This is a genomic window from Holtiella tumoricola, assembly GCF_027857615.1.
GTDB lineage: Bacteria > Bacillota > Clostridia > Lachnospirales > Cellulosilyticaceae > Holtiella > Holtiella tumoricola.
This window is the reverse complement of record NZ_JAQIFT010000003.1, coordinates 1-40645: the sequence shown is the minus strand read 5'-3', so window position 1 is coordinate 40645 and position 40645 is coordinate 1. Positions and strand designations below refer to the sequence as shown.

Here is a 40645-nt window from a genome sequence, read left to right as displayed (position 1 = left end):
ACTCTAATTAATGAATGGATTACTTCGGCTAAAACAGCTATTTTAAATGCAATAAGCACTTTGACAACACATGTAACAAACCAACATACAGCAACTAAGAATCATGTAACCTCTAAAGTAGATGGATTGCCTCAAAAGAGTGTATGGACAGATGCTAGAGGTGCTAAATTAGATAATCTTAATCAAAGTATGAGTACAACTCAGGCAAATATCACTACTGCAGTAAATTCTGCTAGAGATATTATTAAAAATCATATTACAGCAGAGACAAGTGGACTGAAAGTGTATCAACCACATGCAAGCAATGTGTTAGCTACCTTATGTACAGCTTATGCTTTTAGCAATGGTGCTCAGAGCTACATGGGAAGATTTATTGCTAAAAGGTCAGGTGTAATTAGAGTTTGTTTCCTAACTACAAATGGTACAGATAACTCAAGAATTACTGTTTACACCAATCCAGATGTACAGGCTACATTATCATCTAGTCATGGAATGAATAGCTCTTATACAAGTTGGGAAGGACTTCCCTTAAATACTAATATACATAATGTAGGCTCACCAACGTACATGACTATGAAAACAGTTATGGAGATTGGTCACAAAGCAGTGAATAATAATAAAAACTGTATATTTGATATGTATGTACATGAGGGACAATGTTTATATTTCTCAGGCTGGTATGTGGGAACAGCTACACTTAAAATTTTGGGAACGGAGGTTGTATTATGATTATTTATGTAAGTGATGAGAACACAGTATTATGGTCACACAGTGATAATTCGGTAAAAAGTCTTGAGGAGTATATGGATGATCCAAGATGTATTAGAGTTCCTGACGATATAGTTATTCCTATAGTGCCACAAGATGACTATATGTATAAGTTGGTATATCACCAAGAACTGCAGAGCGTGAATTTAGAAAGACTTGGTAAGAAACCATTAACAGAGAGAGCACTCATTGAAAGAACTCATGGATTATGCCTACAAAGTGGAGAAGATAGTCTAATGAGCATGGAATTGAGTTTAGATACAAATGGGAAGATAACAACTGCAGGTGATGATTCATTACTACTCATGGAGTTACTAACATCTATAGATGAAAAACTTAATCAGTTATTAAGCCAAAGGGCTTAAAATAATTCAAAGGAGGTATCACAATGATTGATACAGCACAATATCCAGTACAAGTAAGAGCAAATGCAAGATTAGTAGATGCAGGAAGAAAGAAAGTAGAAAAGTGTCCAGCTGCACAACAAACAGAGATTTGTGTAGTACTAGTTGCTGATTATGAATGGCAGTTAGAAGGAATAGGGGAAAAGGTTATTCCAGAAAAGTATCAAGAAGAAGTCAAAAAGGAACTTGGGTTAATAGAATAAAAGAATGATTTGAGAGCACCTGAGAAGGTGTATTTTTTATATTCAAAATTAAAGATGTGTGCTATAATAAGCAAGTAAAATAAAACCGTGCAGAGGGTGGCACGGGGGTTGTATGTTACCCTCCGGAGGGCTATGAAGTAGAGTTATTTACGACGTAGCAGGAAGGGGGTGCTATGATGGATGTACTAAAGATGATAAGTGTGATAGCATTGGTTATCTATCTTATGAGAAAAGACATTTTTGTTGCTAAAGTCAAGTTTAAAGCTGGACTTAAAGGCATAGAATTTGAAATGAGTGCAAAAGAAAAGAACTGTCCACCCGGAAAAGATGACAGTTCTAATCAATAATACAAATTAAGTAAGTTATTGATTTCATAGCCCCAAATATAAAACATTCAGGGAAGCATCAGTGTTGGTAGCACTGGTGCTTTTTTTATACCCATATTATAGCACAAACTTTATAAAAATAAACATTCAATTTAAAGCATCTCTTCAAGAAATGCTATTTTTGTGCCCATGACAGGCTTTGCCGATGAGCGAAAGGAGAATAGAAGGTGGAAAAATTTTTAGAATGGTTGTATGTATCTCTAAGCATAGGTGCTACATTTTTATTTGGAGCACTTGACAAACTTATAATTTTTTTGATTATATTATCAATTGTTGATTTTGGGTTGGGATTGAGAAAAGCCTATAGAGGGAAAAGTGATAAAACCCCAAATGGTGGATTGAGTTCTAAAGCTGCAGCTGAAGGATTAGAGAAAAAAGGAAATATGTTTATGGTCTTAATTGTAGCTAATGTATGTGACCAGATGTTTAATACAGCTGGAATGATTCGAACAGCAACACTTTGGTTTTATATTACAACAGAGGGTATTTCTATTATTGAAAATGCAGCTTTATTAGGAGTGAAAGTTCCTAAAGTTTTAGTGGATATTCTCGAAGTTAAAAATAGATTAGCAGATGAAGGGAAGGCAAATGAAAATGAGTAATTTAATAAAACAATGTAGAGATATAAAACAACTATCAGCACAGGCTCAAAAAGCTTGTGCTCTTTTTATGGAAGAATGCGAGAGGCAAAAGTTAAATGTGCTCATAGTAGAGACATTAAGAACTAGAGAAAGACAATATTATTTAGCATGCCAAGGTAGAACAGTAGCACAGGCAAAAGCTATGGGGGTACCTGCAACGTTTGCTGACAAATATGCTAATCCATCACAGAAGCAAGTTACTTGGACTTTAGATAGTAATCACTTAGATGGTATGGCTTTTGACTTCTGTAAGAATGTAAAAGGCCAAGAGTATAGTGATAAAACTTTCTTTAATAAGTGTGGAAAGATTGTATCTGACTTAGGATTAGAATGGGGAGGAGCTTTTGGAGACTCACCACATGTTCAAGTGCCTAAAGGTTGGAAAGAGCCGGTTATGAAAGAAGATGGAGAACTCAAAAAGGCAGTGACTAAAATCATTGATAGTGGGATACAGATAAATGATGCAAGCTGGAATAGGTTAGATAGAATTAATTTAAAGAATGTACCAGCACTTATTAGTAAGATAGGAATTAGACTGTTTGATGTAGGTGGATATGATCTTGCAGTAACTAAGATGGTAGAAGCTAAGATTATTAGTTCACCAGCTATCTGGAAAGATAAGAAGTATACAGAGAAGAATGTGAGAGATTTAATTGTTAAGGTAAGTAATTATTTAGGGTAGTCATTTTGGACTAACTTATTTTTATTGTCATAAAACGCTAAATAATATAAAATAATGTTATAAACATTTTAATTAGGGGGAAAATAGATGACAGCTCAAATAGGAGTAATAAACAAGAAATGTGTAGCATTAGCTACAGACAGCGCTGTAACAGTAGGATATGGTAAAAACATCAAAGCTTTCAATACAGCAGAAAAGCTTTTTACACTATCAAATAATGCACCTGTTGGAATTATGATTTACAATAATGCTGAATTTTTAGGTATACCTTGGGAAATCTTAATTAAAGAGTATAGAAAGAAGTGTTGTTCAAATAAGTACTCTAACTTGGTAGATTATGCTAATGATTTTTTTAAATTTGTTAATGAATACAATCAGTTTAATGTACTTGAAATAAGGCACTCTATTTTAAGAGTGGCACTGACACATTTAGAAATTATTTTAGATAGTACAAGCCGAATATTGAAAGAAATTACAGATGTTAATCCTAGCATTTTAAAAGAAATTATTTTAGATAATACAAATAAATATTCAAGTTTTATAGATAACCATTTAGGGGAATTTTATACTAATAATTCAAATGATATAATGGATTATTATATTGATTTTAAAAGTATTGTAACCAATAATATTAATATGGAGAAAATCCCGTTAGATGAAAAGGAATTGGATAGCATTATAAAATATATGATGAAAGCGACATTGAGTGATATATATTCTTCAAACAAAACAGGTATTGTAATAGCAGGATATGGTGAAGAAGAAATTTTTCCTAGTATCTATGAATATGAGATAGAACTTAAATTAGGAGATTATTTAAAGTATAAATTAATTGATTCAACAGAAATAGGATGCCAACTTGAACAAGATAAAAATGATGCAGCTATAATGACATTTGCACAAAGTGAAATGGCACATACTTTTCTAACAGGAATAAATCCAGAGTTACGTGGAAAACTTATAGAAAGTCTAAATGATATAATAGAACCATTAAGTATACGCTATAAAGAAGTATGTCAGCATATGAAGTTACAAAATGCAGAACTTAATGAAGAACAAGAACAGGCTATTGATACACTTGGGCAAAGTATATTACAGTCTGTCATTGAAGATTTTCAAGAAACTCAACAAGATAGACATATTGAACCTTTCATACAGATGGTAAAAACATTGGATAAGCAACAAATGGCTGAACTGGCAGAAACGTTGGTTAGTCTAACTTCTTTTAAACGAAAAATGAGTATGGACACTGAAACTGTAGGTGGTCCGATAGATGTTGCTATAATATCAAAAGGTGAAGGATTTATTTGGATTAAAAGAAAGGAATATTTTGAGTCTAAACTGAATAATCATTATTTTACAAAGGATTGTCAATATGTAAGGAGGGATTTTAATGATTAGATTTTCAGGTAATAAAGAAGAAAGTAAAGAATGTATAGGAATTATAGGTGAGATATATTATAGAAAGAATGAAGATTCAAAGAAGGAGAAGTTTAAAATTGTTAATATAGATGATAGTATCACTACCCAAAGTAAATGTCAAAATAATAAAGCTAAATATATGAATTAGTTATTTCAATAAAAATAAAGGCTAAGTCTTAAGACTTAGCCTTTATTTTTATTGAAATACTGATTTTATATAATATATATGATAAACTTTATGAAAATGCTCTCTATAAAAAATAGTGAGTATGGTGTAGTAATATATATTTATCGGTTTAATGCACTCAGCTTAAATTAAGTATTGTTGTTGCTAATGAATATTTTATAGATGCTAATTAGGAGAATGGTTATATGAAAAATTTTTATAAGGTAATATTTTTTGTTATTTTACTAATGTGTTTAGGATATCTTTATATTGTTTTTAGTCTGATGATCCCATATTTTGAGGAGTTTATAAATGGAAGCTATTTAATAGAAACTATAGATTTACCTACATATTCGAATGTTTTTGATTCGATATTTGATATACTAGGGATTTTAGTAACTGCATACTTTAGTTATTCTGTTTATAAATTATCATCTAATCAAGAGAAAGATAGTTATAATAGGGAAATAGCTTCAAGTGCTAATATTGCATATTATCAATTAAAGTTTGGAATTCTTTATTGCTTAAATCAAGTCCTAGAAGATAACAAATCAATTCTTAAAGATGGAGAATATGATTCTATTAATGGTAAGGTAAAGGCTAAAGAATATATATTAAATGCATTTAAAGGAACCTATCGGTTCACTAAATTAGAAGATACAAGGATGATATTACTAAATCTATCAGGGTATTATAGGTTTAAAACTAGAAGAATTAAAATAGCAAAATTAAAAGAGTATGGTAGGAATATATATTTAAATAAAGATACGCTTGTGATAAAAATACATAAACTTATACATATTTACAAACAAAGTACTTGTAATAAAAGGATTAGTAAAGGATTAGTAACACGTTTGCATGCATTAGGCAATGATATACTTACATTAAGTGAAGAAAATAAATTAAAAAAATTAAGCTATGTATTTAATGAACAGTTAATAGATATAAACTATGATGAAATTAAATTAATAGAAAAAAGAAGTGAAAAATGGGCATATATAATTCATGACATATATAATGATGAATGGAAACATCTAGATCCGTATTATCAAGAAATTATGAAAGAATTATTTAGACTAAGTAGTCCTAAATAATAAAAATATCATTTGAGAGTAGGTACTGTACCTACTCTTTTAGTTTATTTTATGTCTGATAAGTGGGATAATGAATAAAAAGGGTACAAAGAAGTACCAACAGATTATAAAGGGTAGGGCTTAGACTATAAATAATTTATTTGTATAAATAAATTTATGTGTGGCAATAATAGGTGTATCTTCTTTTATGAAGGGAGGCATAGCCTTGAATAACGGTAACAATGATTTGTTATTGCTATGTATCATGATGTTTATTGTGCTAGGTATTGTAGCGATGGCAAAAATGTAGAAAGACGAGATTGTAGAAAGATAACAGTGTTTCATATAGTACATAATACAGTACTATATGGAACCGGGAGGTTAGCACCCTCTCGGTTCCATATAGATATTATTAAATTAAATCATCATATCATTTGCATTAGGAATTAAAAAATAGGCCATACTCAAATAAAAAGGAGTGTGGCCTATTTTATGGATAAATTTAATTTGAGAAGAGTTTTAGTAATGAGTTACTTTGGAACGATACTTGTAATAACTGTTGCATTAGCTATAGCTCTAAATCTATAGTTGTATGACAAATGAAATTACTATATTATAATAGCTAGGAAGGGGAGATAATATGAAAAATAATAACAGATTTTTAGTATTTATCATGACATTATTACTAGCTACTACTACTTTATTTGGGGCAAATGTGCAACCGGCTAATATTATTAAATCAGTCGAAGTACATTTCATTGACACTGGTAATAGCGATGCTATTCTTATCAAAGATAATGGTAAAAATATGCTTATTGATGGTGCCGAGAACGATGATGAGAAGTCTTTGGTTGACTACTTAAAAGCTCAAGAAATTAAAAAACTTGACTACATAGTACTTACACATCCAGATGCAGATCACTGTGGTGCATTAGATGCCGTAATTAAAAACTTTGATATTGGTACAGTATTAATTGGAAATGGTAGTGCAGATACTAAGACTTATAAAGACTTTGTTCAGGCAGCTATAGATAAAAAACTACAGCCAAGTGTACCATTAGAGGATAAAGTATTTACATTAGGAAACGGTACATTCCAATTTTATAATACAAAAAGCCAAGCAAAAGATGTAAATGATAGAAGCCTAGTGATGTTTTATAAAAATGGTGAACATGAGTTTTTATTTACAGGTGATGCAGGTAAAGATGTGGAGAAATCTATCTTAGAAAAAATGGTAGATATTGATGTGTTGAAAGTAGGTCATCATGGTAGTAATACTTCTACTAGCCAAGAATTTTTAGATAAGATTAAGCCAGAGGTTGCTATAATTACTTGTGGAAAAGATAATAAATACGGTCATCCACATAAAGATGTATCAGAAAGGCTTAAATCTATTAAAACATATAGAACAGATTTGAATGGAAATATAGTTATCACTACAGATGGTAAAACACTTACGACATCAACACAAAAAGTAGACGGGAAAGCTACACAAGTATCTACAGTAACTAAAATAGATACTATTACCAATACTACAATAAGTAATACACCAGTGGTAACAAAGCCAATAACATCTGCTGATAGTACAGTAGTGTATATTACAAAAACAGGTAAAAAGTATCATAAAGGCACATGTAAAACATTAAAAAGTAAGATTGAAAGTACTGTAAAAGAGGCCAAAGCAAAAGGCTTAACAGCCTGCCAAGTATGCCTGCCTTAAATAAAAAAGACCTTAAAAAATTTTTAGGGTCTTTTTTTTTGTTTTGTTTCTACGATATCTGATAGCTAGTAATCAAGGTACTAATAGATTCAATAGAGTGAATCAACGCTTATGTTCAGTGATTGTAGAAATTATGTACCTTTATAATTCCAGGTAAGCTTGGAGCAGGTACGTAGTGTACGCCAGTTTGTTCACAATATGGGATATCAATACCACCAGGAGTAGAAGCAAGTTCAATGTAAACAGCTTCTTTTTTAAATAGATCAATATAAGAAGGATCTAAGAAAGGTACTGGAATGGTATTAAAGATGAAATCAAATTTCCATAAATGTTTTTTTAGTTCATCAAGTGGAACAGGAACGTAGTCATAAGAAGCAATAAAAGCTAGGTCAAGGGTCTTGCGGGCTTCAACATAAACACGTGCACCAATACCATGTAGTTTTTGTGCAAGAATCTTACCGCATCTTCCAAATCCTAAAACTAGGCATTTGCTATCATTTAAAGTGATTTCACTATTTTCCATAGCGTATTGTATAGCTCCTTCAGCTGTTGGAATGGCATTAAGAACAGCCACTTCATCCATTGAAAGAAGGTCTTTATATCTAAGGTTGCGCTCTTCTAAAAGCTTAATCATATCTTTTTTCAAAACGGATAAACATAAAAAGCTATCTTTTACGTTTTCCATAAACATTTCAACAGAAATACTTGTGTTACTTAGTGGTGTAAAAAGATTTTTCCCATCCCTTGTAAAAGGAATTGGACCAACAATATACTGACACTTGCTGATGTCTTCGAGAGAAGTTGCAAGATGTACATTCTTTGGCAAATCTGGATGTGTGATACCATAAACCCAAGTATCAAATCCTTTATCACAGAGTATTTTAGCAAGTCTAACGAAACGTAAATCTCCACCAACGATGGCTATAGAAATTATGCTCAAAGTATCTCCTCCTGCCTATTTATTAATGTCAGTAATATAACCTATGAATCTAAGCTTGGCATTGTGCCTGTATAGAAATAAAAAATGATTTCTTGTAATTGTGAAACAAATCTTTTAGAGTAATGAATAATACGCTTAATATTTTAGGCGTTAGAGTATCAATACCAATAAGAAAAGCAAGTTCTATAGTTATCAATAGAACTTGCTTTTTATTGTTTTAATTTTATTTACACTAGAGATATATTTAGACGTAATTTTATCTTCTTGAATATAACTTTTAATAATAAGGCATACATTACACAATTTATTAGGGCGTAATATAAGAAGAAATTTGACGTACTAAAGAATTAGCAATAGAGATAGCATCTAGCGTTTCATATTGGTCAGATGGATCTGCAGTTGATAAGTAGTCATTTGTTTTTTCAACTATATATGAAAGATATGAAGAGATAGTTAGTAAAGATTGTAATTTTGCTTTATTCGCTTCTGGATTGGTTGTCGTAGAAATAGTAAATAAATCAGATTTAATTTTAGTAAGTTGAGAGGAGTATATATCAAGTTGCTTTTTGTTATTTGAATGAGATACATCAATTAATATAACTATAAGTATTATGAGTTGAAGTTAGAGGATCTATACTTTAAAAAGAAAAAAGAACCTATAACATGATAGGTTCTTAGGAAGTAGAGGATAATGACTCATTAACTGTGTTAATAAGTTGTTCAGATAAATCTACAAATTTAAAGTAGTTTTTTAAAATTAATAACGTATCAAGAGAAGAGGAATTACAGCTAATGTCATCTAATTCTAATAAGGCACATTTAAGGAAATTGGTTGCATTAATTAGTAGCAATATTTCTTTTTGGTCAGGTGAATTGCTAGCTAATGAATCTGAGTAAGTGTTCATAGACTGAAGTAGATCATCTAGCTGCTTATTTATAAAATTAAATCCGATATTACACTTAGCTTTAGAATTTTTAGCGTTAAGGGCGTCAGATAATGAAGAAAGTTCTTTTTGTATTTGAGTTAATTTGCTAATATAGGTTTCTAGTACTTGTTTATGTGCATCATTAGATGTGGTTGAGGCATGGATAGATACAGAGAAGATAATCAAGCATAGAAATAAAGATAAGAATAGATGTTTAAATTTCATTTTAACAGAACTCCTTTTAATTTATATGTGTATTCTTGCGTCTTATTAAGCTGGTTAAATAGGAAAAGAAGAAAGACCTTGAGTTAAAAGAGAATTAGCGGAAAAGAAGGCTTTAAGCAACTTATATTCTATTTCATAATCTTCGGTTATCAAAAGTTCACTTAGAATAAGGTATAAGTCATTAAGTAGTCTAGTAGCTACAATAAGAGCTTCTGTACGAATTTTATCAATAGAGGAAAGGTTGCTATTTGTTGCATAATCAAATAACCTTGTGCTAAGATTTTTTATTTTTGAATTATAAATGGACAAACTATTTTGTAATGACGTTAATGATTCTCCTTTTTGATTAGAAATGTATAAAGATTGAGAGATGCCATTGAGTTGATTTTGGAGACTAGTAATTTCTTCATAGAAATTATTAAAATCATTAGTGGTATCTAGTGTAGAAGCCATTAAAAATAAGGGAATTAAAAGAATAGTTATGATTACTATAAACTTAGCTAAAGAATTTTTTTTCATAATACACCCCATATAAAAAAATCTTTTAATATAAGGATTAGCAATAACTAAAAAAATATGTAAGAACTAAATTGATTTAAGTTTTACTCAAATAGATAAGGGTTTAATTTTAAAGATGCTCATGATCATCTTCATAAATTTTAAGAGCTTTAGAATAAGAAAGGTATTCAAGCTTTTTCTCAATAAGATCATCTAGAGTAATGAGTGCATTTTTACCTTGATTAGGATAAAGAATATCTTTTTTTAGAGTCCAATCCTTAAATTTTCTATCTAATTGTTCTTGGTTGCGTTCTAAACACTCCTGGACAGTATTTAAAAGAACTTGAGTATTGGATTTTGAGTCCTCTTTATGGGAATCCTTTGGGATAATGCTAAACTCATATAATAAATCATCAATAATGACCCAATATTTATCCCCGTCAGTTTGAATATTTAAAGTATCATTGGCTAGAAGCTGTTCTAAATAATCAGCAGTAATGGCTAATACTTTTTTGTTTGTAGTTGTCTCAACCAATCCTTGCTTTGTATAGGTGGTATGGTGAGCATAAACCTTATTAATAGAGTGCTGAAAAGATTTTTGTTCATGGATCACAGATTTTTTGTTAGATGATGAAGTAGATAGGGTACGGTCATTTGTAATAGGCATATATTTGTCAATTTTCATTGTTCACCTCTGAATAAATAGGATTACTATTAATATCGGCTTATTGATGACCAAAGTAAATGTAAAATATACAAATAATAATAAGTGTACTATAATAAATGTAGAAGTTTTATTTGCTCATAGAATTTAAAGTTAAAGACATATAATACAGAGGATACAGATATGAAAGAATTATATACATTAAAAAAGAAAAAAAGTTTTGCATATGAAGGAACACTTGAAAGTGGTATGACCATTTTTTATGGAGAAAATCGTGAAGATTCTCTCTACATATCAGGCACTCAGTACGCTGACCTTATAGCTTATTTTAAGGGAAGAACCGTTCGAATTGGTGCAGGGCATGGTAAAGTAGAAACGGATAGTATGAGAGAATGGATTGTATCTCATATAGGAAAAGCGGGTATCGTAAGTTATATTGCAGCTATTTTAGTAGAAGAAGGCGTTGCAGAAAAAGTAGATATGACAAGTATTTATTTTAAATAGTAGAATCTAGTGCCCATAAGTCCCCTTACATGAAGTTGATAGGTACAACTTTATGTAAGGGGGCTTATTTTTATTGAGCAATAAAAAATAAAAGTAAATGACAAAATTTACCTTAAGAATATACACCTATATTAAGAATTTAGAATTTAAGTCCCTATATCTCCATTGATATAATTTTATTACAGATCAATGACTTATAAAAAGATAGACACTATAAGGAACGGTTTAAATTTTTAAGAATAGGGGGACGTTATGAAAAAATTTAAAGGCGTTGTAAAAAGATTAGCCATACTAATGGTGGGCGTAATGACAGTAACAAGCACACAGACTACTGTATTTGCCAGTGAAATGAATGCAGGAAGTTTTAATGATTTAGTAGGAACAAATGTAACTACACCCGCCAGTCTTACAATTAATGAGTTTGGTACCCAGTATACTACATCGGGCAGTTATATGATAAAAAAACCTGTCTTTACTGGTTCTGGCTTAGTAGAGGAACCTGTATCTTATGATGCAAGCCGAAGTATGATGGAGAGGATGTATGAGAAAGACTTAGCAGATGGTGGTACATCTTATTGGATGGACCGTGTACTTGAAAGGAAAGGCCAAGATCCAGAGGGAAATGATATCATGACTCGTGGACGTTCACTGTATATGTATGGACATAACCCAGGCGTATTAGGTTTTTCAGGTGGAACAGCCTATTGGCATGAGTTAGAAGGTGGCCAAGATGCTTATACCATTAGCTTATCAACAGGAGCAGTAAAAGAGCAGGTCTCCAAACGTTATCAATGCCCAAGTTATTGGTCAGGTGTTTTCACATCAGGTTCAATAGGTGTTGAGGAAACAAAGTTTATTACAAACGAGAATGTGGCGGTTACCTTATTAACTTTAACCAATACAGGCAAAGAGGATCAAGAAGTTGAAGTAACCGTTGAATCTCCTTATGTCAAAGCAACAGAAGGGGATGAACTAACAGGCATTGTAAAAGTAAAAAATGAACTTACAACCTTATATACTCAATTAAGTGGAGAAAATATGGATGCAAAAGAAGGTGTGCTTAAACAAACCCTTCAACTCGCACCAGGCCAATCTCAAACAATCAAAGTTGTGATGGGTTTTACAAGTAAAGAAAATCCTGAATCAACTGAAGAATATGAGACGTATAAAGGCTACACTTCTAGTGAAGCAAAATATGAACATATGAAAGCTTATAATAAATGGTGGGCGGATAATATTCCATACATTGATATCCCAAATGAAAATGTTAAAAAGGTTATTTATTATAGATGGTGGCTTAATCGCTTTAATATGTTAGATGCAAATATTCCGGGCAATGATTATCAATTCCCTGTATCAATTGAAGGTGTACTTGGATATAACAATGCCATTGTACTGACACAACCTTTACATATGCAAGATCTAAAATACTTAAGGACACCTTACTATGCTTATGGGGATTGGATATCAGCTGGAGAAGTTTCTCGTGATTCTTTATTTGTAGATAATCCAGGAAATCCTGATAACTGGAACAATAGCTATTGTCAGTATATTGGTGAAGCCGCTATGGATACTTATAAAGTACATGGTGGGCAAACCAAGATCCTAAATAACTTAGCAAGATACGCTGAGAAAGATGCGAAGGGGCAGTTAGACCGTTTTGATGTGAATGATGATTACTTAATTGAATATGATTGGGCCTCATTAACGGGGAATGATGCAGATGCTGTGGCATTCCACTACTTTGCAGACCGTGGAGATGTAACACAAACACGTACAGAAAGTGCATATGTTTATGGTAATGCCAAAGCTGCAGCACAAGCTTACGAATTACTAGGGAACACAGAAAAAGCAGATGAGATGTATGCATTAGCTGAAAATATTCGTCAATCTATTCTTACAAAGCTTTGGGATGAAGAAAGTCAAATGTTCTTGCAACGAGATGTAAAGACGGATACGTTTATCCCTTGGAAAGATACCAACAACTACTACCCAATGGCAGAGCCGGATTTGGTACCAGCTGGAGATGAGGCAGGTTATGAAGAGGCACTTAGATATTGGGCAGATAAAAATGAATTTCCTGTATTTCCATTTTTTACAGCAAATCAAGTAGATAAACAAGCTGCAACCCAAGCTGGGCAAGCGGGAAGTAATAACTTTGCCAACATTAATGCTTCAGGTGATTTTAGACTTTTCTCAAGAGCTATTAAAACCTATGATTCAGATTACATCAGCCCTGAAATGTATGAAATGTTAATAGAATGGGTAGCATGGGCACAGTGTATTGATGGGAATACGGATTACCTGGATAATAATGAGTTTTGGGCAAATTACAATGAAAATAGTGATACGATAGATTATCGTTCATGGATTCATCACAATATTTTAGGTAACTATACTTATGCGATAATCGAAGATTTTGCAGGTCTAACACCAAGACTTGATGAAAAAATAGAACTTCATCCTATTGACGTAGGTTGGGATCATTTTACAGTTAACAATTTAAGATATCATGACCAAGACTTAACCATTGTATGGGATGCAGTAGATGATGGGTTAGACTATTATGATGATGGATTAGAAGGCTATTCTATCTATTTAAATGGAGATGAAGTATTCCGCATAGATCAACTTGTTCATGTTATTTGGGATGCTACAACAGGAGAAGTAGAATTCCCAGACTTAGATGAAGAACTATTATTAGAAGAGGAGAACTTAGAGGAAGAAGGCGCTTCAGCCATAGGAGAGGCATCCGTATTATTTGCAAAAGGACGCAGTAGCCTAGATGAAACAACATCAGAAGAAGATGCAGATAAAGTAGAAGATGAAATAACACCCGAAGAAGGTAGTGAAGAAGCAGAAGGTGAAACAATCCCTGAAGAAGATAGTGAAGAAGTAGAAGACGAAACAATCCCTGAAGAAGATAGGGAAGAAGTAGAAGATGAAACAACACCCGAAGAAGATAGTGAAGAAGTAGAAGACGAAACAATCCCTGAAGAAGATAGGGAAGAGGTAGAAGATGAAACGACACCCGAAGAAGATAGGGAAGAAGTAGAAGATGAAACAATCCCCGAAGAAGCACTTGAACTTATAGAGTTAGTAGAAGCAGAAAGAAAAGCAAAACCACAAGTCATTGTGAATGAGCCAATGAATACGATGAAAGATGCTGCAAGTGTAGAATTAACAGAAGAAAGAGTTGTAGAGATGTTCCAAAAAGCAGCAGTTGATGTAACAGAGGATACAGGTAGCTGTAAGAATTTAGCACTTCAGGCAACACCATCTGCATCTTATATTGCACCTAAAACAAGACTAGACTATGCAGTTAATGGTTTTAGTGTAAGTGGTATTAACTCCAGTAAGAGTAAGTTTGTTGTAGATGTACCAATCTGGGGAACTAAAGGCTCAACCCATAGTGAAGAATGGTTTGAATTAGATTTTGGTAGTACACAAACAATGAATGACGTTAAACTTTATTTCTATAGTGATAAAAATGAAAATAATTACTGTGAGCCTTATATGTATTACTTAGAATACTGGGATGGTTCGAATTGGTCTGTTGTACCTGACCAATACAAGTCTCAGTTACAAGCCAATTACAACCATGTAGAGTTTCCGACTATTTCAACACAAAAATTACGTGTCGTGATGAAGGTGAAACCAGGTTATGCAGTTGGGTTAAAGGAAATCCAAGTATTTAATACACCTGTTGAAGCGCCAACAGCTGTTAATAAGACACCAGAAGTTGTTGCATATGAAGATCTTAATAATAGAAAAACATTGAGAACTGTACTGATAACAGAAGTAAAAGATGATGCTTTACCATCAGGTATCCTTACAACAAATTGGAGCAAAGTAGAAGGGCCTGGTGAAATAGCATTTGAAAGTAAGAATGTATTTGAAACCGTTGCAGACTTTACTGAAGAAGGTAAATATATCCTTGAAGTTGTAGTAAGTGATGGAGATCTTGAAACAGTTAAACGTATTGAAGTAGAAGCGATAGGAACACCTAATGAGGTGAATGTAGCATTAGAAGCTACACCATCTACGTCCTACTGTTCACCATGGGAAAGGGTATCAGCTGTTAATGATGGTAAAGATCCTCTTAACTCCACAGGGGCTGGCCAATACGGTAACTGGGCTGTAAGTGGTGCATCTCAATGGGTACAATATACATGGGCAGAGCCTGTAGTGATAAGTAAAACAGAAATGTTCTGGTTCTATGATGGTGGAGGAATCTTACTTCCTAAAGCTTATGTCTATGAATACAAAGATATGGAAACAGGTGAGTGGAAACCAGTACCTCATGCAGAAGGGTATAGTATTTCAAGAGGTAAATACAATACAACAACTTTTGAACCTGTAGTAACCAATGCAATGCGCGTTGTAATCTATAAACCAGATACAGCTTGGACTGGAATTTCTGAATGGAGAGTATTTGCAACACCTGTTGAAAAAATGCCTTCATTTAAAGTGACAACTTTAGTAGGTGAACAACCTAAACTTCCAGAAACAGTTGAGATGACCTTAGGGAATGGACTTAAACATACAGCAAAAGTAACATGGCCAGAAATAAGTGAAGATAAATTATCTAAAGATGGTAGCTTTAATATTAAAGGTAGTGTACTAGGAAGCAATAAACTTGTAGATGCAACAGTCTATGTAAGAACACATAATAATGTGATGGCAAATACCATTGAGACAGTAAATATTACAGTACCAGTTGGTGGAACTTTAGAGCTTCCTCAACATGTAGAAGTACTTTATAATGACGGTTCACGAGATAATGTAAGTAATCAGGTTGTTTGGGATGCATATGATGAAGAAAAATTGATGACATCTGGAACATTTGAGGTAGCAGGAACTGTTCACTTTACCATAGCAGGTGAGGCGATCACACCACTTAAGGCAAAAGCTGTTATCACAGTTCAGGCACAGACACCAGATCCAGACCCAACACCAGATCCAGATCCAACGCCAGATCCAGACCCAACGCCAGATCCAGACCCAACGCCAGATCCAGACCCAACACCGGATCCAGATCCAACACCGGATCCAGATCCAACACCGGATCCAGATCCAACACCAGATCCAGAAGAACCTTCTATATCTCGACCAAGTAGTAAGCCAAATAAAACACAAACTTCTACAAGTAAAGTCGTTCAAAGTGTAGGGCGACATTATACTGTAACCCTTAATGAGAAGTCTGTTGAACAGCTTAAAGGTGAAAATATAGGTAGTCTAATTCAATTAGAATTAGTAGAGATGGAAGAAGGCTTTAAGCTTCAACTTAAGAAAGATGGCCGTATGGTTTATTCCTTTGCAAAATCTATTATTGTAGAAATTAAAGCAAATGATGTGAATATAGATTTAGCAAATAGTGTGTGTGTTCAAGAGAATAGGACTATTGCCTTAAGTCTTTATAATCCATCTACTCAAACAATGAAGGTTGTGCTTAAAGATCTTCAACCTATCGTATTTAAAGAAAAGGTAGATTTTGTATTTACAGATTTAGAGACATTAGACGAAAAAGAGGCAATTGATGAGTTAGCTGCTAGAGGTGTTGTTACAGGTTTAACAATAACAACCTTTGCACCAGCAAATCATGTAACAAGAGAGCAGTTCTTGACGATGCTTCATAGAATCTTCCAGTTTGATATAACAGGCAAAACAGTCAACTTTACAGATGTAAGCGAGGAACATTGGGCTTATGAAGCCATTGTAGCAGCTAAAGCTCAAGGGATTATCAATGGAAAGTCACAAACACAATTTGGTTTAGGTGATACCATTACAAAACAAGAAATGGCTGTTATGGTCTATAATACATTAGTATGTTTTGATCAGACCCTATTTGATGAAAAACAAGTAGAAGCTTATCAAGATGAAACAGCTATTGCAGATTATGCAAAAGAAGCTGTGCAGAAATTAAAAGGACTTGGTATTTTAGAAGGAGATTGCTTTAATCCTACTCAAGTCGTAACAAGGGCAGAAGCTTGTAGTATACTTTACAAGATGATAGAACAACTTAAATAATTACTTTAAACTGTTGCATCTCTAAGAATAGGGATGCAACAGTTTTTATTTGGTATAGGGGTAGATGGTCTTAGAAAGACAGTAATGTTGCATAATGTTAAATAAAAATCAAATATCTATTTTGTGAAAAATATTATAAAATAATTGAAAAATTACAAATCTAAGGCTACAATAAATAAAGTAGGGGGAAACGGACTTGAAGAGAAAAACTATAAAAAAATCTTATGTAAAAGCGTATCATAACTGGAAGATACAAACTAAGATGTTTTTTGCTTTTGTTATTGGAGTAGTGATTCCAATCTGGGGGATTATAAGTATTTCGTACAATATCAACGCCAATAATATGACACGGCAGATTAATGAATTAGCTGTACAAAATTTAAGGCAGATGGCGGAACGTGTCAAACTTACTCTAGATACTTATAATACTATACTCCTTCAGATTAATGCAGATGATGAAGTTATTGAGTATATTGGGCGTTACAACAGTAATGAACCTAATAGTAAAGCTGTAGCCTATAACTATATTAACAATAGGCTTAAGCAGTATAATCATTCAGATTTAGGAATGAGAAGTATAAGTATTATCTCTAATGAGGGCGGGCCTGTTATTTATGACTATCAGACAGGTTCTGCTGTCAGCAATGTATGGAGAGGCTTAAATATTTATGAACAAGCCCCTTATTTAAATGCGAAAGATAAGGTAGGGATTATTTTAACCCCAACCGAGAAGTATGATGATAATGGTAAACCAGTCTATTTATTTCATCTTTCTAAACAGATCTTTGACCTTAATGATTTAAACAAAGGTGCCATTGGGACGGCTATTATTAGTATTGATTCAAGTATTCTCAATACCATTTGTAGTGAAGGTGAAAGGGGAGCGGGCGAAGTCAGCCATCGTATTCATTTTATTGTAGATCCCACAGGGCGAGTGGTCTCCTACCCTAACTTAGATTTTAATGGTTATCAGATGGATGCTGAAAAGGATATTGAAGCACTGGTACAATCTAGTGGCTATTTTGAAAAACAGGATATGGTTGTGAATGCTTATGTAGATCAAACAACAGGTTGGACCTACTATAATGTCTACGACAAAGATTATGTTTTAAAAGATGTAAAAAGATCTCAAAGTATATATGTAATTATGGGATTTATAGGATTATTATTTGCAGGCGGGTTAATTACAATTGCTGTTAAACAGATTGATAAGTCTATTAAAAATGTAGTGAAGGGTATGGAACAAGTTCAAGAAGGCAATTTAGAAGTTGTTGTACCTGTAGAGAGTGAGGATGAAATTGGTCATATTGCTCAAACCTTTAATATTATGACCACAAAAGTTAAGGACTTGATAGAAGCGGTGAAAATAGCTACAGATAAACAAAAGAATGCTGAAATCCGTGCATTAGAAGCTCAAATTAATCCCCATTTTTTATATAATACCTTAGACTCGATTAACTGGATGGCCATTGAAAAAGATGAATATGAAATCAGTACGATGATCAGAAATCTAGGGGTTATTTTACGCTATAGTGTGAATAAAAGTAATCAGATGGTGACCATTGAAGGTGTTGTAGATTGGTTAGAGAAATATTTAAGCTTACAAAAAATGCGTTTTAATAATGTTTTTGAATGGGTGCTCAACATAGAAGAAGAAACAAAACAAGTGAAGATTCATAAATTATTGCTCCAACCTTTTGTGGAAAATACTATTATCCATGGGTTTAAAGGCATAGAACAAGGGGGCGTACTACATATTGATATTTTAATGAGTAAGACGCGCAAAACCATCCAAATCATTATAGAAGATAATGGACATGGCATGTCCAAGGAGCAAGTGGACTTATATAACAATATTGAAGAAATGATTAAAGATAAACAAGAAGGTATAGGGGTACAAAATGCTTTTTCAAGAATGTATATGTATTATGGCAATAAGGCAAGTTGGAATGTAAAGAGTATACCAGATATGGGTACAGTCATTGTATTAGAACTTCCTTTTGAAGAGGTGTAGAGATGCGGATACTGATAGTAGAAGATGAAGTGAAAATAAGAGAAGGTATAGCAAGGTTAATCAGTCATAAAACCAAACATACAGTTATAGGGGAAGCAAAAAATGGAAAAGAGGGCATAGAACTTAGTTTAAGATATAAGCCAGATTTAATCATGACAGATATACGTATGCCTGTTATGGATGGACTAGAGATGTTGACCCAATTAAAAGAGGAAAAAGTACCGAGCCGAGCTGTTATTTTAACTGGGTATTCCGAATTTGACTATGCCAAAAAGGCTATCAGTTTAGGTGTAAAGGATTATTTATTAAAACCTATTGGGCCGGAAGAAGTGATAAATCTTTTAAATCGTATGGAAGGGGAGATTGAAAAAGAAAATAAAATGCTACAAGGATCGTGTGAAAGTATTATTCGTGACATTATCCTTGGAAGTAGCGAAGATGAAGCAGAAAGTTATCACAAGCTCAAACATTTAATGGCATTAAAAGAGGACTGGCACTATAGACTATATGTAGGATATACGGGAAGTGCACCTGTAGCCTATAAAAATCACTTTAAGGAATGGATGCCCTCTATTATAGGGCGTTATCCTGAATGTCAATGCTATACCTTCTTTGTAGAAACGTTGCAGCAATTTGTTTGTTTAGTCGTAGGAGAAGAAGACTTAGAGGGATGGGAATCCTATTTTATACAGCATATGATTAAGCCTTATAGAGAACAAAAATATCAACCAGCGTGGGCGGTAGAGCAGTTTGATACCCTTGAAAAGTTAAGTGAAGTCTTCCAAAGTATTCAGTCTCTATTAAATTTGAGTTTGACCTATGGGAATGATCATCTATTAAAGCAAAATGTGCACGCACACACTACACTCAAGAAGTACAGCTATCCAATAGAAATAGAAAATAAATTTAAAGTGTCCATTTGTAAAGGTGAATTAGAGAACCTGCCTGATTTAGCAGAAATTTTTTATGATTATTTTGAGCAGCACTTAATGTCTCCTGAGGAAATTAGAAATGATTATATTAAGATGATTACTTTTATCATACATATGGTACAAGAAATAGATAAAAAGCTTTATGATCAGATTCAAAGTATGAGCTTGTTAAAACGTGTTGGAGAGGTTTATACAAGAAATGAGCTTCAACAACTCTTTATGGATTTATTAAACAGTATGCAAAATGTACACGAGAAAAAGGAGGATATTCGTAACTACACCATTTTAAAAGTCATCAACTACATACGTGATCATTATAATGAAGGGATTACCCTTGAAGAAGTGGCAAGGAAAATGGAGTTGACACCAGAGTACCTAAGTACACTTTTTAATAGGGAAATGAATATTAATTTTTCTAATTTTCTAAAGCAGTTTCGTATCAGTCATGCAAAGCGTTTATTAAAAGGAACAGATTTAAAAATCTATGAAATAGCAGAAGCTGTAGGGTACAGTGATGCTAAATACTTTATGCGTGTTTTCAAAGAAGTACAAGGGATTTCACCTAAGGAGTTTCGACAAAAGCAATAAGGGGGAAGAATATGTTTAAGCAGACAAGGAAGATCATGAAAATGAGTTTGTTTTTATCCATATTTTTAGTAGGATGTACCACAGCCAAAGACATTGAAGTTGTTACACCAGAGCCTCAAAGAGAGAAGCTTGTATTATGGTCTTATTATGAAACACAAGCACAAAAAGAGAGTTTAGATTTATTAATCGAAGAATTTAATACAATACAAGAAGACTACCTACTCAGCTGGGTGTATGTGCCTATGACCGATTTCAGCAAAAGGTTAGCCATGGGCGTAACAGAAAATGAATTGCCCGATTTGGTGATTATCGATAATCCAGATATGCCAGCTTATATTCAACTGGGGATTTTTGAAGAACTGAATGATTACTTTGAAGCAGAAGATATTACAAGCACGTATTATGAAAATGTATGGCAGTCTGTAGAACATGAGGGTAAATATTATGGATTACCTTTTTGTTGTAATAACTTAGCACTTATTTATAATAAAGAGGCCTTTGAGGCAGAGGGACTGACACCACCAAGTACGTGGGAGGAATTTATAGCATGTGCAGAAGCATTAACTACTCAAGACCGCTATGGATTTGCTATGTCAGCTATAGCAGGTGAACAGTCCCTGTTTCAAATATTACCTTGGATTTTGTCTACAGGAGAAGATATTGAAGCATTAGGAGGAGAAAAAACAAAAGAGGCTTTTGAACTAATTCACGCATTAGTAGAACAAGCCTATATGGATATTAACTGTATTAATTGGTCTCAAAATGATGTGGCAAGAAAGTTTATAGAAGGTCAAGCTGCTATGATGGAAAATGGACCTTGGGTCTTACCTATGCTTGAAGAAGCTAATGTAGAGTATGGTATTGTACGCCTACCCATTCAAGAAGTGAGCTTAATGCTGACAGGTGGAGAAAACTTATGTATTTTAAAAGAAAAAAACGTGGAAGGTGCACTGACCTTTTTAGACTACTATAGACGTCCAGAAGTCATGCAACGTGTATCCCAAAAGGCCAGTGTATTGCCTCCAAGTAAAGAAGAAGCAAAAGCATTCGCTGATAAGAATGAGATGTATCAAGTCTTTGTTGAGCAGATGGATGACTGTATTTCTAGAACATCCTTTAGCAATTGGAAAGGGATTTCAGGCAAGCTTTCAGAAAGTATTTATGGCCTATTTACTGGCGAAATGACCGTAGATGCTGCAGCTTTGCACTTACAATAAATTCATATGAATATATTCCACCTATCTTAAATATTTAGAGTTTAAGCTAAAAATAATCCCCCTTATAATAAACTTATCAAAGCAAGAGAGATAAATTTATTACAAGGGGGATTTTTTTATGAAGATGAAGAAAGCAATAGCCTTTTTGATTACCACATTACTCATAAGTAGCATGGGGGTAGGATGCTCACAGCAAACCGCTTCAAGTGGCACTTCAGACAATCAAACATCAACAACGACACAAACCAATACAGAATCAGCTAAAACACCTAAAGAAACAACTAAGGAAAAGAAAGAAGTTGTGATCTGGGACTACTTTGAAACAGATGCACAAAAAGCCATGATGCAAACATTAATTGATGGTTTTAATAGTTCTCAAGACGCATTTACAGCTTCTCATGTGTATGTTCCTTTTGCAGACTATGAAAAACAATTAACATTAGGGATTGCATCAGGTGAGTTACCTGACATTGTTATCTTAGATGGTTGTGGTATGGCATCCTTCATTTCTCTTGGATTATTTGCAGATATTACAGATGAGGCTTCTGATATTAAGTGGGATGAATATATTCAAGGGCCATTAGAATCTACAATGATGGATGGCAAACATTATGGTATTCCATTTGCAACAAACTGTACAGCTCTTTTCTATAACAAAGATATGTTTGATGAAGCAGGTCTTAGTTATCCAGATGAAAACACCACATGGGATGAGTTTAAGGGCATGGCAAAAACCCTTACTAAAAATGGTGTTTTCGGATTTGGTAATGCAGGGACCAACACAGATGAAGGAACCTTCCAATGCTTACAATGGCTTTATACAGCAGGTGGAAGCTATACAGATATTGAATCAGGTGTAGATGCTTACAAACTTATGCAAGAGATGATCAGTGATGGATCATGGACAAAAGAATGTGTAAACTGGACACAATCTGATGTAAATAACAACTTTATGGCAGGCAACTTAGCAATGCAACAAAATGGACCATGGCAAATACCAGGTATTGAAGCTAATGCACCAGACTTAAACTATGGTGTAACTGTATTACCTAAAAAAGATGCATCATCAGGTCAAGCAACATCTATCTTAGGTGGAGAAAACATGGGTGTTGTAAATAAAGACGATGTAGGTGGAGCAGTAGCCTTCTTAGAATATTATGATCAAACCAATGTGATGGTAGAAGCGATGAAACAATATGGTTCATTCCCTCCAAAAACAGAAGCAGCAAAAGATGGTTACTGGACTAACGATCCTGTTCAAGCAGCATTTATTACACAACTTGAAACCTCTATTCCACGTGGACCATCAGCAGTTTGGCCATCATACTCATCAGCAATCCAAAAAGGATTCCAAGAAGTGCTTACACTTAGTAAGACACCAGAACAAGCAGCTAAAGATACACAAGCAGCTGTAGATGCAGTTAAATAAATCAAATTTTTAGCTTAGAGTGCCTACAAGGGTGTCACAAAAGGTGGGTAGACCAAATTTTGTGATGCCCTTATTGAATTTAGAGGGGAGGGGCTTTTCATGAAAAATAAAATAAAATTAAGTAACGGAGCACTACTTGGTATTGCTTTTACATTACCAGCACTTTTATATATGCTCTTTTTTATTGGTGTTCCTATGATACAAAATATTGTTTTAAGTTTTAAAAATGTTAATGTGTATACATTTGCAAAGCCAGATGAGCAGATATTTGTAGGACTTGCAAATTATAGAGAGCTCTTTACAGGAGCCAATTCCATATTACTAAAAGCAATCATCAATACATTAATCTTTACTGTTGCATCAATATTCTTCCAATTCATTATTGGGTTTGGACTTGCATTACTTTTTAATAAGAAGTTTCCAGGATGTTCATTCTTTAGAGGCGTAACCATGATTTCATGGCTTTTACCTGTAACCGTTGTAGGTTTACTTTTTAAATTTATGTTTGCAGTAAGTGGTGGTATTGTGAACCAGTTTTTAATGCAACTTCATTTAATAGAACAACCTATTGAGTGGCTTTTGCAAGGGACACCAGCTATGGTTGCTATTGTTATTGCAAATATTTGGATTGGTATTCCGTTCAATATGATGCTCATATTAACCGGTCTTACAACGATTCCAAATGAAATCTATGAAAGCTCTAGCTTAGATGGTGCAAATAAGTGGCAAACATTGACCCATATTACCATTCCTATGATCAAACCTGCGATCATGTCTGTACTTACTTTAGGGTTTGTTTATACCTTTAAAGTTTTTGACTTAGTGTGGGTTATGACAAAAGGTGGCCCTGTTAATGCAACAGAACTTGTTTCTACCTATGCGTACCGCTTATCTTTTGAAGAGTTCCAATTCAGCAAAGGTGCAGCAGCTTCTAATATACTATTTTTAATCTTGCTTTGCGTAGGGTTCTTCTATATTAAAGCAATTGATGATGATGAGGTGATGTAAGATGAAAAAAATGACAAACGAAAATAAACAAAAGCTCATGCTTTTCCTTATTGGTGGACTCATCTTCCTTGTTTTAATCTTCCCATTGTATTGGATGATCGTAACAGCCCTTAAAACACAAGTGGAGATTTTCCAGATACCTACACCATTATGGCCAGAAAATCTAACTTTTGAAGCATTTCAGAAGCAATTATCCTCTTCTAGTGATACACTACAAGGTTTTAAAAATAGTTTAATCATTGCATCAGGTGCAACCGTTATTTCTACAGTCCTTTCTATTCCAGCAGCTTATGGATTGGCACGTTTTAAATTTAAGGGGAAGAAAATCATTATTTTACTCTTCCTTATTACACAAATGCTACCATCCACTTTAGTTTTAACTTCTTTATATATCAATTTCTCAAATATGAAGCTTCTTAATAATTATTTAGCACCTATTTTAGCAGATGCAACGATCGGTATTCCTTTCTCTGTTATCATCTTACGTACGTACTTTATCTCTATTCCAAAAGAATTAGATGAAGCCGCAAAGATTGATGGCTGTGGACATCTATCAGCTTTTGTAAAAGTGATGCTACCTATTGCCAAACCAGGTGTTGTAGTAGCTGCAGTTTTCTCCTTTGTATACGCTTGGGGTGACTTAATCTATGGTATTACTTTTATGACCAACCCCAAAATGAGACCAATTACGTCAAGTATCTATAATTATGTACAACAATATCAAACCTTATGGAATTCAACAATGGCCTTCGGGATCATTGCCATATTCCCAATCATCTTAATCTTTATCTTTATGCAGAAATATATTGTAAGTGGATTAACAAATGGAGCCGTAAAGGCATAAAGGAGTTTCGTGATGCAACCAAAATCTATACCTTTAGAACAAATAAACATTCAAGACCTCTTTTGGTCTAAACATATTGATTTAGTAAAAAATGTCATCATCCCTTACCAATGGGAGGCGATGAATGATCTTATTGAAGATGCAGAATCTAGCCATTGTATTGAAAACTTTAAAATTGCTGCGAAAGAAGCAGAAGGTGCGTTTTATGGCGCTGTCTTCCAAGATACAGATGTAGCAAAATGGTTAGAAGCAGTAGGCTTTTCACTTGCTACTCATAAAGATGAAGCCCTTGAAAAAATGGCAGATCGAGTCATTGAAACCATTGGAAAAGCACAATGTGAAGATGGGTATTTAAATACCTACTTCACATTGAAGGCTCCAGAAGATAGATGGACAGACTTGTGTGAGGGACATGAATTGTATACTGCAGGGCATATGATGGAGGCAGCTGTAGCCTATTACAAAGGGACAGGTAAAAAACGCTTCTTAGAAATCGTTATGAAATTTGCAGATTTAATTTGTGAGACCTTTGGAAGTGAAGCAGGCAAAATCCATGGCTATCCAGGACATCAAGAAGTTGAAATAGGTTTGATTAAGCTTTATGAAGTGACTGGAAATCAACGTTATTTAGAGATGGCCAAATACTTCATTGATACAAGAGGCGTAGGCGAAAACTATTTCTTAAAAGAGATGGCACGACCTGGTTATCAATATATTTTCCCAGAATTTAAAGACTATGATCCACGTTACTCACAGTCTCACTTACCTGTTAGAGAGCAAGAAACAGCTGAAGGGCATGCAGTACGAGCGGTTTATATGTACTGTGCCATGGCGGATCTTGCAAAGTATTGCAAAGATGAATCTCTTTATAAGGCGTGTATGAAGCTTTGGGATAACATTGTCACAAAACGTATGTATATAACAGGCGGTATAGGATCTTCTGGCATTTTGGAACGTTTCACAACAGACTATGATCTACCTAATGAATACAATTACTCAGAAAGCTGTGCTTCTATTGGGCTTGCCCTTTTTGGATTGCGTATGGCACAAATGACCAAAGATGCAACTTTCATAGATGTGGTAGAACGTGCCCTTTATAATACTGTTCTAGCAGGTATTGCACTAGATGGTAAGAGCTTCTTCTATGTGAATCCTCTTGAAGTGTGGCCAGAGGCATGTATCCATCGTACTTCTAAAGAGCATGTTAAGCCCATTAGACAGAAATGGTTTGGTGTAGCTTGTTGCCCACCTAATATCGCAAGAACATTGGCATCACTTGGGCAATACATTTATACAGTAGAAGAACGTACGTTATTTGTACAACTTTTCATCTCAAATGATACTTGCATACCATTGGAAAATGAAAATATACAGGTACAGTTAACCACCTGTTTCCCACAAAATAATAGCTATACACTTCATATTGCTAAGCCTAATGCACCTATAAAGGTAGCCCTCCGTGTACCGGATTATGCTGAAACTTATAAGGTAATGGTAAATGGTGAGGAAGCTCCGTATGCAGTAGAAAAAGGCTATGCTTATATTCTGATTGATGCAGAAAGTGAGATCAACGTATCCTTCTTAGCACCAGCAAGATGGATTTATGCAAATCCTAGTGTACGTGCAGATGTAGGGAAAGTAGCCTTACAAAGGGGACCACTTGTTTATTGTTTAGAAGAAAAAGATAACGGCGACAACTTATCAAGTCTGTATGTAGATACAACAAAAGCAATCGAAGAAATGCCTTCAGCAAACTGGAAGGGGATTGTAGAACTAAAAGTATCAGGCAAACGTGTAGAAACAGAGAGTTGGGATAAGGCTAAACTCTATAGTACCCATAAGCCTAAAATGGTGGATACAACCCTCCAGGCGATACCTTATCCTTACTGGAATAATAGAGGCGTAGGGGAAATGCTTGTATGGATGAAAACATTTAATTGAAGATAGAAACCATGTAAAAAGAAAGCCTCTCGGAGATTAAGATTCATTCGAGAGGTCTTTTTATAAGATCAAGCGTTGCTAAGGTCTAACGTTTTTACGTTATTAAGGAATGAGGATGGGTACATTAATAAGAAAGAGGGATAGATATGAGTAGATGGAGTGAGAATAATGGGCGTCTTATTTTTAAGTATGATGCAGAAACCCTATGGATTGAGGGATGGGGAACGAATGGATTGCGTGTAAGGGCAACCAAAATGTATCAAATGCCAGAAGAGGATTGGGCATTGTTGTCTAACCCTAGCCCATGTTGTACAGTCATTCACATAAGCAGTGAAGGTGCAAGTATTCAAAATGGTAAGCTCATTGCTAAACTGACAGCTATGGGGAAACTCACCTTTTACAATATAGAGGGCAAAGTCTTACTTGATGAGTATGTGAGAAATCGTATGGACATTCAAGCCACTTATTGTAGTGCACTAGAAATTGAAGGACGAGAATTTAAGCCACTATGTGGAGGGGATTATGCCTTAACCATGCGTTTTGAATCTAATCCAATAGAGAAAGTCTATGGGATGGGCCAATATCAACAACCTTATCTTGATTTGAAAGGAAGCGACTTAGAACTTGCCCATCGTAATTCACAAGCCAGTGTGCCTTTTATGATTTCTTCTTTAGGATATGGATTGCTATGGAACAACCCTGCAGTAGGACGTGTAACCTTTGGTAAGAATGTGACATCTTGGTATGCAACGTCTACTAAAGTGTTAGATTACTGGATTACGGCAGGGGATACACCTGCTGAAATCGAAGAAGCTTATGCAAAAGTAACAGGTACTGTACCCATGATGCCTGAGTATGCTATGGGATTTTGGCAATGTAAATTACGTTACCAAAATCAAGAAGAACTCCTTAAAGTAGCAAGGGAATATAAGAAAAGAGGCTTGCCCATCTCAGTGATCGTCGTAGACTTTTTCCACTGGCCCTTACAAGGAGAGTGGAAATTTGATAAGACCTATTGGCCAGATCCAGAGGGCATGATCGAAGAACTTAAAACCCTAGGCATTGAGCTTATGGTATCTATTTGGCCGACTGTAGACTATAGAAGTGAGAACTTCCAAGAAATGAAAGAGAAGGGCTATCTTATTCGTACGGAACGGGGCTTTAGAATGAGTATGGATTATATGGGCAATACCGTTCATTATGATGCCACGAATCCAGGTGCTAGAGCCTATCTATGGGATAAAGCCAAGCAAAATTATTATGATAAAGGGATTAAAATATTCTGGTTAGATGAGGCAGAGCCAGAATATAGTGTCTATGATTTTGATAACTATCGTTATCATTTAGGGGCAAATGTACAAGTGGGCAACATCTATCCAGTCATGTATGCCAAAACATTTTTTGATGGGATGCAAGAAGCAAGGCAAGAAAACATTATTAATTTATTACGTTGTGCATGGGCAGGATCACAAAGATATGGAGCATTGGTTTGGTCTGGAGATATCCACTCAAGCTTTGAAAGCCTTCGTAATCAGTTAGCTGCTGGATTGAATATGGGTATTGCAGGCATTCCTTGGTGGACAACGGATATAGGCGGATTCCATGGAGGTCATATAGAAGATCCACATTTTAGAGAGCTACTTATAAGATGGTTTGAATATGGGACATTTTGCCCGGTTATGAGGCTCCATGGAGACCGTGAACCACACAAATCTCAACAAGGCACAACAGGAGGAGCAGCATGCCTATCAGGTGCAGATAATGAAGTATGGAGCTTTGGTGAAGAGGCTTATACAATTTGTAAACAATATCTCGAGCTGAGAGAGCAGTTAAAACCTTATATCACACAATTGATGCAAGCAGCTCATGAAAAGGGAACACCTGTCATGAGACCACTCTTCTATGATTTTCCTAAGGATGATGTGGCGTGGGAAATAGAAAATCAATATATGTTTGGCCCAGATGTACTTGTTGCACCTATTTTATATGAAGGTGTAAGAGAAAGGATGATCTATTTGCCAAAAGGATCCACATGGACCCATCTATGGACAAAAGAGAAGTTTTTAGGTGGGCAAACTTTGCAAGTTCAGGCACCTCTTGAGCAAATTCCTGTATTTATTAGAGATGAAATGCAGATATTTTAGGTAGGCTTTATACATCAATGAATAGAGAGATAAAATAAGTAAAAAAAGAGTAAAAGAGTGACAGATTAAATAGAGACTGCCACTCTTTTTTTTGAAAAAAATTATAAAAAATAAAAGTATAGTATTACTAAATTTTAAAAACATTATTGTTGTCATGTTAGAAAAATTAAAAAGATAAAAATAAAAAATAAAATAACAGTATTACTAAATTTTATACTTAAAATAATAAATTTTATTGATATAAACCTTGTAAACACAACGTTAATATGAAGTGCTATAAAAATGGATATTATGATACTCTTACTAAATTTTTAATCAGTTTATAATAAAGTTAAACCAAAGTTTATATTGACGAATAAATGTAAACTTTGTATAATTCGAAAAGTAAGTTTAACAACTGTAAACAAAAAGTTTATTTTTATAAAGGGTAAAATTTGTGAAAAGGAAAGAGCGAAATGAACAAACTTTTACAATCCAAAATGCCTATTTTTGAGGCACTAGAACAGTACAAAGCAAGTCGTACAGTCCCTTTTGATGTGCCAGGTCACAAAAGGGGGCAAGGAAATAAAGAACTCACTGATTTTCTAGGTGAAAAATGTATGAGTGTAGACGTAAATTCTATGAAGCCACTTGATAATTTGTGCCATCCTGTTTCGGTCATTAAAGAAGCAGAGGCATTAGCAGCAGATGCATTTGGTGCAAAGCATGCCTTTTTGATGGTAGGTGGTACAACTTCAGCTGTGCAGGCGATGGTAATGAGTGCTTGTAAAAAAGGTGAGAAAATTATTATGCCACGTAATGTACACCGTAGTGCCATTAATGCACTGGTTGTATGTGGTGCAGTGCCTGTCTATGTCAATCCTGGTGTGAATGAAGCATTAGGAATACCTCTTGGGATGTCCTATGAAGATGTGGAACGTGCGATTATAGAAAATCCAGATGCGAAAGCAGTTTTAGTCAATAATCCGACTTACTATGGGGTTTGTTCACCTCTTAAAAAAATTGTGGATTTAGCCCATCAACATGGTCTATTAGTCTTAGTCGATGAAGCCCACGGCACACACTTTTATTTCCATGATGATCTACCTATCTCAGCAATGGAAGCAGGCGCAGATTTAGCAGCTGTCAGTATGCATAAAACAGGCGGGTCACTTACACAAAGCTCCTTCTTGCTTGTTCAAAATGATGTCAATCCAGGTTATGTAAGACAAATTATTAACTTGACCCAAACAACCAGTGGTTCTTACCTATTGATGGCATCTTTAGATATTTCACGTAAGAATCTAGCTATAAATGGCAAAGAAATCTTTGATCGTGTCATAGAGCTTGCCCAATATGCTAGAAGTGAAATCAATGAGATGGGTGGCTACTATGCGTTTGGTAAAGAGATTATAGATGGTAATGCCTGTTATGACTTTGATGTAACCAAACTCTCTATTCACACTCGTGACATTGGGCTTGCGGGAATTGAAGTTTATGACATGCTTAGAGATGAATATGATATTCAAATAGAGTTTGGTGATATCGGTAATATTTTAGCGATTTTATCAGTAGGTGATAAAGATTTAGCAATTGAAAGACTAATCGCTGCTTTAGCAGAAATCAAAAGACTTTATGCTAAAGATAAATCAGGTATGCTGAACCATGAATATGTAGACCCTCATGTAGCAATGACACCTGCAGATGCTTTTTATGCAGATAAAGAACAGGTTCCACTTCGATTAAGTGAAGGTAAAATCTGTAGTGAATTTGTGATGTGTTATCCACCAGGCATACCTATTTTAGCACCAGGGGAGTATATTACACCTGAAATTATAGATTACATTCAATATGCTAAGGCAAAAGGGTGCTTTATGACAGGTACTGAAGATCCTCAAATTGAAAAGATTAATATCGTGCAAGGTAATCCCTATTAAATGTGATAGATAAGATGGGATGAAGAACAAATAATGGGTATTTTATATAGAGATAATGAAAGGGGTGAAGCCAATGGAATTATGGTACAAGGAAGAACACAGTCCCAATGTGAAGTTTTCTATTAAAGTAGATAAGCATTTGTATTCTCATACAAGTAGGTTTCAAAGGATTGATATTATGGAATCCAATGAATTTGGTAGATTCCTCACCTTAGATAGCAGTATGATGCTTACTGAAAAGGATGAATTTATTTACCATGAGATGATGGTACATGTGGCGATGGCCATACACCCTAATGTGAAACGTGTTCTTGTTATAGGTGGTGGAGATGGTGGTGTAGTGCGCGAACTTACTAAATATCCATCCATTGATGAAATTGACCTTGTAGAAATCGATGAGATGGTTGTAGAAGCTTGTAAAGCATGGCTTCCTCAAACAGCTTGTAAGTTAGAAGATGCACGTGTACAAATTTATTATGTGGATGGGCTTCGCTTTATTCGTGCCAAAGAAAATCACTATGACTTAATTATTGTAGATTCTACAGATCCATTTGGACCTGGTGAAGGACTTTATACAAAAGCCTTTTATGGCAATTGCTTTAAAGCTTTAACAGACAAGGGGATTTTAATTAATCAACATGAAAGTCCTTATTATAGTGAACATGCTGCATCACTAAAGAGAGCTTATGCATCTTTAGAAGGATGTTTTCCAATCACTCAGTTTTATCAAGCGCATATTCCAACCTATCCAACAGGCTACTGGCTCTTTGGATTTGCTTCTAAAGCTTATCATCCAATAGAAGACTTAGATGAAGAAAAGTGGAATCAGCTAGGGATTGAAACAGATTATTACAATACAACTTTACATAGAGGGGCTTTTGCCCTACCCAATTACATTCAAAAATTACTTAAATAGGCTATTTATCTTACTTTAAATAGATCAAAAAATATGTAGACTCTAGGAGGAGATGAAAAATGGGAAAAGCATTAATTATTGGAGCTGGTGGTGTAGCTAGCGTAGTGGTTCACAAATGTTGCCAAAATCATGAGGTATTTGAAGAAATTTGTATTGCCAGTCGTACAAAATCAAAATGTGATGCCTTAAAAGAAAAGTTAGACGGAGGCAAAACAATCATACATACAGCACAGGTTGATGCGGATAACACACAAGAGGTTATTGATTTAATTGAAAGTTTCAAACCAGACCTTGTCATTAACGTAGCCCTACCTTATCAAGATTTAACAATCATGGATGCTTGTCTTGCAACAGGTGTAGATTACTTAGATACAGCAAACTACGAACCAAAAGATACAGCTAAATTTGAATACAAATGGCAATGGGAATACAAAGAGCGTTTTGAACAAGCAGGGATTACTGCTGTTCTTGGTTGTGGATTTGACCCTGGTGTAACAGGTGTATTTAGTGCCTATGCACAAAAACATTACTTTGATGAAATCCATTACTTAGATATTTTAGATGCTAATGCTGGTGATCATGGTTATCCATTTGCGACAAACTTCAATCCAGAAATCAATATTCGTGAAATCACTGCAAAAGGCAGCTATATTGAAAATGGCAATTGGGTAGAAACAGAACCTCTTGAAATTAAGAAAGTATACGAGTTCCCAGAAATCGGTGAAAAAGATATGTATCTTTTACATCATGAAGAATTAGAATCATTAGCCCTTAACTTAAATGGTATTAAACGTATTCGTTTCTTCATGACCTTCTCACAAAAATATATTACACACCTTAACGTACTTGAAAACGTTGGGATGACATCTATTGAACCTATTGAATACAATGGTCAACAAATCCAACCGCTTCAATTCTTAAAAGCAGTATTACCAGATCCAGCATCACTTGGTCCAAGAACAAAAGGTAAAACAAACATTGGTTGTATTATGCAAGGGGTAAAAGACGGCGAACCACGTAACTACTACGTATACAACGTATGTGATCACGAAGAATGTTATAAAGAAGTTGGCTCACAAGCGATTTCTTATACAACAGGTGTACCAGCTATGATTGGTGCCATGATGGTACTTACAGGTAAATGGAAAAAACCAGGAGTATTTAACGTAGAAGAGTTCGATCCAGATCCATTCATGGATGCACTTAACAAATGGGGCTTACCATGGCAAGAAACATTTAATCCAACTTTAGTAGATTAAGAGGTACACAATGAAAAAGTACTATGAGGGGGTATCTACCCCATGTTATATAGTAGATGAACGTTTACTTACCAAAAACTTAGAATTGCTTCAATCCATTGAAAAGCGTACAGGATGTGAAATTCTTCTTGCTCAAAAAGGTTTTTCAATGTATGCAACCTTTCCTCTTATAGGTCAGTATTTATCAGGGGTCACTTCAAGCTCACTCTTCGAAGCTAGACTTGGCTACGAAGAGATGGGGAAAGAAGTCCATGTTTATGCTCCAGCCTATAGAGAAAATGAATTTGAAGAGATTATGAGTTACTCCGATCATATCGTTTTTAATTCTTTTAATCAATGGAAAAAATATAAGCCACAAGTAGAAGCATACTGCGCATCGCATAACAAAAAAATCTCTTGTGGACTTCGTATTAACCCAGAGTATTCAGAGATTGAAACCGATCTTTACAATCCATGTTTTACAAATTCCAGACTTGGTACAACACTTGAACAGTTTGAACAAGGATTAGAAGCCTTAGGTACACTAGAGGGCATAGATGGACTTCACTTCCATGCCATGTGTGAGCAAAACTCAGATACCCTTGAACGTATCTTAGATGCAGTAGAAGAGAAGTTTGGAGCATACCTTGGCGAAATGAAATGGATCAATTTTGGTGGTGGACATCATATTACAAGACCAGACTATGATGTAGAGAAACTGATTACATGTATTGATCGCATACAAGATAAATATAAAGTTAAAGTTTATCTAGAACCAGGTGAAGCAGTGGCTTTAAATACAGGGTATTTAGTTTCAACTGTTTTAGAAACTTTACAAAATGGAATGGATCTAGCTATTCTAGATACATCAGCTGCATGCCATATGCCAGATGTATTAGAGATGCCTTATCGCCCACAGATTATAGGGGCAGGACTACCAGGAGAATACCCTTATACTTATCGACTGGGGAGTGCTACTTGCCTTGCTGGAGACGTAATAGGAGACTATTCTTTCCCTGAGCCATTGCAAGTAGGTGACCAGCTTGTTTTCACAGATATGGGTCATTATACAATGGTAAAGAACAATACTTTTAATGGGATTAACTTACCGGATATACTCCTTTATAAGGAAGAAACAGGTTTAGTACAAGTAAAATCTTTTGGTTATGAAGACTTTAAATCAAGACTGTAATATTGTAAGTAATGATAATACTATTATGATAAAATTGTAAAAATAGAGCTATGATGATAAAAAATATGACTTATTTTGAAGAAAAAGTTGACATATTGACTAAAAAGATAGTATACTACAACTACAAAATAACATAAGTTAATAAGTTTAAAGTGTGTTACAGATAAGCTGGCATAAACTTTTCTCTCTATAACAGTTATAAAACTTAAGTTTTATGATTTTTACAGGAGAAAGTTTATGCTTTTTTTGTTGTTTAAATAACTGAATAACTTAGTAACTTAGTAACTTCAATTGAATAAAGGAGAGAAAACATGTTTAGTAAATTATTTGGCGTTTTACAACGTGTAGGAAAAGCCTTCATGCTTCCTATTGCTTTATTGCCAGCAGCCGGTATTTTATTAGGTGTAGGTGGAGCGTTTTTAAACTTAACAACACTTCAAAACCCACCAGCTATCTATGAAGGTTTAATCCAATTTGTAAGTATCCCATGGGTTACGGCACTTTTAACAATCATGAAAAACGTAGGGGATATTGTATTTGCAAATTTACCTTTACTCTTTGCAATCGGGATTGCAGTAGGTCTTGCTAAGGCAGACAAAGGTACAGCAGCTCTTGCTTCTGGTATCGGTTTCATTGTTATGCATCAAACTATTTCTACTGTTTTAGCATTAGGTATTACACCACTTGGTGTAATTACACCAGATAATATTCCAGCACAATATGCTACATATGTAACAACAACACTTGGTATCTTTACATTAAATATTTCAGTATTTGGTGGGATAGTCGCCGGGGTAACAGCAGCACTCTTACATAATAAATATCATAAGATTCAATTACCACAAGTACTCGGTTTCTTTGGTGGTTCTAGATTCGTTCCAATTGTAACTTGTGTAACAATGTTAGCAATCGGGGTTGTTTTAGCGATGGCATGGCCAGTCCTTCAAAATGGTATTGCTGTTATTGCAGGTCTTGTAAATGAATCAGGTCCAATTGGGACATTCTTATATGGTACAATTGAACGTTCTCTTATTCCAGTAGGATTACATCACGTATTCTACACACCATTCTGGTTTACAGGTTTTGTACAATCTAATGTATTATTAGATGGTGGCGGAACAATGCTTATTGATGGTGCGAATACAGCTTACTTTGCACAACTTTCAAACATGGGTGCACTTGTTGGTGCAACACCAGATGTTATGGGTGAAGTTGTAAAAGGTAGTACACGTTTCATGGCAGGTAAATTCCCATTCATGATCTTTGGTCTTAGTGGTGCAGCACTTGCAATGTATCGTACAGCAAAACCAGAACGTAAAAAACAAGTAGCAGGTTTACTTATTTCAGCTGCTGTAACAGCTGCATTAACAGGTATTACAGAACCACTTGAATTTGCATTCTTATTCGTAGCACCAGTTCTTTATGGTGTACATGCTGTACTTGCAGGTTTAAGCTTTATGCTTATGGATATTTTCAACGTATTCATTGGTATGACATTCTCAGGCGGATTAATCGACTTTACGTTATTTGGACTTTTACCAGCAGGCGCAGGTGTTCCAACTAACTGGATTTACGTTATTATTGTTGGGGCTATTTTATTCCCAATCTATTACTTTACATTTAGCTTCTTTATTAAGAAATTTAATTTAAAAACACCAGGACGCGAAGATGATGATGCTACTACAGGTGAAGGTGACAATGGCTTAAGCTTAGCACATAATGTATTAGAAGCACTTGGCGGAAGAGAAAATATTACAAACTTAGATGCATGTATTACACGTTTACGTGTTTCTGTAAGAAGTGTAGCTGCAGTTGATAAAGACCGCATCAAAGCACTTGGAGCAAGTGGTGTTATGGAAGTAGGCGATAATATTCAAGCGATTTTTGGTGGACGTTCTGATATTATCAAAAATGATATCTTAGATATCATCGAAGGGAAAACACCTACTCCAGAAGCAACAAAAACAGTTGCAAAAGAAGAACCAAAAGCAGTAGAAAAACCAGCTTCAAATGGAAAGTTAGAAGTACTTATGCCAATTGAAGGTGAATTAGTAGCATTAGAAACTGTTCCAGACCCAGTATTTGCAGAAAAAATGATGGGTGATGGATTTGCTATTAATCCAGCAAATGGTCAAGTTTATGCACCTGTATCAGGTGAAGTTGTGAATGTATTCCCAACAAAACATGCGATTGGTATTATGAGTGATAGTGGACGCGAAGTATTAATTCACTTTGGTATTGATACAGTTACACTTAAAGGAGAAGGCTTTACAACACATGTAGAAGCAGGAACACATGTAAAAGCTGGAGATTTATTATTAACTGTTGATATTGAAGCAATACGTGATAAAGTACCATCTATCATGACACCAGTTCTCTTTACAGACTTAACACCAGAAGAAAGTGTTCAGATTAAAGCAGGAGCTGTAAAAGCAAAAGAAAGTAACCGTGTTCAAATAGGTTAATTCATATAAATAAAAAAGACTAAGTAAGGAAAATCTTACTTAGTCTTTTTTATTCTATATAACTAAAGATTTGTGTAATGAGAGAGAGTACTTGGAAGTGGGTAGAGAGTAGATCAAATTGTTCCATAGGGTCAGTTGAATGAATATAGTCACCTAAGTTCCCAATTAAAAAGAGCATGTAGGAGGCAGTAGCAATAAGCGTAGAGGTTTTAGTTTTCTGAGCTTTATTAAGCGTAGTATCATTATTTAACTGAGCAAGATTAGAACGAATTTGAGTGACTTTTTGTGAATATAAGTCTAGAGAAGATTGATTTGCATCATTTGCTTTATTATTGAGTTTATTGATATAAATAGTTTTTGCTGAATTTACGACCTGGTTTTCAATGTCTTTAAGGTCACTTATAGAAGAAGTGAGCTGCATATCTATAGTGGAAGTAGAACTAGCAAAGAGTGTTAGACTTAAAGAGCCGATACAAATTAAACAAATAAGAGAGCATAGGTAATGTTTAAAACTTATAATTTTCATAGAAACTCCTTTACAAAATCATTACATAACGACTATATTTAGTTTTTTCAAAAATACTATAAATTATGAGTCCTTTTTGCATTCTACACAAGTTAGGCGTATAATACTATTATTGGACTTACATAAAGCTCAAAAATTATACTAAAGTGAGGGAAGAGTATGCTACTTAATCTTATCATTATTATTGCAGCAGACTTGGGGTTTGAGTTTCTTTTTGAAAAACTTAATCAAAGTAAATATGAGCCGTTCGAAAAGGTACAGGCTAAAACAAGAGAGTTAGAAAGTAAGAAAGTATGGCAATATAGCAGTTTAGCTGTTGCTGTACTCGGGACAATTTATTTGTGTAATTTCTTTGCTGTAAACTTTTTTATCGTAGTCATTTTACTAGGATTTATTTTAGCATTGATTAATACCATTTTTGAATCGACTTTTTATGATCACAGACGTAATACATTAAGATAGTATTTATGAATTAAGAGAGCAGTCGTTACTTTCTTTGAAAATCATATGCAAAATAAAGAAGATAAAAGCATTAGAATGATAAAATTCTAATGCTTTTCTTGTACTTATAAAGAATGATGAGCCTAATATTCTTTGGTGAGATTCTGATAGTATTCGCCCCATTCTCCTAAGGCATTCATAATAGGTTGTAGGCTATAGCCAAGCTCTGTTAATGAGTATTCTACTCTAGGAGGAACTTCAGGATAGACGGTACGAATCACAAGTCCATCCTCTTCCATTTTACGTAGATTCTGTGTTAATACTTTTTGACTGATTGTTCCCACAGAGTTTTTTAATGCTCCAAAACGTTTGGTGCCATCAAGTAAATCTCTAAGGATTAAGACCTTCCACTTATCACCAATAAGAAGTAGGGTAGTCTCCACAGGACATGGTGGTAATAGTTTTGACATATGTATGCCTCCAATAGTTTCTTATAGGTACCTATAGCACTTTAAAGTGCTTACTTTTCAAAAGATACATTTGGAATTATTATAAGCATATAAGCAATTAATTGCAACTTATAATAGTGGAGGAATGAAAAATGAAAGAAGTGGTTCAATTTTTAAAGGACAATACAGTACAATATTTTGCAACAGTAGGACTTGATGGAAGGCCTAAAGCAAGACCTTTCCAATTTATGCTTGAAAACGAAGGTAAACTTTATTTTTGCACAAGCAATGAGAAAGAGGTTTATAAAGAATTACAAAATAACCCTTATATAGAGCTTGTAACATCAAGTCCAGAATTTGCTTGGATGAGACTAAGTGGGAAAACAGTATTTTCTAATGATTTAGAAATCAAAGCCACAATTATTGAAGCAAGTCCACTTGTAAAATCTATTTATCAAACAGCAGAAAATCCTATTTTTGAAATCTTCTACCTTGAAGAAGCTGAAGCTGTTATTGCAGATTTTTCAGGTAACCCACCTAAAGTATATGCATGCTAAAGAAGCTGGTTGATACAAGTAATCAGTAAAGGATTATGCTCTATTGCCTTTTGATGTATTTCAACAGTTAAGTTTAGATTTCCTAAACATAGAGCCGCTGAAATTGCATTAAGTACAATCCAGACATTCTTAGAAGAACATAAAGATGTAATACATAAGATGCTAATCAATGGCTTTTAAGATGAGGGCTATAGGATTTATAAAGACTTATTAATAAAGTAATTAGAATATAGAATGGCTACTTATAAGATAAATATAAGTAGCCATTTTTTAAAAGACTGATTTTATTACGCTTATAAAGAAGATACTTCTATTGAGATAAGATAAAGGAGCCTATATGAATGATAGTAATAAAGAAACACAAATACTTTAAATGAAGTACCCTATATGGAAAAGTTATAAAGGCTTTTAGATCGTGTTAAAGATAAAAAACTTATTTTAATTGAATGAGGTGTAGGGTATAATACATCTGTCATTATTCGTTTCCTTGCTCATAAAAGCATGAGCATCAATGAAGATATAGACACAATTTTAAAAGCAGTATTAGATGAAGAAAAATAGATAGAATGGAGGAGAATATTATGGAAGTTAGGCAAGCAAAGCAAGAAGAATTAGAAGCACTTATTAAGATCGAGCAAATTTGTTTTCCGCCAGCAGAAGCCGCAACGGTGGAAGATATGCGAAAACGCTTTAATGTGTTTCAAGAAAACTTTATAGTGGCAGTAGAAGAGGGAAAAGTGGTAGGGTTTATTAACGGCTGTGTAACAGACAAGCCAGAATTACCTGATGCCCTCTATCATGATACAGCACTCCATAATCCAGAAGGGGCTTATCAAACCGTATTCGGACTAAACGTATTGCCACAATACCGCAAACAAGGTATTGCAGAACAACTTGTCAGCCATCTTATAAAGCTTTCAAAAGAAAGAGGAAAGACAGGAATCGTATTAACTTGTAAAGAACATTTAGTCCATTACTATCAAAAGTTTGGATTTAAGCATCTAGGCGTATCCGCTTCTTCACATGGTGGAAGTAAATGGAATGATATGCTACTCATATTTGATTAATTGCGGTAGTTACTTGAATTTGAGAAAGGGGCTCCTATTGAAGGAGCCGGGCATGGCCTATTTTATTCAGGCATAATCTAAGGGAAAAATAATGCAAAGTGAATGACTCCTCTTCTATTAAAGTAGTGAAAAGGCTGTATAGAATGGTATGAAAAAGGATATATAGACTATAAAAACAGAGTAAAAGTATAGGGGAATAATAATAAAACAAAAATAAAAGAAAAAAATTAAAAAAGATGGTTGACATATGTAACAAGATAGTGCATAATAAATCAAGTCAGCAGCGGAAAACGCCACTGATAAACAGGGCTAAGGCCTTGGTAAATAAGAACTTGAACATTGAAAATAAAATAGTAACCATTAAACCAGTCGATTCAAAATGAATCTTAAAGATTCGAGTCAGTACTACTTAACAGTACAAAATGTCAAGAGATACAACTCGACAAATATAGCTTAACTTTCTTCGAAAGTTGCGCTAAAAATTCATTTGCATTCGCAAATAAATTTTT

The 40645-nt window shown here is 34.4% G+C and carries 34 protein-coding genes; 28 read left to right on the top strand and 6 right to left on the bottom strand.

Annotation, left to right across the window (positions count from 1 at the left end; all coding sequences use genetic code 11):
- From PBV87_RS00270 to PBV87_RS00225, 10 genes are all read left to right on the top strand, one after another.
- On the top strand, positions 1–729 hold a 729-nt coding region (locus PBV87_RS00270), incomplete at its 5' end, for a hypothetical protein (RefSeq protein ID WP_271010713.1).
- Positions 726–1133, top strand: coding sequence for a hypothetical protein (locus PBV87_RS00265; RefSeq protein ID WP_271010712.1), 408 nt, complete (start codon positions 726–728; stop codon positions 1131–1133). The genes PBV87_RS00270 and PBV87_RS00265, both read left to right, overlap by 4 nt.
- Before the next feature lie 23 nt (positions 1134–1156).
- Positions 1157–1375 (top strand): hypothetical protein, encoded by a 219-nt coding sequence (locus tag PBV87_RS00260; protein ID WP_271010711.1) that lies wholly within the window; start codon positions 1157–1159, stop codon positions 1373–1375.
- Between the two features lie 176 nt (positions 1376–1551).
- Complete coding sequence (locus tag PBV87_RS00255; protein WP_271010710.1) at positions 1552–1722, top strand: hypothetical protein; 171 nt, start codon at positions 1552–1554, stop codon at positions 1720–1722.
- 206 nt (positions 1723–1928) lie between these two features.
- Positions 1929–2363 (top strand): phage holin family protein, encoded by a 435-nt coding sequence (locus PBV87_RS00250; protein WP_271010709.1) that lies wholly within the window; start codon positions 1929–1931, stop codon positions 2361–2363.
- Entirely contained in the window at positions 2356–3084 is a 729-nt protein-coding gene (locus PBV87_RS00245) for a M15 family metallopeptidase (protein WP_271010708.1), read from the top strand. The genes PBV87_RS00250 and PBV87_RS00245 overlap by 8 nt, the downstream gene beginning before the upstream one ends.
- 87 nt (positions 3085–3171) lie before the next feature.
- Positions 3172–4485 carry a hypothetical protein gene (locus tag PBV87_RS00240; protein WP_271010707.1) on the top strand — a complete coding sequence of 438 codons (1314 nt, stop codon included), beginning with the start codon at positions 3172–3174 and terminating at the stop codon, positions 4483–4485.
- Entirely contained in the window at positions 4478–4654 is a 177-nt protein-coding gene (locus tag PBV87_RS00235) for a hypothetical protein (RefSeq protein WP_271010706.1), read from the top strand. The genes PBV87_RS00240 and PBV87_RS00235 overlap by 8 nt, the downstream gene beginning before the upstream one ends.
- A 224-nt stretch (positions 4655–4878) precedes the next feature.
- The gene (locus PBV87_RS00230) at positions 4879–5766 is read left to right on the top strand and encodes a hypothetical protein (protein WP_271010705.1); all 888 of its coding nucleotides are present in this window, start codon (positions 4879–4881) and stop codon (positions 5764–5766) included.
- Between the two features lie 619 nt (positions 5767–6385).
- Complete coding sequence (locus PBV87_RS00225; RefSeq protein WP_271010704.1) at positions 6386–7465, top strand: ComEC/Rec2 family competence protein; 1080 nt, start codon at positions 6386–6388, stop codon at positions 7463–7465.
- Positions 7466–7580: 115 nt separating this feature from the next.
- On the opposite strand, the gene PBV87_RS00220 is transcribed toward PBV87_RS00225, so the two are convergent.
- From PBV87_RS00220 to PBV87_RS00205, 4 genes are all read right to left on the bottom strand, one after another.
- Complete coding sequence (locus PBV87_RS00220) at positions 7581–8405, bottom strand: dipicolinate synthase subunit DpsA (RefSeq protein WP_271010703.1); 825 nt, start codon at positions 8403–8405, stop codon at positions 7581–7583.
- Between the two features lie 674 nt (positions 8406–9079).
- Entirely contained in the window at positions 9080–9556 is a 477-nt protein-coding gene (locus PBV87_RS00215) for a hypothetical protein (RefSeq protein WP_271010702.1), read from the bottom strand.
- Positions 9557–9610: 54 nt separating this feature from the next.
- Positions 9611–10075, bottom strand: coding sequence for a hypothetical protein (locus PBV87_RS00210; RefSeq protein ID WP_271010701.1), 465 nt, complete (start codon positions 10073–10075; stop codon positions 9611–9613).
- A 109-nt stretch (positions 10076–10184) separates the two neighbouring features.
- Positions 10185–10739 carry a hypothetical protein gene (locus PBV87_RS00205; RefSeq protein WP_271010700.1) on the bottom strand — a complete coding sequence of 185 codons (555 nt, stop codon included), beginning with the start codon at positions 10737–10739 and terminating at the stop codon, positions 10185–10187.
- A 162-nt stretch (positions 10740–10901) separates the two neighbouring features.
- Between PBV87_RS00205 and PBV87_RS00200 the strand changes: the two genes are divergently transcribed.
- The 15 genes from PBV87_RS00200 to PBV87_RS00130 all read left to right on the top strand — a co-directional run bounded on the left by PBV87_RS00200 (position 10902) and on the right by PBV87_RS00130 (position 37096).
- Positions 10902–11222, top strand: a complete 321-nt coding sequence (locus tag PBV87_RS00200) for a hypothetical protein (RefSeq protein WP_053983718.1) — start codon at positions 10902–10904, stop codon at positions 11220–11222.
- Between the two features lie 252 nt (positions 11223–11474).
- A complete protein-coding gene (locus PBV87_RS00195) occupies positions 11475–17252 on the top strand; it encodes an Ig-like domain-containing protein (protein WP_271010699.1) in 5778 nt (1925 codons plus the stop codon).
- Positions 17253–17448: 196 nt separating this feature from the next.
- Positions 17449–19266 carry a cache domain-containing sensor histidine kinase gene (locus PBV87_RS00190; protein ID WP_271010698.1) on the top strand — a complete coding sequence of 606 codons (1818 nt, stop codon included), beginning with the start codon at positions 17449–17451 and terminating at the stop codon, positions 19264–19266.
- Between the two features lie 2 nt (positions 19267–19268).
- Positions 19269–20786, top strand: a complete 1518-nt coding sequence (locus tag PBV87_RS00185) for a response regulator transcription factor (protein WP_271010697.1) — start codon at positions 19269–19271, stop codon at positions 20784–20786.
- A gap of 11 nt (positions 20787–20797) precedes the next feature.
- Positions 20798–22003 carry a sugar ABC transporter substrate-binding protein gene (locus tag PBV87_RS00180; RefSeq protein ID WP_271010696.1) on the top strand — a complete coding sequence of 402 codons (1206 nt, stop codon included), beginning with the start codon at positions 20798–20800 and terminating at the stop codon, positions 22001–22003.
- A gap of 118 nt (positions 22004–22121) precedes the next feature.
- Positions 22122–23432, top strand: a complete 1311-nt coding sequence (locus PBV87_RS00175) for an ABC transporter substrate-binding protein (protein WP_271010695.1) — start codon at positions 22122–22124, stop codon at positions 23430–23432.
- A gap of 99 nt (positions 23433–23531) precedes the next feature.
- Positions 23532–24440 carry a carbohydrate ABC transporter permease gene (locus tag PBV87_RS00170; protein WP_271010694.1) on the top strand — a complete coding sequence of 303 codons (909 nt, stop codon included), beginning with the start codon at positions 23532–23534 and terminating at the stop codon, positions 24438–24440.
- Positions 24441–24450: 10 nt separating this feature from the next.
- Entirely contained in the window at positions 24451–25284 is an 834-nt protein-coding gene (locus tag PBV87_RS00165) for a carbohydrate ABC transporter permease (RefSeq protein WP_154668874.1), read from the top strand.
- A gap of 12 nt (positions 25285–25296) precedes the next feature.
- Positions 25297–27225, top strand: a complete 1929-nt coding sequence (locus PBV87_RS00160; protein ID WP_271010693.1) for a glycoside hydrolase family 127 protein — start codon at positions 25297–25299, stop codon at positions 27223–27225.
- Positions 27226–27371: 146 nt separating this feature from the next.
- Positions 27372–29369 carry a glycoside hydrolase family 31 protein gene (locus PBV87_RS00155; protein WP_271010692.1) on the top strand — a complete coding sequence of 666 codons (1998 nt, stop codon included), beginning with the start codon at positions 27372–27374 and terminating at the stop codon, positions 29367–29369.
- Positions 29370–29824: 455 nt separating this feature from the next.
- A complete protein-coding gene (locus tag PBV87_RS00150) occupies positions 29825–31285 on the top strand; it encodes an aminotransferase class I/II-fold pyridoxal phosphate-dependent enzyme (protein WP_271010691.1) in 1461 nt (486 codons plus the stop codon).
- A gap of 73 nt (positions 31286–31358) precedes the next feature.
- The gene (gene speE / locus PBV87_RS00145; RefSeq protein WP_271010690.1) at positions 31359–32201 is read left to right on the top strand and encodes a polyamine aminopropyltransferase; all 843 of its coding nucleotides are present in this window, start codon (positions 31359–31361) and stop codon (positions 32199–32201) included.
- Between the two features lie 59 nt (positions 32202–32260).
- The gene (locus PBV87_RS00140; protein ID WP_271010689.1) at positions 32261–33460 is read left to right on the top strand and encodes a saccharopine dehydrogenase family protein; all 1200 of its coding nucleotides are present in this window, start codon (positions 32261–32263) and stop codon (positions 33458–33460) included.
- A 10-nt stretch (positions 33461–33470) separates the two neighbouring features.
- Positions 33471–34631 (top strand): carboxynorspermidine decarboxylase, encoded by a 1161-nt coding sequence (nspC, locus tag PBV87_RS00135; protein ID WP_271010688.1) that lies wholly within the window; start codon positions 33471–33473, stop codon positions 34629–34631.
- 311 nt (positions 34632–34942) lie between these two features.
- Positions 34943–37096, top strand: a complete 2154-nt coding sequence (locus tag PBV87_RS00130; RefSeq protein WP_271010687.1) for a PTS sugar transporter subunit IIABC — start codon at positions 34943–34945, stop codon at positions 37094–37096.
- A gap of 49 nt (positions 37097–37145) precedes the next feature.
- Here the strand turns inward: PBV87_RS00130 and PBV87_RS00125 are convergent, their stop codons facing one another.
- Positions 37146–37622 carry a hypothetical protein gene (locus tag PBV87_RS00125; RefSeq protein ID WP_053983705.1) on the bottom strand — a complete coding sequence of 159 codons (477 nt, stop codon included), beginning with the start codon at positions 37620–37622 and terminating at the stop codon, positions 37146–37148.
- 159 nt (positions 37623–37781) lie between these two features.
- Between PBV87_RS00125 and PBV87_RS00120 the strand changes: the two genes are divergently transcribed.
- Positions 37782–38084 carry a hypothetical protein gene (locus tag PBV87_RS00120; RefSeq protein ID WP_271010686.1) on the top strand — a complete coding sequence of 101 codons (303 nt, stop codon included), beginning with the start codon at positions 37782–37784 and terminating at the stop codon, positions 38082–38084.
- A 122-nt stretch (positions 38085–38206) separates the two neighbouring features.
- On the opposite strand, the gene PBV87_RS00115 is transcribed toward PBV87_RS00120, so the two are convergent.
- The gene (locus PBV87_RS00115; RefSeq protein ID WP_053983703.1) at positions 38207–38533 is read right to left on the bottom strand and encodes a winged helix-turn-helix transcriptional regulator; all 327 of its coding nucleotides are present in this window, start codon (positions 38531–38533) and stop codon (positions 38207–38209) included.
- Between the two features lie 131 nt (positions 38534–38664).
- On the opposite strand from PBV87_RS00115, the gene PBV87_RS00110 reads away from it, so the two are divergent.
- A complete protein-coding gene (locus tag PBV87_RS00110) occupies positions 38665–39069 on the top strand; it encodes a pyridoxamine 5'-phosphate oxidase family protein (protein WP_271010685.1) in 405 nt (134 codons plus the stop codon).
- A gap of 581 nt (positions 39070–39650) precedes the next feature.
- The gene (locus PBV87_RS00105; RefSeq protein ID WP_271010684.1) at positions 39651–40136 is read left to right on the top strand and encodes a GNAT family N-acetyltransferase; all 486 of its coding nucleotides are present in this window, start codon (positions 39651–39653) and stop codon (positions 40134–40136) included.
- Positions 40137–40645 lie beyond the last annotated feature (509 nt).

Excerpts from the sequence above, each read along its gene's own strand:
- PBV87_RS00195 (WP_271010699.1), top strand. The coding sequence starts at position 11,475 with ATGAAAAAATTTAAAGGCGTTGTAAAAAGATTAGCCATACTAATGGTG.
- PBV87_RS00125 (WP_053983705.1), bottom strand. The coding sequence starts at position 37,622 with ATGAAAATTATAAGTTTTAAACATTACCTATGCTCTCTTATTTGTTTA.
- PBV87_RS00130 (WP_271010687.1), top strand. The coding sequence starts at position 34,943 with ATGTTTAGTAAATTATTTGGCGTTTTACAACGTGTAGGAAAAGCCTTC.
- PBV87_RS00265 (WP_271010712.1), top strand. The coding sequence starts at position 726 with ATGATTATTTATGTAAGTGATGAGAACACAGTATTATGGTCACACAGT.
- PBV87_RS00120 (WP_271010686.1), top strand. The coding sequence starts at position 37,782 with ATGCTACTTAATCTTATCATTATTATTGCAGCAGACTTGGGGTTTGAG.
- PBV87_RS00115 (WP_053983703.1), bottom strand. The coding sequence starts at position 38,533 with ATGTCAAAACTATTACCACCATGTCCTGTGGAGACTACCCTACTTCTT.
- PBV87_RS00170 (WP_271010694.1), top strand. The coding sequence starts at position 23,532 with ATGAAAAATAAAATAAAATTAAGTAACGGAGCACTACTTGGTATTGCT.
- PBV87_RS00225 (WP_271010704.1), top strand. The coding sequence starts at position 6,386 with ATGAAAAATAATAACAGATTTTTAGTATTTATCATGACATTATTACTA.
- PBV87_RS00175 (WP_271010695.1), top strand. The coding sequence starts at position 22,122 with ATGAAGATGAAGAAAGCAATAGCCTTTTTGATTACCACATTACTCATA.
- PBV87_RS00205 (WP_271010700.1), bottom strand. The coding sequence starts at position 10,739 with ATGAAAATTGACAAATATATGCCTATTACAAATGACCGTACCCTATCT.
- PBV87_RS00150 (WP_271010691.1), top strand. The coding sequence starts at position 29,825 with ATGAACAAACTTTTACAATCCAAAATGCCTATTTTTGAGGCACTAGAA.
- speE (WP_271010690.1), top strand. The coding sequence starts at position 31,359 with ATGGAATTATGGTACAAGGAAGAACACAGTCCCAATGTGAAGTTTTCT.
- PBV87_RS00180 (WP_271010696.1), top strand. The coding sequence starts at position 20,798 with ATGTTTAAGCAGACAAGGAAGATCATGAAAATGAGTTTGTTTTTATCC.
- PBV87_RS00105 (WP_271010684.1), top strand. The coding sequence starts at position 39,651 with ATGGAAGTTAGGCAAGCAAAGCAAGAAGAATTAGAAGCACTTATTAAG.
- PBV87_RS00210 (WP_271010701.1), bottom strand. The coding sequence starts at position 10,075 with ATGAAAAAAAATTCTTTAGCTAAGTTTATAGTAATCATAACTATTCTT.
- PBV87_RS00215 (WP_271010702.1), bottom strand. The coding sequence starts at position 9,556 with ATGAAATTTAAACATCTATTCTTATCTTTATTTCTATGCTTGATTATC.
- PBV87_RS00200 (WP_053983718.1), top strand. The coding sequence starts at position 10,902 with ATGAAAGAATTATATACATTAAAAAAGAAAAAAAGTTTTGCATATGAA.
- PBV87_RS00255 (WP_271010710.1), top strand. The coding sequence starts at position 1,552 with ATGGATGTACTAAAGATGATAAGTGTGATAGCATTGGTTATCTATCTT.
- PBV87_RS00245 (WP_271010708.1), top strand. The coding sequence starts at position 2,356 with ATGAGTAATTTAATAAAACAATGTAGAGATATAAAACAACTATCAGCA.
- PBV87_RS00230 (WP_271010705.1), top strand. The coding sequence starts at position 4,879 with ATGAAAAATTTTTATAAGGTAATATTTTTTGTTATTTTACTAATGTGT.
- PBV87_RS00160 (WP_271010693.1), top strand. The coding sequence starts at position 25,297 with ATGCAACCAAAATCTATACCTTTAGAACAAATAAACATTCAAGACCTC.
- PBV87_RS00140 (WP_271010689.1), top strand. The coding sequence starts at position 32,261 with ATGGGAAAAGCATTAATTATTGGAGCTGGTGGTGTAGCTAGCGTAGTG.
- PBV87_RS00110 (WP_271010685.1), top strand. The coding sequence starts at position 38,665 with ATGAAAGAAGTGGTTCAATTTTTAAAGGACAATACAGTACAATATTTT.
- nspC (WP_271010688.1), top strand. The coding sequence starts at position 33,471 with ATGAAAAAGTACTATGAGGGGGTATCTACCCCATGTTATATAGTAGAT.
- PBV87_RS00235 (WP_271010706.1), top strand. The coding sequence starts at position 4,478 with ATGATTAGATTTTCAGGTAATAAAGAAGAAAGTAAAGAATGTATAGGA.
- PBV87_RS00240 (WP_271010707.1), top strand. The coding sequence starts at position 3,172 with ATGACAGCTCAAATAGGAGTAATAAACAAGAAATGTGTAGCATTAGCT.
- PBV87_RS00185 (WP_271010697.1), top strand. The coding sequence starts at position 19,269 with ATGCGGATACTGATAGTAGAAGATGAAGTGAAAATAAGAGAAGGTATA.
- PBV87_RS00260 (WP_271010711.1), top strand. The coding sequence starts at position 1,157 with ATGATTGATACAGCACAATATCCAGTACAAGTAAGAGCAAATGCAAGA.
- PBV87_RS00155 (WP_271010692.1), top strand. The coding sequence starts at position 27,372 with ATGAGTAGATGGAGTGAGAATAATGGGCGTCTTATTTTTAAGTATGAT.
- PBV87_RS00165 (WP_154668874.1), top strand. The coding sequence starts at position 24,451 with ATGACAAACGAAAATAAACAAAAGCTCATGCTTTTCCTTATTGGTGGA.